49 protein-coding genes and 2 pseudogenes (1 of these 51 running past the window's edge) are annotated in these 57,671 nt (G+C 40.3%); 24 read left to right on the plus strand and 27 right to left on the minus strand.

Annotation, left to right across the window (positions count from 1 at the left end):
* Window positions 1-115: 115 nt before the first annotated feature.
* Both H6G74_RS20755 and H6G74_RS20760 read left to right on the plus strand, forming a co-directional pair.
* A pseudogene (locus tag H6G74_RS20755) lies at window positions 116-316 on the plus strand (pentapeptide repeat-containing protein); the annotation flags it as partial.
* A gap of 354 nt (window positions 317-670) precedes the next feature.
* The gene (locus H6G74_RS20760; RefSeq protein WP_190969472.1) at window positions 671-1,435 is read left to right on the plus strand and encodes an FHA domain-containing protein; all 765 of its coding nucleotides are present in this window, start codon (window positions 671-673) and stop codon (window positions 1,433-1,435) included.
* 195 nt (window positions 1,436-1,630) lie between these two features.
* Here H6G74_RS20760 and recA read toward each other — a convergent pair whose 3' ends face one another.
* Complete coding sequence (recA, locus tag H6G74_RS20765) at window positions 1,631-2,701, minus strand: recombinase RecA (RefSeq protein ID WP_190969473.1); 1,071 nt, start codon at window positions 2,699-2,701, stop codon at window positions 1,631-1,633.
* A 412-nt stretch (window positions 2,702-3,113) separates the two neighbouring features.
* Between recA and xseA the strand changes: the two genes are divergently transcribed.
* The 5 genes from xseA (at window position 3,114) to H6G74_RS20790 (ending at window position 9,847) form a co-directional block, all read left to right on the plus strand.
* A complete protein-coding gene (xseA, locus tag H6G74_RS20770) occupies window positions 3,114-4,361 on the plus strand; it encodes an exodeoxyribonuclease VII large subunit (RefSeq protein WP_190969474.1) in 1,248 nt (415 codons plus the stop codon).
* Window positions 4,361-4,594, plus strand: coding sequence for an exodeoxyribonuclease VII small subunit (gene xseB / locus H6G74_RS20775; protein ID WP_190969475.1), 234 nt, complete (start codon window positions 4,361-4,363; stop codon window positions 4,592-4,594). The genes xseA and xseB overlap by 1 nt, the downstream gene beginning before the upstream one ends.
* Before the next feature lie 750 nt (window positions 4,595-5,344).
* A complete protein-coding gene (locus H6G74_RS20780) occupies window positions 5,345-6,400 on the plus strand; it encodes a phytoene/squalene synthase family protein (protein WP_190969476.1) in 1,056 nt (351 codons plus the stop codon).
* 45 nt (window positions 6,401-6,445) lie between these two features.
* Entirely contained in the window at window positions 6,446-8,593 is a 2,148-nt protein-coding gene (locus tag H6G74_RS20785; protein WP_190969477.1) for an NAD(P)-binding protein, read from the plus strand.
* A gap of 9 nt (window positions 8,594-8,602) precedes the next feature.
* Complete coding sequence (locus tag H6G74_RS20790) at window positions 8,603-9,847, plus strand: hypothetical protein (protein WP_190969478.1); 1,245 nt, start codon at window positions 8,603-8,605, stop codon at window positions 9,845-9,847.
* A gap of 9 nt (window positions 9,848-9,856) precedes the next feature.
* Here the strand turns inward: H6G74_RS20790 and H6G74_RS20795 are convergent, their stop codons facing one another.
* Entirely contained in the window at window positions 9,857-10,270 is a 414-nt protein-coding gene (locus H6G74_RS20795) for a heavy metal-responsive transcriptional regulator (protein WP_190969479.1), read from the minus strand.
* 258 nt (window positions 10,271-10,528) lie between these two features.
* Here H6G74_RS20795 and H6G74_RS20800 point away from each other — a divergent pair, with 258 nt between their 5' ends.
* Window positions 10,529-13,069: a sensor histidine kinase gene (locus tag H6G74_RS20800; RefSeq protein WP_190969480.1), complete on the plus strand. Its 2,541-nt coding sequence runs from the start codon at window positions 10,529-10,531 to the stop codon at window positions 13,067-13,069.
* Window positions 13,070-13,162: 93 nt separating this feature from the next.
* Window positions 13,163-15,316: a sensor histidine kinase gene (locus tag H6G74_RS20805; RefSeq protein ID WP_242051296.1), complete on the plus strand. Its 2,154-nt coding sequence runs from the start codon at window positions 13,163-13,165 to the stop codon at window positions 15,314-15,316.
* Here the strand turns inward: H6G74_RS20805 and H6G74_RS31300 are convergent.
* The 7 genes from H6G74_RS31300 to H6G74_RS20835 form a co-directional block, all read right to left on the minus strand.
* A complete protein-coding gene (locus tag H6G74_RS31300) occupies window positions 15,299-15,484 on the minus strand; it encodes a hypothetical protein (protein WP_390849973.1) in 186 nt (61 codons plus the stop codon). The genes H6G74_RS20805 and H6G74_RS31300 overlap by 18 nt on opposite strands.
* A complete protein-coding gene (locus H6G74_RS20810; RefSeq protein ID WP_242051297.1) occupies window positions 15,403-15,609 on the minus strand; it encodes a hypothetical protein in 207 nt (68 codons plus the stop codon). The genes H6G74_RS31300 and H6G74_RS20810 overlap by 82 nt, the downstream gene beginning before the upstream one ends.
* A gap of 215 nt (window positions 15,610-15,824) precedes the next feature.
* Window positions 15,825-17,069: a bifunctional sterol desaturase/short chain dehydrogenase gene (locus H6G74_RS20815; RefSeq protein WP_190969482.1), complete on the minus strand. Its 1,245-nt coding sequence runs from the start codon at window positions 17,067-17,069 to the stop codon at window positions 15,825-15,827.
* 115 nt (window positions 17,070-17,184) lie between these two features.
* A complete protein-coding gene (locus H6G74_RS20820; RefSeq protein WP_190969483.1) occupies window positions 17,185-17,430 on the minus strand; it encodes an RRXRR domain-containing protein in 246 nt (81 codons plus the stop codon).
* A gap of 470 nt (window positions 17,431-17,900) precedes the next feature.
* Entirely contained in the window at window positions 17,901-18,686 is a 786-nt protein-coding gene (locus tag H6G74_RS20825; RefSeq protein WP_190969484.1) for a DUF5331 domain-containing protein, read from the minus strand.
* Window positions 18,687-18,740: 54 nt separating this feature from the next.
* Window positions 18,741-19,076: a (2Fe-2S) ferredoxin domain-containing protein gene (locus H6G74_RS20830; RefSeq protein ID WP_190969485.1), complete on the minus strand. Its 336-nt coding sequence runs from the start codon at window positions 19,074-19,076 to the stop codon at window positions 18,741-18,743.
* Between the two features lie 287 nt (window positions 19,077-19,363).
* Entirely contained in the window at window positions 19,364-20,341 is a 978-nt protein-coding gene (locus tag H6G74_RS20835; protein WP_190969486.1) for a cysteine synthase A, read from the minus strand.
* A gap of 104 nt (window positions 20,342-20,445) precedes the next feature.
* Here H6G74_RS20835 and H6G74_RS20840 point away from each other — a divergent pair, with 104 nt between their 5' ends.
* A complete protein-coding gene (locus H6G74_RS20840) occupies window positions 20,446-20,613 on the plus strand; it encodes a hypothetical protein (protein WP_190969487.1) in 168 nt (55 codons plus the stop codon).
* Between the two features lie 3 nt (window positions 20,614-20,616).
* Here the strand turns inward: H6G74_RS20840 and H6G74_RS20845 are convergent, their stop codons facing one another.
* From H6G74_RS20845 to H6G74_RS20865, 5 genes are all read right to left on the minus strand, one after another.
* Entirely contained in the window at window positions 20,617-23,703 is a 3,087-nt protein-coding gene (locus H6G74_RS20845; RefSeq protein WP_190969488.1) for a pentapeptide repeat-containing protein, read from the minus strand.
* 578 nt (window positions 23,704-24,281) lie between these two features.
* The gene (locus tag H6G74_RS20850; protein WP_190969489.1) at window positions 24,282-24,662 is read right to left on the minus strand and encodes a DUF423 domain-containing protein; all 381 of its coding nucleotides are present in this window, start codon (window positions 24,660-24,662) and stop codon (window positions 24,282-24,284) included.
* Window positions 24,663-24,683: 21 nt separating this feature from the next.
* Window positions 24,684-25,172, minus strand: a complete 489-nt coding sequence (locus H6G74_RS20855) for a hypothetical protein (RefSeq protein ID WP_190969490.1) — start codon at window positions 25,170-25,172, stop codon at window positions 24,684-24,686.
* A gap of 202 nt (window positions 25,173-25,374) precedes the next feature.
* Window positions 25,375-25,806: an EamA family transporter gene (locus H6G74_RS20860; RefSeq protein ID WP_190969491.1), complete on the minus strand. Its 432-nt coding sequence runs from the start codon at window positions 25,804-25,806 to the stop codon at window positions 25,375-25,377.
* 164 nt (window positions 25,807-25,970) lie between these two features.
* The gene (locus tag H6G74_RS20865; RefSeq protein WP_190969492.1) at window positions 25,971-26,909 is read right to left on the minus strand and encodes an alpha/beta fold hydrolase; all 939 of its coding nucleotides are present in this window, start codon (window positions 26,907-26,909) and stop codon (window positions 25,971-25,973) included.
* A gap of 145 nt (window positions 26,910-27,054) precedes the next feature.
* On the opposite strand from H6G74_RS20865, the gene H6G74_RS20870 reads away from it, so the two are divergent.
* Window positions 27,055-27,927 carry a shikimate dehydrogenase gene (locus H6G74_RS20870; RefSeq protein ID WP_190969493.1) on the plus strand — a complete coding sequence of 291 codons (873 nt, stop codon included), beginning with the start codon at window positions 27,055-27,057 and terminating at the stop codon, window positions 27,925-27,927.
* A 118-nt stretch (window positions 27,928-28,045) separates the two neighbouring features.
* On the opposite strand, the gene H6G74_RS20875 is transcribed toward H6G74_RS20870, so the two are convergent.
* From H6G74_RS20875 to thrC, 3 genes are all read right to left on the minus strand, one after another.
* Window positions 28,046-29,719, minus strand: a complete 1,674-nt coding sequence (locus tag H6G74_RS20875; protein WP_190969494.1) for a hybrid sensor histidine kinase/response regulator — start codon at window positions 29,717-29,719, stop codon at window positions 28,046-28,048.
* Window positions 29,720-29,721: 2 nt separating this feature from the next.
* Window positions 29,722-34,653, minus strand: a complete 4,932-nt coding sequence (locus H6G74_RS20880) for a PAS domain-containing protein (RefSeq protein ID WP_190969495.1) — start codon at window positions 34,651-34,653, stop codon at window positions 29,722-29,724.
* 206 nt (window positions 34,654-34,859) lie between these two features.
* Window positions 34,860-35,951: a threonine synthase gene (thrC, locus tag H6G74_RS20885; protein ID WP_190969496.1), complete on the minus strand. Its 1,092-nt coding sequence runs from the start codon at window positions 35,949-35,951 to the stop codon at window positions 34,860-34,862.
* Window positions 35,952-36,404: 453 nt separating this feature from the next.
* On the opposite strand from thrC, the gene H6G74_RS20890 reads away from it, so the two are divergent.
* Window positions 36,405-36,593 (plus strand): hypothetical protein, encoded by a 189-nt coding sequence (locus tag H6G74_RS20890; protein WP_190969497.1) that lies wholly within the window; start codon window positions 36,405-36,407, stop codon window positions 36,591-36,593.
* A 305-nt stretch (window positions 36,594-36,898) separates the two neighbouring features.
* Here the strand turns inward: H6G74_RS20890 and H6G74_RS20895 are convergent, their stop codons facing one another.
* Window positions 36,899-38,791: an iron uptake porin gene (locus tag H6G74_RS20895; RefSeq protein WP_190969498.1), complete on the minus strand. Its 1,893-nt coding sequence runs from the start codon at window positions 38,789-38,791 to the stop codon at window positions 36,899-36,901.
* Between the two features lie 405 nt (window positions 38,792-39,196).
* Between H6G74_RS20895 and H6G74_RS20900 the strand changes: the two genes are divergently transcribed.
* A complete protein-coding gene (locus H6G74_RS20900; protein ID WP_190969499.1) occupies window positions 39,197-39,406 on the plus strand; it encodes a TOBE domain-containing protein in 210 nt (69 codons plus the stop codon).
* Between the two features lie 166 nt (window positions 39,407-39,572).
* Here the strand turns inward: H6G74_RS20900 and H6G74_RS20905 are convergent, their stop codons facing one another.
* Both H6G74_RS20905 and H6G74_RS31600 read right to left on the minus strand, forming a co-directional pair.
* Entirely contained in the window at window positions 39,573-39,932 is a 360-nt protein-coding gene (locus tag H6G74_RS20905) for a hypothetical protein (protein ID WP_190969500.1), read from the minus strand.
* The gene (locus H6G74_RS31600) at window positions 39,929-40,060 is read right to left on the minus strand and encodes a hypothetical protein (protein WP_277927170.1); all 132 of its coding nucleotides are present in this window, start codon (window positions 40,058-40,060) and stop codon (window positions 39,929-39,931) included. The genes H6G74_RS20905 and H6G74_RS31600 overlap by 4 nt, the downstream gene beginning before the upstream one ends.
* A gap of 350 nt (window positions 40,061-40,410) precedes the next feature.
* Here H6G74_RS31600 and H6G74_RS20910 point away from each other — a divergent pair, with 350 nt between their 5' ends.
* From H6G74_RS20910 to H6G74_RS20925, 4 genes and pseudogenes are all read left to right on the plus strand, one after another.
* Window positions 40,411-41,646: a substrate-binding domain-containing protein gene (locus tag H6G74_RS20910; RefSeq protein WP_190969501.1), complete on the plus strand. Its 1,236-nt coding sequence runs from the start codon at window positions 40,411-40,413 to the stop codon at window positions 41,644-41,646.
* Window positions 41,647-41,878: 232 nt separating this feature from the next.
* A pseudogene (locus H6G74_RS20915) lies at window positions 41,879-41,953 on the plus strand (hypothetical protein); the annotation flags it as partial.
* 496 nt (window positions 41,954-42,449) lie between these two features.
* Window positions 42,450-43,367, plus strand: a complete 918-nt coding sequence (locus tag H6G74_RS20920) for a type I restriction endonuclease (protein ID WP_190969502.1) — start codon at window positions 42,450-42,452, stop codon at window positions 43,365-43,367.
* 275 nt (window positions 43,368-43,642) lie between these two features.
* Window positions 43,643-44,326, plus strand: coding sequence for a hypothetical protein (locus H6G74_RS20925; RefSeq protein ID WP_190969503.1), 684 nt, complete (start codon window positions 43,643-43,645; stop codon window positions 44,324-44,326).
* Window positions 44,327-44,469: 143 nt separating this feature from the next.
* On the opposite strand, the gene H6G74_RS20930 is transcribed toward H6G74_RS20925, so the two are convergent.
* The 3 genes from H6G74_RS20930 to H6G74_RS20940 all read right to left on the minus strand — a co-directional run bounded on the left by H6G74_RS20930 (window position 44,470) and on the right by H6G74_RS20940 (window position 46,573).
* Window positions 44,470-45,237, minus strand: a complete 768-nt coding sequence (locus H6G74_RS20930; RefSeq protein ID WP_190969504.1) for a ChaB family protein — start codon at window positions 45,235-45,237, stop codon at window positions 44,470-44,472.
* 91 nt (window positions 45,238-45,328) lie between these two features.
* Window positions 45,329-45,868, minus strand: coding sequence for a Dps family protein (locus H6G74_RS20935; RefSeq protein ID WP_190969505.1), 540 nt, complete (start codon window positions 45,866-45,868; stop codon window positions 45,329-45,331).
* Between the two features lie 345 nt (window positions 45,869-46,213).
* Window positions 46,214-46,573 carry a hypothetical protein gene (locus tag H6G74_RS20940; RefSeq protein WP_190969506.1) on the minus strand — a complete coding sequence of 120 codons (360 nt, stop codon included), beginning with the start codon at window positions 46,571-46,573 and terminating at the stop codon, window positions 46,214-46,216.
* A gap of 496 nt (window positions 46,574-47,069) precedes the next feature.
* Here H6G74_RS20940 and nfi point away from each other — a divergent pair, with 496 nt between their 5' ends.
* The 5 genes from nfi to H6G74_RS20965 all read left to right on the plus strand — a co-directional run bounded on the left by nfi (window position 47,070) and on the right by H6G74_RS20965 (window position 52,774).
* A complete protein-coding gene (gene nfi, locus H6G74_RS20945) occupies window positions 47,070-47,735 on the plus strand; it encodes a deoxyribonuclease V (RefSeq protein ID WP_190969507.1) in 666 nt (221 codons plus the stop codon).
* 115 nt (window positions 47,736-47,850) lie between these two features.
* Window positions 47,851-48,570, plus strand: a complete 720-nt coding sequence (locus tag H6G74_RS20950) for a GDSL-type esterase/lipase family protein (RefSeq protein WP_190969508.1) — start codon at window positions 47,851-47,853, stop codon at window positions 48,568-48,570.
* Window positions 48,571-49,079: 509 nt separating this feature from the next.
* Window positions 49,080-51,272, plus strand: coding sequence for a cation:proton antiporter (locus H6G74_RS20955; RefSeq protein ID WP_190969509.1), 2,193 nt, complete (start codon window positions 49,080-49,082; stop codon window positions 51,270-51,272).
* Window positions 51,273-51,298: 26 nt separating this feature from the next.
* Entirely contained in the window at window positions 51,299-51,805 is a 507-nt protein-coding gene (locus H6G74_RS20960; protein ID WP_190969510.1) for a hypothetical protein, read from the plus strand.
* Between the two features lie 135 nt (window positions 51,806-51,940).
* Window positions 51,941-52,774: an AMIN domain-containing protein gene (locus tag H6G74_RS20965; protein ID WP_190969511.1), complete on the plus strand. Its 834-nt coding sequence runs from the start codon at window positions 51,941-51,943 to the stop codon at window positions 52,772-52,774.
* A gap of 213 nt (window positions 52,775-52,987) precedes the next feature.
* Here the strand turns inward: H6G74_RS20965 and H6G74_RS20970 are convergent, their stop codons facing one another.
* Complete coding sequence (locus H6G74_RS20970; RefSeq protein ID WP_190969512.1) at window positions 52,988-53,527, minus strand: DUF3172 domain-containing protein; 540 nt, start codon at window positions 53,525-53,527, stop codon at window positions 52,988-52,990.
* A gap of 265 nt (window positions 53,528-53,792) precedes the next feature.
* Here H6G74_RS20970 and H6G74_RS20975 point away from each other — a divergent pair, with 265 nt between their 5' ends.
* Window positions 53,793-54,620, plus strand: a complete 828-nt coding sequence (locus H6G74_RS20975; RefSeq protein WP_190969513.1) for an ABC transporter permease — start codon at window positions 53,793-53,795, stop codon at window positions 54,618-54,620.
* 74 nt (window positions 54,621-54,694) lie between these two features.
* Here H6G74_RS20975 and H6G74_RS20980 read toward each other — a convergent pair whose 3' ends face one another.
* The 3 genes from H6G74_RS20980 to H6G74_RS20990 all read right to left on the minus strand — a co-directional run bounded on the left by H6G74_RS20980 (window position 54,695) and on the right by H6G74_RS20990 (window position 57,138).
* On the minus strand, window positions 54,695-55,045 hold the full coding sequence (locus H6G74_RS20980; RefSeq protein ID WP_015113818.1) for a DUF1257 domain-containing protein: 351 nt from the start codon (window positions 55,043-55,045) through the stop codon (window positions 54,695-54,697).
* A 138-nt stretch (window positions 55,046-55,183) separates the two neighbouring features.
* Window positions 55,184-56,698 (minus strand): stress-responsive protein Ycf46, encoded by a 1,515-nt coding sequence (gene ycf46, locus H6G74_RS20985; RefSeq protein WP_190969514.1) that lies wholly within the window; start codon window positions 56,696-56,698, stop codon window positions 55,184-55,186.
* A gap of 86 nt (window positions 56,699-56,784) precedes the next feature.
* Window positions 56,785-57,138 carry a hypothetical protein gene (locus H6G74_RS20990; protein WP_190969515.1) on the minus strand — a complete coding sequence of 118 codons (354 nt, stop codon included), beginning with the start codon at window positions 57,136-57,138 and terminating at the stop codon, window positions 56,785-56,787.
* A gap of 270 nt (window positions 57,139-57,408) precedes the next feature.
* On the opposite strand from H6G74_RS20990, the gene H6G74_RS20995 reads away from it, so the two are divergent.
* A protein-coding gene (locus H6G74_RS20995; protein ID WP_190969516.1) for a hypothetical protein crosses the window boundary here: on the plus strand, window positions 57,409-57,671 show its beginning. The gene runs 268 nt beyond the window's last position; 263 of the gene's 531 nt are visible here — the first part of the coding sequence; the start codon lies at window positions 57,409-57,411; its stop codon lies off the right edge, out of view.

A 57,671-nucleotide genomic window follows, 5' to 3' on the forward strand; every position in this document is an offset into this window, starting at 1 on the left:
GCAGAGAAAATCCCCTCTCTTGGTACTATTATTTCTGAGAAATCTTTTTTGAATCCTTTTGGCTGGTCGTGGCAACCATAATAATTCCTTACCCCGAAGTATTGAGGGGATACCTTATTTTAACCATGCTGATTTAGAAGGAGCAGATTTACGGGGTGCTGATCTCAGCTACGCCCATCTGAGCAATGCTAATCTTAGAGGCGCTAATTTATGTGGTGCTAATCTGACTGGTGCCAAAATTTTAGATGAGCAATTGGCTCTAGCCAAAACTAATTGGATGACAGTACGCCCGAATGGTAAACGTGGTTTATTGTAAGTCTTGATGAAAAGGAAATCGGGATATCTCCATAAATAAAGTTGAATAGATCAAATAAAAAATTAAGTATTGAGTATCAATACTTAATTTTTGCTTTTTTATTAATCTTGTAGATATTACTTAAGAAATACTTAAATTATTCTTAATAATTAGTATCTGTTAAAATAAGACTACAGTAATTTACAATATAGAACGAAATAAAACAATTTTTTTAAAAAACCTAAAGTTGTATGATACTTATACTAAGTGCCAAAATATAAGTAGGAATTCTTAGTCAAAATCATCCAACTCCATTGTCTGAAAGCAAAAACTCAAAAAGTCACTGTTCCTGATTTTAGGCTGAGAAAAAAGTCCATGACCGACATCAGCAAATCAAATCTATTCACACTAAAAGCTTCAGCTAAAATCGCTGACTTTCAAGGTAAAGAGATAGAAAGAAGACTAAGTTTATATCAAGTATTTGTCAAGTTGTACGAACACCATAGTGGACTTCTAGATGACATTATTCAGATGGAAGGCCAATCATTACCTGGTGTGACAGGGTTAAATACAAGTTATGTGCAGGGTGTAGTAGATGATGAAAAGGTTTACTTGGTAACTAATTTGGGTGAAAATCAAACCCAGACGTTACTACAACCGCAGCAAATTTGGACGATTGGACGCGATCGCCACTGTGGTATCTGTATTAATGATAAATACTTATCTCGTCGTCATGCGGCCATCCAATATGATGAAGACGGATTTTACCTAGTCGATTTTAAAAGTACGAATGGTTGCTTTGTAAATGGCGAACGTGTTTATGAAACAATGAAACTCAAAGAAGGCGATCGCATTCGTATCGGTAGTCTGAGTTTTGATTTTTTCTATAATCAGACTTCTCGCATTTTACCGACGGTAGCTGTTGAGTTACTGATGCAGCTTTCATCTCGCAAAAACTGCAACTTAGATGATACCTTAAGTCACGTTGCGCCAGGAAAATACTTACCTGAAATCACTGATAAAGCTATTCCATTTACCAAAAACTTTGGCTTAGACCATCAAAATAGCAATGATGGTTTTAGTACAGAACAGAAATCAGACATTTTAGATAGGTTTTTCAGCCGAGTTACACCTTCTTAGCTATGAAAGGAGTTTAAAATTTTCTAATTTGATTTTTGCAATAGCATTCCTAAATCATTCGTGAACCAAAAGATCCCCGACTTTTTGAAGAAGTCGGGGATCTGATCCTCTCGATTTTCACAACTCATTTAGGATTGCTAAATTAGTGGCGAAAAGACATACGCCACTAATTGATTCACTGTTCAATAGTAAATACTATTCTTCCTCTTCGTATTCTTCTTCCTCATCTTCATTGACTTTAGCTACAGAATTAGCAGAAACAACCGCCCCCATATCAAGTTTTTGGCGCACTTGTTGTTTAATTTGTTCAGCGAATTCTGGCTTTTCTTCTAAATATTTAATTGCGTTATCTCGACCTTGAGAAATGTTGTCGCCGTTGTAGCTATACCAAGCACCCTTGCGAGTTAAAACACCTGTTTCTTCAGCTATATCGACCAAACAACCTAAAATTGACACTCCCTTACCGAAAATAATGTCAAATTCTGCCACTCTAAAAGGTGGTGCGACTTTGTTTTTAGCAACTTTTACCTTAACGCGGTTCCCAAATTCATCAGTTCCTTTTTTCAAGGTTTGAATGCGACGAATATCTAAACGCACAGAAGCATAAAACTTCAACGCATTACCACCAGTTGTAGTTTCTGGACTACCGTAGGTGACACCAATTTTTTGCCGTAATTGGTTGATGAAAATTACTGTACAACCAGATTTACCAATATTACCCGTGATTTTACGGAGAGCTTGGCTCATCAAACGTGCTTGTAAACCGACGTGTGCATCCCCCATATCGCCTTCGATTTCAGCGCGGGGAACCAATGCTGCTACTGAGTCAATAATTACAATGTCAACAGCAGATGACCGCACCAATTGATCAACAATTTCTAACGCTGCTTCCCCAGTATCAGGTTGAGAAACCAGTAAATTTTCGATATCTACACCTAAAGCCGCCGCATAAGTAGGGTCTAGGGCGTGTTCCGCATCCACAAAGGCCGCAATTCCACCTTGTTTCTGCACTTCGGCGAGGGCGTGTAGGGCGACTGTGGTTTTACCAGAACTTTCTGGGCCATAAATCTCAATTACCCGCCCTTTGGGTAAACCACCACCCAGGGCTAAATCTAAGGTGAGTGCGCCTGTGGAAATTGTCTCCACCCGCATCCGGGTTGCATCGCCCAGGCGCATAATAGCACCTTTACCGAAGCTGCGCTCAATCTGGTTGAGTACCATATTCAGGGCTTTTTGCTTACCGGAATTGTCAGTGTTGATAGCCATTACTGCCTCTATCTATATATATGGATTTATGGAGTGTTAGGTTTGGAGTTGAAGTAGAACAGATATACTATTTTAGCCAGAAAATGCGGAAATCGGATTTCTCTAAGAAACAAACGTCACAACTTTGATCCTGGATTTCTCACAAGAGAGCAATCCAGGGGTGTGGGAAGGGTGGGAGGATGGTTCCCCCCACACTCCCCACACTCCCCACACCCGCTACCCATACGTGAGAAATTCGGGTGATGAATCTTTACCCCCCTCAACTATTATGGCTTTCGCCAGGTCTAGTGGTAAGTTATTCCCACCTCAGCAAAATTTTATCTGAGTGTTCAGGACTACCAATCTGAAAAATACACGGTTTTGTTAGGATTTGGATAGAAGTTTTGCTAGTTTATTCAGCCCCCCTTAATTGATGACTTCTGATTTTACTGACTCTGTAACTTTCAATACAGCACTTTCGGTAGCTGGGTTAACTGATTATATCCGGTTGCTGTTAGAGCAAGATGAGCAACTACGACAAGTTTGGGTCACAGGGGAAGTTTCCAGCGCCAATCACCATCGCAGTGGTTTATTTTTTACACTGCAAGACCCGGATGGGACAGCAGGGATTAAGTGTGTGGCGTGGAATAGTCAAGTAGCGAAACTTGTGCAGATTCCTGCGGTTGGTGAACAGATAATTATTTTGGGGAGTATACGCTTGTATCCCCAAAGAGGAGAGTATCAGTTAACGGTTTGGCAAGCTTTACCTGCGGGTGTGGGTTTACAAGCATTACGCTATCAACAATTACGTAATCGCTTGTTAGCGGAAGGGTTATTTGACGCAGAAAAAAAGCGGCCGCTACCGCCCCATCCCCAAACGATCGCAGTTGTAACTTCACCCACGGCTGCGGCTTGGGGTGATATTCAAAAAACTCTCAAACATCGATATCCTGGCTTACAAGTATTATTTTCGCCAGCCACAGTACAAGGTGAACAAGCACCAGAATCAATAGTGAAAGCGATCGCCAGAGTTGAAAAAGATGGTCGGGCTGAGGTGCTAATCTTATCACGGGGTGGTGGGGCAGTTGAGGAATTAGCTTGCTTTAATGATGAGCGAGTCGTCAGGGCTGTGGCAGAATGTTCTATCCCGGTAATTACGGGGATTGGTCATCAACGAGATGAATCTTTAGTCGATTTAGCGGCTGATGTCTGCGTACATACACCGACCGCTGCCGCCGAATTAGTTGTGCCGTCACTATCAGAATTGTCTGCTCAACATCAGCAGCGAATTGATGCTTTGTATGATGCAGTGTATGAAGTGAGGACATCGGCTGTCAATCAACTGCAACTCTTACGTAATCGCTTGCAACGTGTAGGGTTAGATAGACAAGTCAAACAAGAAATGCAAAAGTTAGGCTGGAAACGTCAGCAACTTTTACAAGTTACTAGCCAGCGATCGCAACAAGCCACACAGCATTTAGAATTGTTGCGCCAGAAGTTAGCTACCCTTGACCCGAAGGCGGTGTTACAGCGAGGTTATGCCGTGGTACGCCAAGAAAATGGGGCGATCGCGCGTCATGCAACTGAGTTAACTGTTGGTCAAGAATTGTTGATTCAGTTGGGACAGGGAGAAGTTAAAGTAAAAGTTACGGAAGTGAAGACTACAACCCTCAAAGATTAATGGTTAAACGTAAAAGTTCCTCGGATGCGGAAGCGATCGCAAATGTGAATTACGAGGCGAAGGTGTCAGAAATTGAAAAAATTATTGCCCGCATAGAAGCGGGTGAATTGGAATTGGAAGCAGTGTTTGAGCAGTTTGCTACTGCTGTTGAATATTTACGTCAGTGTGAAAGCTTTTTGCAACAAAGACAAAAGCAAGTAGATTTATTGATTGAAACTTTAAATGATGAATAAGATTAATTTGTAGTTTTAGAAGTTTGGTAAATTACAACAAAAACTCAGCTTTCAAGTATTAATTTGTGGCTCATAATGATGCCATTGCTCACTTGCATATTCACATATTTAAAAATTTTATTTTCCTAAGTTAATATTTTGAGCAAGTCTACTTCAGTAATTGTAACTTTAATTAAACTAATAATAACTAAAATATCTTAGATAACAAAAAGTAAATATAATATTTGAATTTTCAAGCCCCAGCAAGGATTTCTAAATATTCAGAAAAAAAAGAACTCACTCTACTTGACTGCCACCGTAAATTTAGTGATACTTGCTAATATGTCATTTGATTTTTATTCTGTAGTCTTGTAGCTCAACACAAATAAAATTCCTAAAACTCACAGCTATATACACTTGTATTACTTACAAGCTAAAAAAGCCAGTTTTATGATGTTTATTCTTTGTGTGATCTGAAAATTATTCAGCAACATTTCCATCAAGGTTATCTTAAAAATTCTCTAATTACATAGAGAATTAATTATGTATTGCAAATCTCTTTACAGGATGAATAATAGATAATTTATGGCGCGAATGTATTCATCAATTGATGCTTGACTATTGGAGATTTTACAGCATTTGCAAAAGGAGATATCCCACAAATTAAAACCACCTTTTGAGCAAATTTTCAGCATTGCCAACCTGACTGTAATGGCAATAGTGAAACGGTGTAGTTGCGTCAAGATGTAATTTACTTAATGGAAATGAGAAATGCTAAAGTTTTATATTTTACAAGAGCAGAAAAAATACGTAGAAGAATTCATGAATAAAGTTTCTCGCTCTTTTGCTGTCGTCACTCCTTACCTAGAAGAACCATTAGATGCGTTCATGTCCACGGCTTATCTAATTTTTCGTGTTGCTGATAATATTGAAGATTGTCTCCAAGAATTTGAATGGCAGAAAGCTCGGTTCAGTGAATTTAAGCAACTATTAAAAGAACCAACTTTAGCTGCAAATATTTTGTCAAGCTGGTCGTTAGCCAATTGGTCAGGACTCAATAGCGACGAACAGCAATTAATGACTGTAGAAAATGGACTAATGTTATGGCAGATTTATGCACTTATCCCAGATGAGATTAGGGAAATCATAGCTCGTTGGGCTACTGCGATGGTTGATGGTATTGAACAACTATTTGATGACCAACAAAAACCTGTGATGGTCAAGCGCAATGGAGTGCGGATATTAGCTGAAGAAAATGATTACAGTTGTTACTGTTACTTTGTTGCTGGGACTGTTGGTCTGATGGGTACAGAACTAGCCATAGACCATTACCAATTTAATGTAGATACTGCTAAACGTTTGTTAGCCCATAGTCAAACTTGCGGTCAAGCCTTGCAAAAAACCAACATTGTGAAAGATTTTCCGCAAGATTTAGCAAATGGTATCTGCTATTTACCAGATGTATGGATGCAAGAAGTAGATGGTTTGCCATTATTACTAGAAGGCGCACCAAAAAAATGGACGCAAAAAGTTTTAGATAATGTCATGACTGAAATCAATAATTCTGTTTCTTATGTAATGGATATACCCTATGAAGCTGTTGGTTATCGTTTAGCTAGTTTGATGTGCTTGCTTCCTGCTTATCAAACATTACTATCAGCCGCACAACAGTATGAACAATTATTTACCCGAAATCATCAGGTCAAAATTTCTCGTAGTTGTTTCTCAAAGTGTATGGAAGATGCCAAATTTATGGTCAGCGATAACAATGCACTACTAGAATACAGCCAAAAATTACAAACTTCTGTATCAATAGCTTTTGCCTAATTAATAGAGTCTGATTATTTTCTGGAGTAATTTTGGGTGCAATCAATGGCATTAGAAATCCCGTGTCAACAAAAAATCGCTATCTTGGGAGGTGGTATGGCTTCCCTCACTACAGCATTTGAGCTAACCAACCAACCAGACTGGCAGCAAAAATATGATATTACCCTCTATCAAATGGGATGGCGTTTGGGCGGTAAAGGTGCAAGTGGAAGAAATCGCAATGCCCAAGACCGAATAGAGGAACATGGCTTACATATCTTCATGGGATCTTACGAAAATACTTTTAAAGTGATGCGTCAGTGTTATGAAGAATTAGGGCGAGATACTACAGTATCACTTGCAACTTGGCAAGAAGCCTTTAAGCCACAGAACTTCATAGTTTTGCCTGAATATATTAATCAAAAATGGATTCCTTGGCCATTTGATTTTCCCGCTAATGATTCATTGCCAGGAGAAGGAGAGGAATTACTTTCTCTTTGGGGGCATCTTTGCCTGCTAATAGAATTTATGGTCAAACAATTTGAGAGTTCATCTTCATCACTGAATAATTGGGTGAATGATGAAGATACGACGCATCCAAGAAATGAGCTTCCTGGTTGGCTAACCTCTTTATTGCAAGAGATGGAAATTGAGTGGCAAGTAGATATTTTTCCTGTGGAGATTTCCTTACTGCACCTAACTCAAAAATTAGTCCAAAAAATTCCACAAAACCCTAGACAACACCAAGCATTACAACATCAGGCACTACTTTGGTTATTAGCCAAGTTTAAAAATTGGCTATTTGATAATGTTGAGAACATTATAGAAACACATCATAAGTTTCGGCGGCTGGCGATAGTTGTAGACTTAGTTAGTACCATAGTCAGGGGTGTAATTTTTGATGGTTTGATGTTTCAGGGCTTGGATGTCATTGATGACTATGACGTTCAAGAGTGGCTCACTAAACATGGTGCTACTAAATATAGTGTGAATTCGCCATTAGTACGGGGTCTTTATGATCTAGTCTTTAGCTATGAAAATGGTAATGTAGAACGTCCTAACTTAGCCGCAGGAATAGGATTACGCTTTTTTCTGCGGATGCTGCTTGCTTACAAGGGTGCATTTTTTTGGAAAATGCAAGCAGGAATGGGGGATACAATTTTTGCTCCACTTTACGAAGTTTTGCGAAAACGTGGTGTGAAATTCAAATTTTTCCATTGTGTAAAAAACTTAGTCTTGTCAGATGATCAGCAAGCGATCACTCAAATTCAAATCACTCGTCAAGTAACATTAAAAAATGAAATTTATGAGCCACTAGTTAACATTAAAGATTTACCTTGCTGGCCTAGCACTCCCCTTTATGAGCAGCTCGTAGAAGGTGAAGCAATCAAAAATGAAAATATTAATCTCGAATCTGCTTGGACACAATGGCAAGGAGTTGAAGAAATTACACTCCATCTCGGCCAAGACTTTGATTTAGTAGTCTTAGGTATTTCTTTAGGAGCATTGCAATATATCTGTCCAAAACTAATTCAAGCTCGTCAAGAATGGCAAGATATGATTGCAAACGTGAAGACTGTACAAACTCAGGCACTACAAACATGGTTAAAACCAAATTTAAAAGAATTAGGTTGGGTTATGCCTAGTCCTGTAGTTGATGCTTATGCACATAATTTGAATACCTGGGCAGATATGAGTCACCTCAACATTCGAGAGAGTTGGGATGCGGAGAATTTTCCTGGTAGTATTGCTTATTTTTGTGGGCCATTGGCAGATATTGATGAAATTCCTTCTTTTACAGAGAATGAGTTTCCTGAACAACAAATGCAGCAAGTTAAACAAGCAGCAATTCATTGGTTTAAAGAAAATACACCAACTTTGTGGCCAAAAATTACCATATCACCAAATTCTACTGATATTGACTGGAACTTACTTGTAGACCCCAATCATGGCAAGGACTTAAACAGATTTGATGCTCAATTTTGGCGGGCAAATATTGAGCCATCAGAACGTTATGTCTTGGCTTTAAAAGGAACTACTAAATATCGCCTAAAATGCGATCAATCTGGATTTGATAATCTGTATTTAACTGGTGATTGGACAAATAACGGGATTAATATTGGCAGTATTGAAGCAACGGTTACTTCGGGAATGCAAGCCTCTAGGGCAATTTCTGGATATCCACAAAAAATATTAGGCGAATCAGATATTTAGGAGCTTTTTATGAACATCAATAACTATGAACAACTACTCAAGACTGGCTTGCATATCGCTATGGGAGCAGCAAATTCTGCATTTGAAGTATTGAGTAATCCCCAAAAATGGCCAGAAAATATCAGTAAACCTCCACAATCTATCGAACAGATACTGCAAGAATTAGCAATTAAAGGTGAAAAAACTGAGCAGGAAATTAACAACTTCGTTCAACAGATTTCTCCAAACACTAATAAATCCAAAACCTATCCTAAATATATTCCTCACCCTAATGAGCAATGTTTTACTCAACCTTACAACCTAAAGAATACGAGTATTTATGGTTTTTTATTGGAAGGTTCTTTAGAAAAATTACAAAAGCTGTGTGATAAATATTTTAATGAACCTGCTGAGGGGAAAGTTCAATACCGTCCCGCTACGAATTATGTTTTGTTGACACTTGCTACTATAGATTCACTGGGTTCTAGAGAATTACCAGATAGTGAAAAAGGTGGCTGTTTTGAAGAAGAAGCCATATTTTGGGTGATTGCAGTTGCTGGACAACAATTAGGGTCAACATTTCTCGGAGAGCGCCTAGTTTGTTATATGCCCTATATCTTGGTCAATGATTCACCGATTCTAGTGGCAGGAAGAGAGGTTTATGGCATTTGTAAAGAGATTGGCTATTTTCAAATTCCTCAGCCTGAACAAGAACCAGAATTTTTTGCTGTAGATACTTTAGTCTGGAAAGAATTTAACCCACAGACAAGGGCGCAAAAAAGACGACTACTAGAAGTATTAAGAGTAGGGGAAGGACAAGAAAATCAAGCAAGTTATACACTCAATAATTTAGATGAGTTAATGACAGAACTCAGAAAATTAGTTTTTCAACATGGAGGAAAACTGGAAATACCTGGTTGGAGTTGGTCTTTACCTCTAAATATTATTGAGTCGCTAACTTATCAATCAGCTACGGGTTTGTGTTTAAAGCAGTTTCGTGATGCGGAAGACGGTAGTCTTGCTTGTTATCAAGCCATCGTAGAGGTTTTAATGAAAATGTCTCAATATCATGGCGGAAAAATTCTCAGCTCAGGTGATGTGGGGGGCAAGTATGAAGTGAAATTTTACAATGCTGCAAGCCATCCCATAGTTGAAGAACTAGGATTACAAGGATTTCCCTCTCAAGCAGACTCTGTGACTGTACCTGTCAAGCTGGCTTATTGGCTAAATTTTGATTTCACGGTTGAGAATGGGACTGTGATTTGGCAAGCTTAACCGGGAGAATTATTCATTTTCAATGATGGGGCAAATAGTAGAATGAGAATGATCAGGTTTGATTTCCCAACCAGAAAGTAAGCCTGATAATTCTTGTCGCAAAATCATTAATTGTTGAATTTGTTCATCAATAGCTTTTACCTTGTCTTCTAATTTTGCTTTGATATGTTCACAAGGTAATTTACCACTATCATGAACATTTAAAAATTCTTTAATTTCTGACAAACTTAAGCCTAAACTTTGAGCGCGTTTGATAAAGTGCAGTCGCGCTAAAACATCAGAGTTAAATAATCTAAATCCGCCTTCGGTTCTAGCTGATGATTGAAGTAGACCGAGTTCTTCGTAGTAGCGAATAGTTTTAATTGGTACACCGCTTTCTTTGGCAACTACACCAATTTGTTTTGCTGCTGTTGGGGTGAACATAATTCGTAAACTTTTAGTCAGACATGATTACTGATTTTATTTTAAAATCTCCATTCAACTGGAGAGTCAAAAGGAAATATTTTCCGGGCATTAACTAAATTTACAATCCAAAGTGGTGTAAGCCAATGGTTCACCCGATTGGGTGAATGCGATCGCCCCATCAAGAATTAACCTGAAATAAGGCTATGTTTTGCTGCTGTTAGCACTGATGTTCACAACAGCGAAATTGTCGCCATAGTTACCATCTCTTGACAAATCATGTCAGTTGCTTGGGTATCAAAGGGTGAAATAGTGGATGAAGCCTTAAAATTACTACGTAAACTTGAATTTCCGCCAGAGAATATCACTTTGTTGGACAAAATTGCTGCTATTTTACCAGGGATGATTTTTCAATTCCGGCAACAGGCGGATGGTTCCCAGGTGGTTTTATACGTAAGTTCTGGTTGTCGAGACTTGTCAGAATTAGAACCAGAACTAATTCAAGCAGACTGGCAAATCGTATACCAGCTAATTCACCCCGAAGATAGAACCAAATTTAAGAAATCTCTGGCTGTAGCTTTTGCCACACTTAAGCCTTGGCATTGGGAAGGCAGGATTATGACTCCCAGTGGTAAACTCAAGTATCTTCAAGGAGCTTGCCAACTAGAACCAGAAGCCAACGGCGATATTCTCTGTAATGGCTTAGTGATAGATGTTACATCTAGAAAACAAACCGAAGAAGAGTTACGCACCAGTGAGGCGAGGTACCAAGCAATTTTGGCAGCAATTCCAGACTTGATGTTTCGCTTGAGTCGTGATGGTGAATATCTTGATTTGAAAGGTGATGGTATCAGTCTCACTTTAACTAAAGAAGAGATAGTTGGTAAAAATATGCGAGATTTATTACCAAATGATCTAGCCTTAATTGGACAAGAAACCATTGCAAAAACTTTGGATGCTGGCAGTTTGCAAACTTGCGAATATCAATTGCCAACACCTCAAGGTATTCGTGATTTTGAAGCGCGGTTAGTAGTTAGTGGCGCTGATGAAGTGTTAGCGATTGTTCGAGATATTACCGAGCGTAAACAAGCAGAAACTTCACTACGAAATTTAGCACAAAAATTTTCTAAAGCTTTTAATTGCAGTCCAGATCCAATTAGTATTAGTACCCTGAAAGAAGGGCGCTTCATTGAAGTTAATGATAGTTTTATCCAGCTATCAGGTTATGAGCAGAATGAAGTAATTGGTCATACAGCTTTTGATTTAAAAATCTGGGTAAATGAAAGCGATCGCACTCAATTAGTAGCAGATTTACAAACCAAGGGAGCCATCAGTAACTTAGAGTTTACCTTTCGGCGCAAGTCCGGGGAGATTCGCACAACCTTACTGTCTGCCGATGTGATTGATTTAGATGGCGTACCGTGTATTTTAGCGATTAATCATGATATTACCGCCCGTAAGCAAGCAGAAGCCCAAATGCGGTTGACAGCACAACGCGATCGCTTGTTGACGGAAACGCTGGTTAGGATTCGGTCTTCCCTGAATTTAGAGCAAATTCTCCAAACTACTGTGTCAGAGGTGAGGCAATTTTTACAAGCTGATCGAGTTTTTATTGGGTTGAATGATTATGAAGTAAAAGTCAAAACAATTGCGGAATCAGTAGACCCCAAATATCCCTCTGTATTGGGTTGGACACCAGAAGATAAAAGTTATTTACAAGAATTGAAAACTATTTTTGCAACTCATCGCGTGCGTGTAGTTGAAGATGTCAGCAAAATCATAGTATCGCCAAAATTGCAAGCCAATTATCAACAATTTCAGACAAGGGCAAGTTTAGCTGTACCAATTATGTTAGGGGAAAAATTAATTGGTGCTTTAGTTGCTAACCAATGTTCTGCCCCCCGTCAATGGCAACCGATAGAAATCGACTTACTCCAACAATTATCAGAACAATTAGCGATCGCCATTCAGCAAGCGCAACTTTACCAAGAACTCGCAGAACTCAACACCAACCTAGAACGCCAAGTAGAAGAACGCACTGCCCAACTGCAACAAAAAATGCAGGAATTAGAAAAACTGCAACAAGTCAAAGATGTGGTGCTGCATACAGTTGCCCATGATTTACGCACTACAGTTATGGGGAATTTGATGGTACTGAAGAATTTACAGGAGAATGGGGTTGGGGAACAATCATCGCCTCTTCTCTTCTGTTCCTCTACACTGCCATCAGAAAGTTCTTCCCAGTCAATTCCTGTACCTAGTTCAATAATTGAACGGATGATTCAAGGGAACGATCGCCAACTCACAATGATTAACTCTTTATTAGAAATTCATTGCTGTATGGAGCAAGGTGTTATTATAAATCTCCAGCAGGTAAATTTAAACACACTCCTCGAAAAAATTATTCCCGACTTACAACCACTGTTGTGGCAAAATCAGGCAACGCTGGAAAATTTAATTAGCGAAGATTTGCCATTAATCAAGACAGATACCACACAGTTACAAACAGTGTTGCTGACCTTGTTAATTTATAGTTTGCAACAAAATCCCCCAGGGTTGAAATTGGCGCTAACAGCCACCGTTGTGGAAAGTATGGTCAAAATTCAAATTGAACATAACGGTGTCACCATGAGTAAAACAGAAGGCGATCGCCTGTTTGATTTATATGTGCGAGAACCCCAAGCACCTTGTTCCACAATTCTAGGGTTGAAAATGTATTTATGTCGCCAAATTATTCAAGCACATGGCGGCGAAATTGGTGTAATTAGTAACCGCAAACGAGGATTAACATTTTGGTTCACATTGTCTGTAGCCGATTAGTCGTCAAAATGTAGCCATAACTGATCATAATAAATACGAGGAGCAAAATAGAACAACGCCTGCGATGGTATGGTCAAAGTAGGTAAGACACTAATGGCTAAATTATTGCAAAAATTTGGAACTTGGTGGAAACAAGTTTTTTCGGCACCAAAAATAGATGTAATTACTGGTGAATATCAATCTTGGCGTAATCATTTTCTGTGGCAGAGATTACGCCTGTGGTTATGGCTGGCATTTATTTGTTTATTGACTTTTACCGTCCGAGATATTTATGATTTATTCTTTTCTCTACAAGAATTGGTACAGATCCCAAGAATAGTCAGAATTCAAGGACTGGCGATTAACGTTTCCATGTTACTGAGTTTATTGATTTGTTTTAGTTTACATAAAACTCGCTTCGGTCATCGTCACCCAGGTAGATTATTTTTAGGTACATCTTGGTCAGTTGGTTTTGCGTCGCAATTGTTCGCCACAATTAAAGGTTTTGCTTTACCAGATATTGTTGGTTGGTCGTTGTTATTTCTTAGTCAAGCTATATTTATGCCAGTGCGCTGGCCGCTCCATTTAATATCGCAGGTAAGTATTTTAGGTTATTATTTTATTGTGAATACTGCCTTGGGGTTAAAAACACTTAAACCAGAACATCCAGAAATATATAATGTGACATTTGTTTTGTATATATTCTGGTTTTGTGTTATCTGTGATTTGGGAGTTTATTTATACGATCGCCTACAAAGGTCTGAATTTTACGCCCGCAAAGAATTAGAATCAGCTAATCGCAAATTAGTCGTCGCCGAAGCCAAATATCGCAGTATTTTTGAAAACGCCATTGAAGGAATTTTCCAAAGTAGTCCTGATGGTCGATATATTACAGCTAATCCGGCATTAGCTAAAATTTATGGATATTCTTCATCAGAAGAAGTTACAGCCAATTTTACAGATATTGAAAATCAATTATATGTTGATCCCAAGCGTCGGGCTGATTTTGTGCGGTTAATTGAAAAGTATGGCATTATCTCCGAATTTGAATCACAAATTTATCGCCAAGATGGTAGTATAGTTTGGATTTCGGAAAAAGCTTATGCTGTGCGTGACTCAGAAGGAAAACTACTTTATTATGAAGGGCTAATTGAGGATATTACCCAACGCAAACAAGCCGAAGAAGCCTTACAAGAACAAATCGATTTTTTACAAGTTTTAATCGATACAATTCCCACTCCCGTTTTTTATAAAAATACTCAAGGTTTATATCTTGGATGCAACACAGCTTTTGAAGCAGTTCTGGGTTTGCGAAAAGAACAAATTCTTGGTAAATCTGATTATGACCTTGCACCCAAAGAACTAGCTGACCAGTACTATCACGCTGATATGACCTTGTTTGAACAGCAACAAGTCCAAACTTACGAAAGTTTTTTGGTATTTGCTGATCAAACCAAACATGATGTCATATTTTATAAAGCCACCTTTTCTAAAGTCGATGGTTCCTTGGGCGGCTTAGTCGGGATAATTTTAGATATTAGCGAACTTCAGACTGCATTGCGCGATCGCCAGCGTACCGAAGAAGCACTGCGAGTCTTTTTCCATGCAGTATCTCACGACTTACGTAACCCGGTTTTGGGTAGTTTGATGGTGCTGAGGAATTTGCTAGAGAATGCGGGAGAAGAGAGTAATGTGATTTCTCTACCCCGTACCACTTTAGAACGGATGGTGCAGAGTAGCGATCGCCAATTAAACTTAATTAATTCCTTGATGGAAGCCCATGTCAACGATATGCAAGGGTTAGTTTTACAGCGTCAACCAGTGCAGTTAGATACGATTATCGCCGATGCGATCGCAGATTTAGAACCAATGCTGCGAAAAAATCAAACTCATCTCATCAATCTTGTTACCGCAGATTTACCCTCAATCAACGCTGATTCAACGCAACTATGGCGGGTATTTTCTAACTTAATTGGCAACGCTATCAAACATAATTTGCCTGGATTGCAAATTACAATTAACGCCATAGTTGAAGGTGAAAACATTTATTGTACCGTCAGTGATAACGGTGTAGGTATTAGCCCAGAGCAAAGCCAAAGATTGTTTGATTTATATTTCCGTGGCAAGAATAATCCTTATTCTTTAGGTTTAGGTTTAGGCTTATATTTGTGTAAACAAATTGTTCAAGCTCATGGTGGCGAAATTGGTGTACAAAGTGGATTAGAGACAGGCGTAACATTTTGGTTTACCCTACCAATTAGCTGTTAAATGTCCTGCTTCATCTTCAATTTGGGCTAATCTTTCTCGGCTAACCCAAACTACATCAGGTATAACGCTATCTGCTTCCGAAAAAATCAACTCTGGAGATATAATTGACACACCCAAACCACTAGACTCTGACCAAATATCAAGCTGACGAGAAGTTTTACCACATATTTGTTGATGACGATAGTGAGGCGTGCGAGTTCTCCATTAATAATTTCGTAGCGTGTCCACTCATTTTCAGGTAGAACCTCTATATCGTGGATTGTCCAGCGTACTCCTTCAATAGCTTGACTCATGATAGTTTCCGTTTAGCTGGTTGCCTTTCTTTGTTTCATTTTATCGGCTAGAACCGAGTCAGAATTATATATAGCAATCCTAAATCATTTGTGAAATTCTCTTTCTTCTCCTTCTTTGTGTCCTTTGCGTCCTTTGCGGTTCGTTAAAAAGAATATTTTTTCACAACTCAGACAGGATTGCTATATGCGCTTACTGATGAGCGATCGCATTAATTCTAGTTCTTGGCTTGACTAAACACGCGATAATACAGCCATGTACTAGTCTCCTTGAAGGGAAATAGCAAATAAGTCAAAGGGTTAATTGTCACAACAATATTGCGAAAGTCTCGGACTGCTAAAAATACAATGAATTTTGCCACTTGGGTAGCTGACATCACACCATAAGGATTTAATTGACTTTTAAACGGGCCGAGAATTAATTTGCGAATGATGCAATTACCTTCTAAACGTTTGAGGGTAATAATATTTCCCAAGGTGCGTTTACTCAATTCATAAAGTGGACTCAAGGCTGGTGATACCTCCGCTTCTGAAGTATTCACCCAAATTTCTTTAGTGGCTTTGTCTTGTGGCCCCGTCACCGTTGTCATGAAGATATCCATCAACCGCAATGCGGAAAAAGTATTCACCTCATAAGATGAATTGATCGCTTGGGGTGTGCGATCGCCATAAACATTCACACCATGATTGATAATCAAAATATCGACTTTTTCTAACTTATCTCGCAGTTGAGCCTCATTCCCCAACTCCCAAGGCAGCACCATTACCCCTGGTTGGGTGTTTAACTTCTCTGGATTTGTCGTAATAGCCACAACCTTAGCATTGTGTTGAATCAATTCTGCTGTTAACGCTTGTCCCAAAGTTCCCGATGCACCAGTTATGGCGATAGTTTTACCTTTAAGAGAAAGTGCTGTACCTAAAATTTTATCCACCAACGGAAACACACCACTGTAATAAGCATTCACATCATCAAAATGGTGTCGCCAATGGTAAGCACGATTTACCCACAAACTCGAAGGAATAATTTCTAAAGGGCCTGGTAAGTGATTATAGTCAGTATCAATTTTGCCTTGAAAATATCGCACCGATGCCCCATACAAAAAGGTGCAAGCATATAGTACCCCGAACCACAACCCCCATTGGTTCACCAACAAAGCGACTATTATCAAAACAAAGACTAAAAGCACCGACTCTACAATGTCGTGGTAAAGCTGAGACTCTTGATACATTTTCAGAGAAACTACCGATAAGTCCCGGCGGTAGGCTGCATGATGTTTGTTATGCCATTTAGCTAACCAACTTACTTTGTGACATAAAGCATGGTAAGTATCCCTGAATACCTCCGCCAACAACAGCGAAAAAACTCCCCAAGCCGCAAACTGCAAACAGTTATTTACCAACAGCCAGTTAATCTGTAAATTTGCTTCAATCACAGTCCAGTTTTCAGCTAACATCTTAATCATGTTTTTTAGTACGCCATTATCTTAATCAATCTTTATATTTACTCTAGACAGGGTTGGCGCATTTTAAAACCCCTACATTAAAGTAGGGGTTCAGGATGATGATTTGGCGATCGCTTCATCTTGTGCCAAATGAACTTATATCCATCCCCGCTTTTTTGTGTTTGGTAACAACAGTACTGAGTTGGAGTTTAAAACCAAGTTGCTCTAGCTGGATTTGCGAAAAAGACTCTTTCAAAATAATTGTGAAGGGATATCTTTGAAATACAGTCGCTCTTCCTTGAGACAATAATGCTCTAGCATGACTGATGCGTACTGGAGATAGAGGTTGTTGATTGGCATCAAGAATTAAAACTTTAGTCATAAATCAAAAAATATTGTTCGTTCAAGTTACCAAGCGATCGCACTTGCTGATTTCACTGCTGACGAAATAGCGATCGCCACCTTTGCTGTTCATAAGAAAGATGAGAGCCTAGAGGTGAACTCCAGCACTCTCCTACAATTACCGCCCATTTAGCTGTGATATCGTGTCCTTAAACATCGGTTTGTCGAGCGATTTACCGTTGTTTAGAGTACAAACAAAACCTAACACAGACAAATTAAAAAAGCAAGCTGATTGCTAGAGCCTTTTATAAAGAATGGGTGTAGGGGTGTTAGAGACATATAGCCCTACACCCTGGTTACTGAGCGCAGCGCCGCCCTGAGCCTGTCAAAGGGTTGAACCTTGCCCAAATTTTTGATTTTCCGGTTTAAAACCCTTAATTTTCTGTTAGTCCGCGCAGGCGGACTTTGTTTTTATAGCCGCGAATTCCATTCGTCGGGGCTAGATGCTTTTCACCCTCTACCTTGACAAAATTCATCTACCCAAGAAGCTAGACTACGGGCATTAGTATGAGTCAAAGGCTGAGTTTTTAAATTTTGTGGTGATTTGCCATTAGTAGACACTTCAGTAGTCTCAGTCAAAGATGGTGCAGTTTTCGTCTGACTTTTTACTACTGTCTGGCGAGAAACTACAATGCTTTTGGGCATTAGTTTGCCATGATTGGGAAGCTCCACTGCTAAAGCGACAGTTTTACCATGATTGGGAACTGTTGTAGCTAGGGCTAAAGATGAGATGGGTTTATTTTGGCGTGAATTATTAGAAGATTTGATAGTCACTTTAGTAGCAACTGCAAAGGCTGGTAAAGGTTGGTGCGCCTGTGGTAAATCGGAAGTGATGTTTTCGGGATGTTGGAATGTAGCTGGAGATTGAGGAATGATATCGTTAGCTGTAGCGAGCGATCGCACCGGTTGTTCCTCAAGCGATTTATTTTCAGGAATCTCCCTTATCAGCGCCGCTTCATCTAAGTTTGTTAAACGCAACTCATCATCAGGATTAAAATTCAGCCCCAAAGCTGTCACTATGGCATCGGGATTATTATTCAGATCCATCATAAAACTCAACATCTGCTCAAACTCCGGTTCTAGAACAGATAAAGTCGCCAAAATAAAGCCAGATGATGGTCTTCGCAGGCCATTATAATTTCCCCAAACTCGCATTTTTACCAGCCAGGGACGATTTTGTTTATAGTAACCCAGCCACTTCATTTTTAATGATTGACGTAGCTGCTGAATATTCATCGGATGCCTCACTTGAGTCAACAATAGAGCAGACCTGGTTATTTGTAATTAGATTTATCCTTGAGGATGAAACCGATAATAAAGCATCTGCTTGACTCTTTCACCACAGCGTAGATGTTGTTCTACCAATAGAGGTACTTCATCGGCTTGCACACCGCTATACCAAACCATATCCGGTAGAACCAGCACCATCGGCCCGTTACCGCATTGTCCCAAACAACTACTAGCTGTTACAGTCACATCTGCGGGGACTGGTAAATTTGCCAAAGCCTGTAAAATCTTAGCCGCGCCTTGCTTTTTACAGGTGCGATTTTGGCACACCCGCACACACCTGTGAGTAGATGCTTGACTACTAGCCCCTGAATTTGATGGTTGAGTGATGTTTGTCATTTGTCAATAGTTATTTGTCAATAGTCAATAGTCATCAGTCAACTAGAAATGTCCATTGACTATTGACCAGTCCGCCTACGCGGACTTTGTTTTTATAGCCCCGATTTCCAGTCGCCGGAGCTAGGTACAAAATATAGAACCTGTTCCTGGATTTCTCACAAGAGAGAAATCCAGGGGTGTGGGAGGATGGTGAAGAAATCTTTCCTCCCACACTTCCCACACTCCCCACACTCCCCACGCCCCCTACCCATACATGAGAAATTCAGGTTCCCGTTACCTGTTCCCTATTAATAATTTACCGATAACCCTTTAGCAGCCAGCCAATCATGGTTAAATATGCGTGACTGATAGCGGGAACCACTATCACAAAGAATAGTGACAATGGTATGTCCAGGGCCTAATTGTTTTGCCAAAGCAACAGCCGCCGCCACATTAATACCTGTCGAGCCACCCATAAACAAGCCATCTTTCCGTAGTAATTGGTAAACGACGCGCAAAGCTTCTGTGTCATCGATTTGAATGGCATCATCAGCAGGTGCGCCTTCCATATTGGCTGTGATTCGACTGTTACCAATGCCTTCAGTAATAGAATTACCTTCTAAATGGATTTCGCCAGTTTTGATATAGCTATAAAGTCCACTACCTAGAGGATCGGCAACAACACATTTAATCGCCGGATTTTGTTCTTTCAGGTACAATGCCACACCAGCAAAGGTTCCACCTGTACCAGTTGCAGCCACCCATCCGTCTATTTTACCATCTGTCTGTGTCCAAATTTCTGGGCCTGTGGTTTCGTAGTGGGCGCGGCGATTAGCTAAATTATCAAACTGATTTGCCCAAATGGCGTTATCTAACTCTGCGGCAACTCTACCAGATAGCTTGACGTAGTTATTTGGGTCTTTATAGGGAACGGCGGGGACTGGTCGAACTTCCGCACCTAACGCTGTGAGTGCATCGATTTTTTCTTGGGACTGAGTATTAGGAATAATGATCAGGCATTTGTAGCCTTTAGCGTTGCAAATATGCGCCAGTCCAATACCAGTGTTACCTGCGGTTCCTTCCACCACAGTACCACCGGGTTTGAGTAAACCTTTTTCTTCTGCATCTTGAATAATATACAGTGCGGCTCGGTCTTTGACTGAACCACCAGGGTTGAGAAACTCCGCTTTAGCCAGAATTTCGCATCCTGTTTCTTCACTAAAACTGTTTAACCGAATTAAGGGTGTATTACCTACAGCGCCAATAAAGCCGTTTTTGATGTCCATGTTCAATCTTCTCGAATTCTCGCCTATAAGAATTTTGGCTTATTGCGGCTGTAGAATTTACGGCTGCTATATGGATTTTCTACTGCAACAATAGGAAACACAAAGTGTTTGAGATTCGTGAACGAGTGTTTGAGACTGGTGCGAGAGTGTTTGATACTCGTCCACGAGTGTTTGGGACTGGGGTGAGAGTTTTTGATACTCATTCACGAGTATTTAAGACAGTCGCTACGCCTTTTGTAATTGCGAATTGCGAACTGCGAATTGCAAATTGATTCTCAACTCATCCCCAACTGTTGCTTTAAGGCTTCTGGAACATTAACTGCTGTATCCAATCCTTGTACATTTTCCCAGTTTGTATAGTTGTCCCATGAGATGTTTTCAAAGTTAGCACCAACAGTTTCAGAGTAAAAGTCTACGCCTTTTAGTTTTGCTCCTTTGAGGTCGGCACTAGTTAAGTTTGCCGCATCTAAAAACGAGTCTCCAAAATCTGTAGAACCAAGGTATGCTCCAGTAAGACTGGCATTAGTTAGCTTGGCATCAGTCAGGTCTACGCCACTCAGTCTTGCATCGTCAAGCTTGGCATTAGTCAGGTCTACGCCACATAAGTTAGCTCCATCTAAATCTGTAGCTCTAAGGTCTGCAAGGCTGAGGTTTGCACCGCTCAGGTTTGCGCCACTCAGGTCGGCATTTTTGAGATTTGCACAGCTGAGGTCTGCACCCCTCAGATCAGCATTTTTGAGGTTGGTATAACAAAGATATGCACCGTCGAGAGATGCACCACTGAGGTCAGCAAAACTAAGGTTTGCCTCACTGAAGTTTACACCGCTAAGTTCTGCAAGGCTGAGGTTTGCATTACTAAGGAGAGTACCACTCATAACAGTACCGCTAAGATATGTGCTATTGAGGTTTGCATAGCAAAGGAATTGACCAACTATATTTATAAAGTTCCCAAACTTAACACAATCACAGTAGTTGATAATATGAAGTAGTTTTCCTGTCCAAAGATTGTTTGCTTCGGGTTGACCAGATGGATAAAAAACGATCTCCTCTTTCAACTCATCCCGCCCTTGAGCATAGCGGTGTAACTCCAAAAGCAAAATCATCACATTCAACCCAGCATAAATATCAACCTGACGCTGACCTTGCTTAATTCCTTGCTCTTGCAGTAACCGCATCTTTTTCTGGGGAAAGTTTTCTGGCGGTGCGTCAATCAATTCCCCTTTGCACCAACGCACATAAAAATTTTCCAACCGCTTAAATAACTCCACTGGGTGAAATTCATCACTAGTAATCAATAAACCCATGAGATATTCGACAATTTCTGGTGTGAGTCCGCCATAACCAAATAAATCATAAATTTCCCAGTCCATCGTCTGCTCATCAACATTAAAAGTTCTGCCGCGTCTACCGGGTTCTGTCCATTCTTCCAAACTTTGTTTGATGCGTTCCGCACAAAGAAATTCCCGAATACTTTTATGAAAAAACTCCACACCACCATGATCATTAGACTTGAGATAAAAAGCACCCAACGCAGTTTTTAAGGCTTCTTCTCCTAGTTCTTTCTCGGCTTTAGCAATGAGTTCTTTGGCTTCATCATCTTGCTGCAAACGCGCTTTTACCATCTGCATCGAAGCACTTTCTCCCCCTGACTGCACTACACACACTGCGGCTTCAGCTAAAATACGGCGTAATGCTTCTGGGTGTTGTCGAGTCAGTTCATAATTTAAATCAGGGTGACGAGTATCAGCACGCTGTTTAGTTAGTACCCAATTTAATGCTTGTTCGTAAACTAATATTTTTGCTTCTGTCTCTGTGGCTTGCTCAAATTTCTTAATATCTAAAATGTGATCTCGGTGCATTGCTGTCAGCATATACAGCAATAGTGGTTCTTTAGCTAACTCCTTAATTTGCTGAGGACAGGATTTTTTATTCTCTGGTTTCACCAGAAAATCCATAAATTCTAATGTTTTATTGATAGGAAATCTTCTGTACCATTTCTCAAACCATTGTTGTTGTAATTCCACATCCATTTCGGCAATTTCCACCCGTTCCAAGTTAGGTGGTAGGCGGTCAATACCATGTAAAGCCATCTGTCTACCTGTAATAATGACTCGATGACCTGATTTATTATCTTGATAGTCATTTTGAAATGTCCCGACTTGCCGCAGAAATCTTTCTACACTTTGGTTATTGCCGCGCTCAATTCGCAATTCATCAAAGCCATCTAAAATAAATAAAAATCTAGTGTTTCTATCTGTTAGCCATCCATCATCACTTTGCGCGAAATCTGCTTTAATTCTAGAGCGTAGAGTTTCTTCTAAACTTGGTTGAAAATCATCAATATCACGCAGCCGAATTAAAATTGGTGTCCATACAGGATGTAAATTCTGCCGCACCCAATCAGCAAACATCCGACAAAAAACACTTTTACCTCTCCCCGGCCCACCTTGAATAAACATCACTTGGCGTTGCGTATTCGAGCTGGTAGCAAAAAGAAGCGTTTTAGCCCAGTTTTCTAAATCAAAAGGTCTTGTATTAGTATCTAACTTGCCATTTTTATCTACATTTCTGGCTTTGAGCGATACATAAATATCTTTAAAAATAAAGTCTTCATTAAAAACTTGTTCTTCTGGTTTAGTGGCAATCTGACTCTTTAAATATTCATCAATACTTTGAAATTTCTGCTGTGTTTTTTGCCATTCACCCAAAGAAATTTGCATCACATTTTTGGTAACATCACCTGATTCTATCCAGGCTTTGACTAAATAGCGGTGAGTATTCCAAGCGACTCGTTCTGTTAAAAGTTTTATATTGGATATATTTGCAGATGCTAACCTTGCCAATAATACTTGATTAAATACTTGTGCTAACTGTGATTGATGAAAACAGTTGATTGTTTTACTGGCAGCATCATAATCTAATTCAATATCGTTGAGTTTTTCTAGTTGTTTGCGGACTGCTGCATCGCTCTGAAGATGAGCATCCCAATTTACATTGATATCGGAAGATAAAATTTCTTTAACGCTTTCTAAATAAGCAATTTGACTAACTATAAATACACAATCTTCTAGCGTTGGTTGTTCCTGGCTGTTTTGGCGACACAATTTCAGCAAAGCAATGCCCATCGGTACAAACGGTAAACCCGCGCCTATCACCTGCGCCAACGGTGAACACAACACATCTAATAAAGAAGATGAATTTTGCAGTAGAGGTTTTAAAACTTCTAAATTTGCACCATTTTCTTGAAGAGTTTTTGCCGCATCTAAAAATGTTTTGCTAGTGTCAATTGTGGTATTAAGACTTTCCTCAACAGAGAAAGATTGTCGTAACTGTTTCCAGATTTGTGACCAGCGTCTTGTCATTGGCAGAGACCCGCAAAATTACCGATATTTTAGAGGGTAGCTTAAAATTTCGGAGAAATATTAGACTAGGCGACTAGAAGTCGCGGCTACACAGACAAAACCCGCCTACGCGGGTTATCTTGATTTTCTATTAGTCCGCGTTCATCTGTGCTGTTCGCAGGCTAGGTGAACTTGGTTTGTATAGCCGCGATTTCTATAGCGGTTCTTACTTGCTTGTAATACAGTCGGAACCCCACCCCGCATTTGCTGACGCAAACGCTCCCCTCCCCGCAAGCGGGTTTGGGGGCTGACAGGTGTAGGTTTTTGATGTGGGTATGAGTGGACACTCTCAGACAGAGTTCTAAACGTGGTTCAGATAACGAAATTTCGTTCTTAGGTAAAAAATCAAAGACTAAAATTTGAGTTTTCAACTAACGGAAAAACCCCATTTCAGCCACGTTTGTAAAATACCTACACCTGTCAGGGGTTGGGGGTGGGGTTGAAATGTACCTCATCCAACCGAGAACCGCTATAATCGCTAGGGCTAGGTGTAAGATATGTGAATCACAAAACTCTGTGTCTCTTGGTGTTGAGAAACTTCAGAATTTCAAATTCCAAGCAGCAATAGCCAAAGTAGCCCAGCCAGCGATAAAGGCGACACCGCCAAATGGTGTCATTGCGCCTAAATATTTCACACCAGTTACGCTCAAAGCGTATAAACTGCCAGAGAAAATCGCAATGCCGATAATAAATAGCCATCCACTAGCAATTAAAGTAGTCGGAGGTGATTCGAGGCGACTAATGAGGAGAGCGACTACTAAAAGTGCTAGGGCATGGTACATTTGGTAGCGAGCGCCAGTTTCAAAAATAGACAGCGATCGCTCACTAATATGATCTCGCAAAGCATGGGAAGCAAAAGCCCCAGCCGCAACGGATAAACCACCTAAAACGGCAGCTATACTCAAAAAAATCTGCGTCATCAGACTTACTTGGCAACAGATTTAAACATCAAAATGATATGATACTCCGCCTTCTTCATTGACTTTAAAATTTGCATTGAATTCTTTAGCTTTTTCGTCTAAAAATTCCCGCGCTACAGATGCAGGTAACTGCGACTGCATTGCAAAACCCAAAACAGTAACTCTGCCATGATTTTGCTGTAACATTTGATAGAAAATTGATTGTAGGCGATCGCTCGCTTGTTGTTGAATTGCTTTTTGTTCTGTCTTACTCCGGCGGTATAAAGATAAACTTAACCAACCACCCAACACCATTGTCGGCACACCAAATATCAAACCTTGTCTTGCTGTTGTATCCAGCATAAAAAGAGCTTCTTTATTCACAAAATCCTGCCCTGAATCTGCATCATTCCCAGACGGCAAAGGTTTTAGCATCGTATTTTTCTCCATTACCGCAGAGACTGAGAGTGTCAAAAACATGAATCCGAGTGTCAGTAACCAACCCGCCGCCAATTTTTCAGCAGTTTTCATAACTCGATTTTAAATTTAGGCTTTGCTTGTGATTTTAACTTCACTTTCCTCAACGTTCCAGTCTATAAGTCTGATTTTGATGACGACTGTGTGTGGACTGCAAACTGACTCCACAGAATCAAATCAAACAAGACTTACTTACGCACCAAAATTGTTTGTGGAGATTGGGTGTGGGGGTGAAAGGGTACTTTAATAGCGTATTTTAACGAATCAAAACCAGTGTACCAGCTAAAATCAAGCCAGTTCCTAATATCACTGGCGGCGTTAATTGTTCTTTGAGAAAGAGTGCTGAAAAAACTAGTACCAAAAGTAAACTCGATTTATCTAAAGGCGCGACTAAAGAAGCTTTCCCGATTTGTAAAGCTCGAAAGTAAAATAACCAAGATAAACCCGTTGATACACCAGAAAAGACAAGAAATAACAGGGTTTTAGGTGTAATTGTCAGCAGTGTATCTAGTTGTCCTTTGGCAAAAACCCAACCCCAAACCATGACTAAAATGACTACGGTGCGGATTGCGGTTGCTAAATTGGGGTTAATCGTCTCGACTCCTATCTTGGCAAAGATAGTCGTTAAGGCTGCAAAAAACGCTGATAGTAGGGCAAACAATATTGCAGTCGTTTCATTACTGAGCATTCAATCTCTCGAATAATCTGAGCATTATTGAGAAATAATATCATTATTTTTTCAGGGAAAACGGTGCATATACTCTGAAGCAACACTTTTTATAAGCTGATATCCCTATTTTTTCTTGAAAGTATATGCCACTCGTTTTCACCTAGAATTATAACTTTACATTTCTACTCAGAAATAGATATCACCCAATCTCGTAAAAGTTGATTGACCTGATCGGGAATTTCATCATGGGGACAATGACCAGCCCTGAGAAAATATTCAGTCAGTTGGGGGTAATATTGGCGGAATTTTTGTGAACGTTCTCGCGCTTTCATCCAAGGATCAGCCTCGCCCCACAGTAATAATAAAGGACAAGTTAATCTTTGCAATAGCACATCAACTTTTTCCCCTTGAGGACTGCTAAACACAGAAACAAACACATCAAAAGCCCCAGTATCATAAGCAGGGCGAGAAATTTCTTCTACTAATTGGTCTGTAATTGCGGTTTTATCTAAATAAACTTTTTCTAAAGTGCGGCGAATTACCCAACGTTGTCGCACATATTGAAATATCAAAAATCGGGAAAAAGATTGTTGAAAAATCCACTTGACACTACTACCTAAGATTTTCTGTAGGGGTGATGGTTGTTTAGGTGGCTGGATTTGTGATTGTAAAGCTTCTGGTTCTTCTGTAGGTTTGGCTTCGCTAAAAGGGCCAGCACTATTGAGTAATACTACCCCAGCAACACTATCAGGATATTGGGCAGCAACAGACAAACTTGCATAGCCACCAAGAGAGTTACCTGCAACGATCGCTCGGCGACCAATTACTTCACTGATAAAATCATGAAGTTGGTCACGCCATAAGTCACCACTATACTGTAGTTTAGGTTTAGCCGATCGCCCGAATCCCAATAAGTCGATCGCAAACACTTCAAAATCTTGATACAATCCACTAATATTCTTTCGCCAGTGGTCTGTGGAAGCACCAAACCCATGCACCAACAGCAACGGCGGACGTTGCGATTGTGAACTCCCTGCATGTACATAGTAAATTTTCTGCCCTCGCCACTGCCAATATTGCCCAGGAACAGGATTTGTCAAAGGGGCTGTACTAACTTGCATAATTTTAAGTAATGTTAAGTAGTTGTTAATAATTGTAGAGCAGGAGAGGGAAATCCAGGGGGGTGGGAGGTGTGGGAAGGGTGGGAGGTGTGGGAAGGGTGGGAGGTGTGGGGGAGAAGAACAAATGACAAATGACAAATGACAAATGACTAAAATTACAGGCACTACCAAATTATTAGGGGTAATTGGACATCCGGTGGAACATTCGCTGTCGCCGTTGATGCACAATGCTGCGATATCAGAATTAGGGTTAGATTACGTTTATTTACCTTTGCCGATCGCACCTGATAACTTAGAAATAGCGATCGCAGGTTTTGCGGCAATTGGGGTAACAGGTTTTAGTGTGACAATTCCCCATAAACAGGCAATTATGCCGTTATTATCAGAAATTACACCCGTAGCCCAGGCGATAGGTGCAGTCAATACTGTGACTCGCCAAAATCAGCGATGGATCGGGACAAACACAGATATAGAAGGATTTATCGCCCCCTTACAAACAACATACCAACAAGATTGGAGTCAGAAAGTAGCCGTCATTTTAGGTAATGGTGGTGCAGCGAGGGCGGTGGTTGCAGGCTGTTATCAACTGGGTTTTGCGGAAATTTATGTTGTGGGACGCAATGAACAAAGATTAATCGAGTTTCGTGATAGTTGGGGAAGTTCACCCATAGCCGAAAAGTTGCAGGTTTATACCTGGGCTAGTCTTGCCAAACTAATTCCCCAAGCCCATTTATTAGTGAATACAACGCCCATTGGGATGTATCCGCAAGTAGAAAACTCGCCTTTAAGTGTCGCAGAAATGGCTGATTTACCCCAAGGTGCGATCGCTTATGATTTAATTTATATCCCCCAACCGACAAAATTTCTCCAACAAGCTCAAAATCAAGGGGCTATAGCCATTGATGGGTTAGAAATGCTAGTTCAACAAGGTGCAGCCGCTTTAAAAATTTGGTTACAAACAGAAACTGTCCCAGTTGAGATTATGCGCCAAGCACTGCGCCAACATTTAGGCTTATGAAAAAGTGCTGAGTGCTGAGTGGGATTAGGCAAGGGAGAGGGGGTAGACAAGGTAGAAAAATTGCTCCCTTGTCCCCCTGTCCCCCTTGTCCCCTGCGGCCTTCATGAGCAATTTCTCACTAAACACGCTCTGACAAGGTTAATGGTAGCTGAACTATGAACCTTGTCCAACCTTGGGAACTAGTAACTGTGATATTTCCTTGCAGATATTCCACAAGTTTTTTGACCAAAGTTAAACCTAAACCTGTACCACTGTTAAATGTAGATTCGTCTTGCAGAACTTGGTAAGTATAATCAAAAATTGATAATTTATCTTGGTTTTGATTTTGGGATATGCGATAAAAAGGTTCAAAGATTTGAGATTGTTCTGTAGACGGAATTTCTATACCAGAATTGCTCACAATAATTTCTACCGCAGAAATTGGAACATCAGGTAATTTCTCTGGAGAATTTGGCTGATTAGAGATTGTTGTTAGTTGAACGCCAACTGTGATACTTTCACCCAAAGGTGTATGTTTACAAGCATTTATGAATAACTCTGAGAAAATCCTGGTCAAAATAGCTAAATCAGTCGTAATATTGGGCAAATCTGGAGGAACTTCTACTTTTAAAATTTGCTGTTGAGTTTGAGCAAGATCCTGATAGCTTTCAGTAATATGGGGTAGCCAATCTTGTAGACGAATAGAAGTTAATTCTAGAGGATACATATCTGCGTCTACAAAACGCATATTTAATAAATCATCTACTAAATTTAGTTCGCGTTCGCATTCGTGACGTAAGATATTTATATAGTGAGCTACAGCATTTATTTCTGGAGGTTTACCAGACTGAATCATCCGTCGGCGATCGAGAATACTTTCCAGCATTGTAATTGCCATTTTAATGTTTGATAATGGCGTACGCATTTCATGAGAAGTAGCTGCGAGAAAATCTTCTTTTAACTGGTTTAGCCGTTGCAGTTCTGCCATTTGAATTTCTAACTGACGGGCGCGTTCATTGGCTAGGTTGCGTTCTTGGCTTAATCTGCGTTGGGTATCATCTCGAAATACTAAGACTGCGCCTGTAATTTTACCTTGATTGTCGCGTAGGGGAGCCGCACTATCAGCAATGGGAATAGTTTTTTTATCTTTGGTAATTAATAAAGTGCGATCGCCTAAATATACAGTAGTTTCTTGTTGTAAAGCTGCATGAATGGGGTTTAATACAGGTACTTTAGTTTGTTCGTCAATTAGGGAAAAAATTTTTTCTAATAATTGATTTTTCCCTTCTTGTAATTGCCAGCCTGTAAGTGTTTCTGCCACTTGATTCATGTACTTAATCTGTAACTGGGGATCAACTACAATCACCCCATCACCCATACCCCGCAACACAGTACTTAAAAACTGTTCTCGTTCATAGCGATTCAGTGCCGTTTGAATGGCTACATAGAGTTCTTGATCCCTAATGGGTTTAAGAATGTAACCAAAAGGAACAGTTAGTGTTGTTCTTTCTACAGTACTTTGGTCAGAGTGTCCTGTAACATAGATAATCGGGATTTGTAAATTATTCCAAATTGCTTCTGCGGCTTGGATACCATCACTTTCACCCCGTAATCTAATATCCATCAAAATCAAGTTTGGGCGCAGTGCAGTTGCTTTTTCTATAGCGTCTTCTGCGGTATCTGCAATATCAACAACGGTGTAACCCAAAGATTCTAAACTTTCTTGCAAATTAATGGCAAGAATATACTCATCTTCCACCACCAAGACTTTCACTGTCTTGGTTTTGTTTGTATCGGAGGAGATATCTATCATCTTCATGCCCTACTTTTTGTAAAAGTAATTTTAAATTCTGTACCTTGTTGAGAATTAAATTCCATCGTTCCTCTTAACTGTTTCACTAAACCTTGGACAAGAATAATACCCAATGTTTTTGTGTGTTGAGGATTAAAGTCTTGAGGCAGTCCAACGCCATTGTCTTGAATGATTAATATCAAGTTTGAATTATCTTGTTGCTCTAAGCTAACGATAATTTCTCCTGTGCTTTGATGAGGAAAAGCGTATTTTAAAGCATTAGAAACTAATTCATTGATAATCAAACCACAAGGTATGGCCGTTTCAATGTCTAAGCTGGCATTATTAACTTGGATTTTAAGTTTAATACAGTTAGGCGTGACATTGTAAGAATCAAATAAATGAGTGGTTAAATCGGGGATGTATTGAGCAAAATCTATATTTGCTAAATCGGCGGAACGATAGAGTTTTTCATGAACTAAGGCAATAGAAGCAATACGATTTTGACTATCGCGTAAAATAGCTGTGGCTTCGGTGTCTTGTGTCCGTCGGCATTGCATTTGTAACAAACTACTAACAATGCCTAAATTGTTTTTGACACGATGATGAATTTCTTTGAGTAAAACCTCTTTTTCTTTCAGTGACGCTTTGAGTTGCTCTTGGACTTGCTTTTGTTCGGTAATGTCTTGGTGAACTGCAACGAAAACTTGTCCATACTCAGGATGCTCAAACATAGAAGTTGTCGCACTACACCAGAAAGGTGTGCCATCTTTTTTCACATTGTGGACTTCATAGCTGGCTTCACCATGTTGTAAAACAGTTGTACTGATGGCTTGATTCACTGCTTCAGCTTCCGCTTGATCCTTGGCATAATTGATAATTGAGATATGTAGGCCAGTTAATTCATCAGTATCATAACCAAACATTTTCTCAAACTTAGGATTGGCATAAACGATAATTCCATCACTGGCGCGAACCAAGCAGATTCCTTCGGCCATGTTGCGTGTAATGACTGCTTGTAGTTCTAGCATTTGTTGGGCGCGTTTCTGCTCTGTGATATTAATGCAACTCCCGACAATGCGGTAAACACGGTGATTATTGTCTCTTAAGGGAGTCAGGCTGGTGAACCACCAAGTTTCTTGGCCTTTAAATGGTAAACATTCTTCATAAGTAATAGTTGTACCTGCATTGAGACAATTTTGATAATGTTGTCTTACCTTCATCGCCGCAGTGGGAGGAAGCAACTGTTCTGGGGTTTTGCCTTGCACATCATCGGAAATTAGGCCTGTGAGTTCTTCGTGAGCATTATTCAAACCGACATAACGAAAATCATTATCGACAACATCGACCACAAAAATTGCCTGTGCGACACCATCGTAAATACTGCGTAAAAAATTTTCTTTTTCTTGCAGTGCTTGTTCTGCTTGTTTGCGATCGCTAATATTAAATGCCACTCCCTGTAAAATTGGAGTTTTGCCATCGGGTGCTAACACTAAACGCGCCTGATCCTGTACCCAAATGACTTTGTTATCTTGAGTCATCATCCGATATTCAATGTTGAGAGGCTCTCCTGTAGCCAGCGTAGTTTGGACTGCTTGTAAGACAAATGGGTGATCTTGGGGATTGACAAAGTTTACCCAACTGTTGCAGAGGCCTGCTTCCCATTCTTGTGCTGGGACATTGAGTAATGTTTGAATTTGGGGGCTGATGTAGGCAAATTCCGAACTACCTGCGATTGGTGATGTGTAAACTACGCCGGGAATTTGCTCAACTAAAGTGCGATATTGCAATTCGGCTTGCTTGAGTTTTTCTTCTGCTAGTTTGCGATCGCTAATATCAATAATTACACCCAACATCCGAATTGGCTGACCCTCTGTGTTGTAAATTCCGTGTCCTTTTCCTGTTAGCCAACGAATTTCGCCATTAGGAAAAATTACCCGATATTCTGCCTCAAAATTAGTATGATCTGCCAAAGCCTGGGAGATACTCAATTCAACTTTCTCTATATCCTCTGGATGAACAGCATCACGCCATAATTGATATTGGGCTGTTGATGTTTCTGGATCTAAGCCTAGCAAGCGACAGTGGTTGTCGTTCCAGATCACTTCATTTGTTTGCAGATTCCAATCCCAGGTACCAATTCGGGTATATTCTAATGTGAGTCGCTGTTGTTCTTCACTTATAGTTAATGCTGCTTCTGCTAATTTGCGATCGCTAATATCAGTCACTCGTACCAAATTCATCACCTGCTCGGCAACTCGAATTTGTTTAACTGCAATATTTCCCCAAAAACAATTGCCCTGCTTTGTAACGTACTCAATTTCCTGGCTCCAACATCCTTGCTGATTTATTTTTACCAGAATCTCAGCTACCTCCTGAGAACTCAACGGTCGTTTGTGCAGGGTTTGTCCTTTGATTCCAATCAGGTCAGCTTTACATCGCGCCGCAAATAATTCTACGGCTCGATGGTTGCAGTCAATAGTTAATAGTGTTTCAGGATCAACCAAAAACAGAGCATCAGCCGATTCGTTATAAATGGCTTCGAGCAAATCACGGCTCTTGATAATTTCTAACTCAGCTTGTTTCCGCTCCGTAATATCGAGAATGGCTCCAAATAACTTCACTTGTTGATGTTTTGTATCATAAGCTACCTCTGCTTTTGATTCTAAGTAGCGCATTGAGCCATCAGGTCGAATAATGCGGTATTCCACGTTAATTGGGGCTGAATCAACAATTGCCGCTAAAAAATGGGCTTGTAAAACTGGCCGATCATCTGGGTGAACCATTTGCAGAAATTCTGCTTGAGTTGGTGCTGGTTGAATTGGGTAAAGACCAAAAATCAGAAAGGTTTCCGTTGACCAAATTTGCTGTTCATCACCCAAGTTCCATTCCCAACTGCCAACATGGGCGATATGCTGGGCAGCATTTAGCTGTAATTCACTGCGACGTAATTTTTCCTCTGCTTGAATGCGATCGCGTAATGCCGCTTGTCGTTCAGTAATATCTCGGCCTTCAGGAATTAACAAAATAACTTCGCCAGTTTCATCCTGGAGTGGACGCAAGGAGAAATCAATTGTTGCTACTTGGTTATTTGCTCCCAAAACATCCACTTCATAGCGGACAAAGTTTCCTTGAGCTGCTGAAGCAATTGCCTGTTTAAGTTGCTCTTGAGTTTCTGGTGAAATTGTCCACCAGTGTGTGTCCCAAAATGGTCGATTAATTACATCTTCCGGCTTGATTCCTGCAAAATCAAGCGCAGTTTGATTTGCCTCTAGCAAAGTTCCATCAACACTCAGCAGCCCAATAAACTGAAATGAATTGTTGAAAATGCCACGAAATCTACGTTCGCTGGCTTGTAAAGCGGCTTCTGCTTGCTTGCGTTCTGTAATATCTTGAGCAGTACCGTAAAGGCGGACTACTTCTCCATAATTATTAAACTCGGCATAGCCAATCCCCTCCACATAAATTTCAACATTGTCAGTTCTAGTAGCACGCATCACTAGTTTGTAAGATTCACCAGTGGAGATAGCACGCACTACCGCTTGGTCTAATTTTTCTCGATCTTCGGGGTGATATAGTTGTAAATTTTCTTCATAGCTGGGGGGTGAGAGTTTACTGTCTCGTCGAAAAAGTTCAAACAGTCCTTTTGACCAGCTAATTTTACCTGTGGCAAGGTCATAATCCCAGTTACCCAAACGAGCAACGCGCTGCGCTTCTTCTAACAAAGCTTCATTTTTGCGGAGTATTTCTTCAGTGCGTTTAAATTCTGTAATATCAACTACCATGCCATCCCAAGCTATGCGACCATCTTCCAATCGACGTGGCGAGGAACGAAAATGACACCACTTCAATTTGCCACTGGGTGTGCAGATTCGCAGTTGAATATCAAAAATACTGAGATGCTGTTTTGACTCATTCTCAGCGTTATAAAGTCGGGGGATGTCTTCTGGGATAAATTGACGATAGAGTAGGCTGGCATCTTTCAGTGCATCTGCGGCGCTCACTTCCATGATGTTTTCAATTCCCGCACTTAAATAATAAAAGCGATCGCTACCATCTAATTCTCGAATGACTTTGTAAATTGCCCCATTCGGTAAGTTATCTCCAATTCGCCGCAACATCGCTTCCCGTTCTTGCAAAACCAATTCTACTTGTTTGCGGTCTGTAATCTCTCCCAATGAACCAACCAACCGCACAGGATTTCCTTGCTCATCCCAAACGGCTTTGGCGCGTGATCTAAACCATCCGTAACTACCATCTTTACGACGTAACCGATATTCAACGTTATACTCTGGGGCTTGTTGTAATAAATAAGCTGTTTGAGCGGCTATGACTTGTTCATAATCATTAGGATGTATGCGTTTACTCCATTCATCATCTTCATTGCTCAGTTCATGATGCTGATATCCCAACATCTCATACCAACGTTCTGAGCGATAAGTTTGATTAGTTGGTATGTCCCAATCCCAAATCGCCTCACTCGTACCAGCCACAGCCAAGTGCCAACGTTCTTCACTGCACCGTAATGCTGCTTCTATTTTTTGGCGTTCGCTAATTTCTCGCGCTAGTTCTTTGTTTGTGGCTTCTAGTTGTGCAGGACTGGGAAAGGTTAGGGCTTGTGGCATTAAACGTATCAGTTCTAATGCGGTGTATAGTGAGACTAAAGCTGCGATCGCTTTCATCCCGCCACTCAGCCAATATATAGGATGCCAAAGCGTCCAAATTTCTATCCAGTGACTTGTGCCACAACTCAGCATTAATAAAGCAAACAGCAAAAAAATCCAGTTAAATGGTAAATCTGGGCGTTTGCGAACAAAATATAGTAGGGTGCAGGGAATAGAATAGTAAGCGATCGCAATCAAACTATCAGATACAATATGCAGCCATAACAACATTGATTGCCCAGCATCGCTATGATTACAAGGAATCAACGGTATTTGTATAAAAATATTCATAAAGTTTTCTAAAACACAATTTGCCGCAAGAGTATATCTATCCTAAAGAATAGGTTTGATTTTTCACCTACATAATTTTGAATCGATCACCATTGTGGAAAGTGTCATGCTGCGATACCTCAACAAATAACTAGAACCCCAGCTTTGTAAAAAAGTTGGGGTTCTAGTTGATTAGAAAGCGATCGCATATCGCAGAAAACAAACTTTTAAAATCCCATTGCGGTAGCTACATCTTTGAGTTCTGCGGGAATACCTTGCTTAAATTGGCTATTACTGTGCTTAATTGCTGTATCAGGGTCTTTCAAACCATTACCAGTCAGCACACAAACCACTGTTGCACCTGTGGGTACTTGGTCTTTAACTTTTAATAATCCCGCCACAGAAGCGGCGCTGGCTGGTTCGCAGAAAATACCTTCGGATGCAGCTAACAATCGATAAGCATCGAGAATTTCTGCATCGGTGACAGCCGCAAAACTTCCTTGACTCGCAGTTTGCGCGGCGATCGCTTTATCCCAACTGGCTGGATTCCCAATCCGAATGGCTGTGGCGATGGTGTCGGGATGGGCGACTGGTTGACCGTTGACTAAGGGTGCTGCACCTGCGGCTTGGAATCCCATCATTTTGGGCAGGCGATCGCATTTCCCTGCTTGGTGGTATTGACAAAAACCCATCCAGTATGCTGATATATTTCCCGCATTGCCCACGGGGATACATAGCCAATCGGGAGCGTTACCCAAAGCATCAACTACTTCAAAGGCTCCAGTTTTTTGTCCTTCTAAACGGTAAGGGTTAACGGAATTTACCAAGGTTATTGGGTAACTCTCAGCCATATCCCGGACAATTTCTAAGGCGCGGTCAAAGTTACCTTTAATTGCTAAAACTTCTGCGCCATACAATAAAGCTTGTGCTAGTTTGCCCAAAGCAACGTAACCATCAGGAATCAAGACAAAGGCTTTCATCCCGCCACGTTTAGCATAAGCGGCGGCGGCGGCGGAAGTGTTACCAGTACTGGCACAAATTACGGCTTCTGCACCTGCTTCCTTGGCTTTGGAAATGGCCATTGTCATTCCCCGGTCTTTGAAACTGCCGGTGGGGTTGAGGCCATCGTACTTGACAAATACACTCACTTGTCTGCCAATGCGTTCTGCGATCGCCGGCACCGGAATTAAGGGAGTATTACCCTCTAACAAGGTAACAACAGGCGTTTTGTCACTGACAGGTAAGTACTCACGATAGGCTTCTATCAGTCCGGGCCAAGGTTGGCGATGAGATTTAGCAACAGACAAGCTCACAGTCACAGGTTTTAACAGTTTTTCGCTAAAGATTGATCAATTTATGGATACAAAAGCCACGTTTGAGCTTTCTTTCTCCATGTATTCCAGAAAAATATTATCTTTGTTTGGTGTAGTTTTTGAGATTTTTTTATTTCGTGCAGATAGTTAGTTTACCATAAAGCCTTTGTATGACTTAAGAGTGAGAGGAAAAATCAAGGGTTTCGGGGAGGCTGAAAGGGTGTAGGTATTCAAAAATCTTACCCTCCTTACTCAACAGACAACCTTTGTGCCTAAATCCTGTCAAAGTGAGTGCAACTTTGGAACACTCCTGTACTCATCGCTGTCACTTATCACAAAACTCACAATCCATTAAATGATGTGATTAAAACTATACAATCATTTAACAAACCTTAAACCGACATTACTATAATATTTAATATTGGTGTGAGTTGAGTTGTGTATCTATTTAATATAACGATGTCTACATCTAGTGTTTCAGAACGGAAATCCCAAGCTGCTTTAGTTAACGAACTAAACAAGTCCTATTATCAAGCAGATCAGCAAGCCAAGTTTAAGAACCTGCAAGCCGAGGTAGATTCTCTGTTACAGCAGTTGCAAAACTTGAAAGAACAACGGTTAGCGGCGACTAATTCTGACGAAGAATAAGTTCTCTTAACCAAAGCGATCGCCTACATAACATCAACCTGAACCTTTAATAAACGCTTAAAACCTTAGTTGAGACAATTTTCTAAGCAGAGAACCTAACTTTGGCGATCGCTATTAAAACTCAACAAGTTTTGATATTGAGAATCTGTTGTACAGATTACTCTACCACTATCCTAATTATTAGGAGATGTGTACACTACTGATCTTCTGTACATGGTTAGAGATTTTATTGTGAATAGAATGAAAAAGCTGTTTGAGCAGTTGAGTACTCAAACAACTTAACTAAAAATATTTAGCAAGGATATCTAGAATCGGAAAGTTGTCCGAATTGTGCCGACATAGATAGTGTCGTTATTGCTGTTGTGTTCGGGGTTGAACAGAATAATAAACCCTGGGGTAATTGAGATATTGCTGTTAACTTGATAACGATACAAAGCTTCTAAATGGTAGGAAGTATCGCTATCTTCTCGACGCGCACTTGTCGCAGTCAGAGTGCGTGGCCCGTAATCATTGCTTGTCACCTTTGGCGGTTGACCAAAAATAATCCCACCGACATTACCTTTTTTACCCAAATCGGGAAATCCTAGAGTCACAGCCCAGTTCCAAATATCGGCTTTATCGCCTCTATTGACTGTATTGGTAACAGAGTTTCTTCCAGAACTAGCTTCGGCGATCGCCTGTGTGTAACCCACCCAACCAGATATGATGAATTTATCACTCAACTTGTAACTACTTTGAATGCCGTAGTGATTAGCTGATGTCGCAATGGGAATTGCAGTTGTTCCAAATGGATTATTCGCAAATGTACTTCCTTCCGAACCAGAGACATTCACATCACCAGTTGCAACGCCATTACCATCAACCGCACTAAAGTAAGAATGGGCGTAAGTAAAAGCCAAAGTCAAATCTTTATTTGGTTGCAACGCCACTTGTCCTAATGCACCATAACTCCCATCAAACAAACCTCTACCGTCCAGAGGATTTTCGGCATTTCTCGCTATATAACCGCCTGACAAGGTGATAGCATCACTCAGCTTGAAAACAGCACTGACACCAGAACCTCTACCAACCGCTAGACCAGAGTTACTCGCACGATAAATTGGCGCAAAACGACCAAACCGCGATATAGCGCCTGTAGTTGCAGCTGAAAATAGGGGGTTAACGGTGTTGAAATTATCAAAGAACGAACCGCCAACAGCATCAACCGTTACATTTAACTTATCCCCAATCGGGAAGTTATAAAATAACTTAGCCAAGCCAAAACTATTATCTGGCTCAAGAGTTGTATCCCAAGCCAAACGAGTCATATTTGTTCCAGAGACTTGATTTGTGGCGTTGAAAGCCAGAGTATTATTTGCTCTCAAAATCACGCGCAAGCGGTCTTGACCGTAAAAGCTGGAATCAAAGATGATTCGCACCCGGTCAGCAAAAATTGTGTTATCTTCCAAATCCCGTCCGCCAGCACTGTTATATGCTGCGGCTTCTCTAGCGGCTCTACTTCCACCAGGAGTATTATTGATAGTTCGCCACGCATCAGAAGTTAAAGCTTTTTCATCACCATACACACCACCAAAGGTCAAGATTACATCCCCAGATAATTTGGTTGTGGTGGAAAATTGATTGGCTTCTAGTTCGGCGGTGCGTGCTTCCAATGGGTCAATTCTGCCACGCAACTCAACTAAACCATCAGCAAATTCTTGTTGCAGCTTTTGTAAGGTTTCTAAGTCTTCCTTTCTCACAGCGTCGGCGCTACTTGTGGCAATTAATTCATTAATTTTTTCCAAACAAGCATTTAACCCAGCCGCAAATTCATAGCGCGTCATCGCCCGATTACCCCGATAGGTACTGTTGGGATAACCTGCAATACACCCATATCGTTCAACTAAAGATTGTAGTGCTTGAAATGCCCAGTCTGTTGGTTGGACATCTGATAGTTGCGATACGGATGTTACTTGATTCATGGTATCGGAATTATCAGCTTCTTGGGTTAATTCTGATACAGAGATTTGATTAACTTCAGTTGCCGTTTGAGCAACAAGAGTATCTTGTAATTGTGGTGAAACTAACTTGATACTTTCTGCCTGTAATTCTTCTGGAGACTGAATTACAGAATTTGCTAATGCTTTTTGATTCGTAACGACACTAGCAAGTAGCAGTATTGGACTGATCCATACTGCGCTGCGGAAAACACTATTCATGAGCCTCACACCTAAACTTAACTACACCAGTAGGTTGGTAAAAGTATATACTAGACCAATAAAGTTGGTAAAGCTAGTTTATCATGGGTTAAGGATAGTTTAAAAGTTTACCCAGCAAAGTTGTGTGGGAATGTTAACATCCCCAGAAAATATTCACTTTGCTGGGAAGAAGAGTGTAGGGATACAGGTGAGGAAAAACTTTACACCTAGTCTTCACAGATAATCTTACAGCTAAAATACCAACTTTATTTAAATATTTCCAACTTTATTGGTATAAATTGCAGAGAGAGGATAAATATAAAAATATAGTTAAAAAAGAGTGAGAATCCTAATATTATTCAATTTTGAAGATAGTAAATGCTATATTGAATCTGTCAATAATACCGAACCAGGGAGCAATTTAAAATGCAAGTTAGCGCACGTAATGCTTTAAAAGGAACAGTTAAAAAGGTTGAAGTTGGCAGTGTCAATACAGAAGTTACCGTAGAAATTGCCAATGGCGTAGAAGTAACAGCAATTATTACAAAATCATCGGCGGAAAATCTGAAACTCGCTGAAGGTAAAGAGGTCTATGCAATTGTTAAAGCTACTGATGTGATGATTGCTATTGATTAATTAATTTATTTTGTTATCAATACAGCAAATAAAGGGCAGGTTAACTGCCCTTTATGATGGGTAATTCTCAACTAAATCAAGTCATATATGAAAGCAGGCGATCGCATCTGAAACAACATCCATCTCTAGAATGAATTGAGAAGTTTTTCAGATGAAATTATGAGAATTAATTGTCATGTTTAGTTGATAAAATCCATAACAAATCTAGCCATAATTGTGGATGAGTGTGTTTAAGTTGAGACATAGGGTCTCGTACTAAGTTGGTAGCATTCAAGCACACAACTTCCATCAGTCCTAAATACTGTGCGACTTCTCGCAGTAGGTTTTTTTGCGTGAGAACAGCACTCATTAGCTTGTCTGGACAATAAATAGTCACATATCGTTTGTGAAAATAACTCGGATGCAGATATCGGAATTGGGGGTTATTGACTTTCACATAACAGTGGCGAATTACTTCCCATGCACTAGGATGAGTATGTTCGACAATAGTTGTAAATTGCTGTGCCAAATCTTCTTCGGTAATCATACTTGCTTGCCTCTAAAATCTTGGAGGAAGGGATATTGAATAGTTAACGGTGCGATCGCTTGATCCCTGTCACAATATCGGTTGGTATATACTTCACTAGCGAGATTACCTGCCTGCCTAAAAAGCATCAAAACCCAAACTCAACTCAAAAACTGTATCAAATACAGCTATTTACCAACTTAAATGGTATAAACAAAAAAGACGAAAGCAAAATTTCCGAAAAATTTTATCTCAGCTGCAAAACCTGAAAAGCGGATTTTATCAGCATTCTGGCTTTCCAATTTCTTAACATTAAGCAGGGAAAATCAACTTGGCGCAAAAATTTTTGATTTTTTAGCAAGAAAACTAGCAAGATGTATGTTATTCTTTCTGTAGAGGGAATCGAAAGCGCAAAACAAAAAACAAAGTAAATCTTTTGCAAGCACCGATACAGGTAAATCCGCTCCGGCTTAGTTACAGTTGAGAAAAAAGGCAGCCAATGAAGCAGGATAGCGACCTCCGCAATAACTTGAAGTCAATTAGAACCCGCTTAGGGATGAGCCAGCAAGATTTAGCAAACATCGCTGGGGTAACTCGTCAAACTATTAGTGGTGTAGAGTCAGGACAATATGCTCCTTCTGTAGCCATCACCCTAAAACTAGCGAAAGCACTTGGCTGTCAAGTAGAGGATCTATTCTGGTTAGAGCAAGATTTACCGGAAATTGAAGCAACTCTCGCCAAACCTGTCACAATTAATCAACCTCTGCGCGTTAGCCTAGCGAGAGTCGGCGGACAGTGGATAGCTTACCCTTTAGTGGGAAAAGACGCATTCCGTCAAGATATGACACCTGCTGACGGTGAGACAGTTGCGGTGGTGAGGCAGTCCGATCTTGGGGGTTTCCCCCAGAAGGAACTGCCGAAAGGGTTCCCCGGCATAAGCAAACTGTCGAACCCGAAGGGGGAAGCGGCAAAGCAAGTCGGTGCAGATAAAGTCAAAGTCAGGCTTTTGGATGACAACCTCGAAGCACTGCACAATACAGTAGTAATTGCTGGTTGTTCGCCTGTAATTTCACTCTGGGCAAGGGCTACCGAACGCTGGCATCCGCAGTTGCGAGTCCATTTTACCTTTGCCAACAGCATGGCTGCATTGCACAGTTTATGCAGAGGTGAAGCCCACATTGCGGGGATGCACCTGTATGATCCCAAAACAGGCGAACATAATGTTCCGTTTGTGCGAGAAGTTTTAGCCGACAAGTCAGCAGTTATCATCACCCTTGGTTTATGGGAAGAAGGATTATTAGTACAATCTGGTAATCCCAAAGGCTGGGAAACATTATCTGATTTAGTCAAAGCCAAAGCAACCATTATTAATCGAGAACCTGGTGCTGGTAGCCGGATGCTGTTAGAACGCAAACTGCAAGAAGCGCAGATATCATTTGATGCTGTCAAAGGATTTGACCAAATCGTTACCAGCCATCAAGATGTTGCCCAAACTGTGGCGTTAGGTTTAGCCGACGCAGGTATTAGCACCGCATCCATCGCTGCAACCTTCGGGTTAGGATTTATCCCATTACATCAATCACGCTACGACTTAGTAATTCTCAAAGAATATCTAGAAGAAGCACCCATACAACAATTGCTGAGTACCTTGGGACATCGTGTGGTTCACTCACAGTTAGAAGTTCTCGGTGGCTACGACATTAGCAGAATTGGGGAAGTAGTAGCGACTGTTTAGGATAGGGAATAGGGAGTGGGGAGTAGGGAAGGATAACACTTTTTAGACTTCATACTATCCCACACAAACGCCAAAGGCGAAAACACTTCAGATTTTTCACTTCATTCAATATGTATTTGATTTTAAAGGTTGTGGGCTTAGAGCGATCGCCTCCAACGACGTTCTACATCGTCCGAACTCTTCACATCGCAGACCCACACAAATTCACACACTACTAGGAGACTAAATCATCATGTCTGACGAAAAAATTAGACAGATAGCTTTTTACGGTAAAGGCGGTATTGGTAAATCTACCACCTCTCAAAGCTGATTTATTGTTTTGGATGTTTTCGCTTTACCGCTTTTAACCGCAAATTTTTCAGTTTTTTAATGCGGAATTAGTATTTTTTGAGATTTTTCTCCTTCTCTACTATTTGGTTGGTTGTTTATTTTCCGAGGGGATGGGAATGTCTTGTTTCCCATCCTTTTTCCTTAAAATGCCAAGTTTGGTCATACTGAACAGATATCAAAATCTCACGCAGAGGAGCCAGTGCGTTGGGCGGCTCTGCCGACTTGAAGCAACTGGCGTAGCGCAGAGTCGCGGAGAAAAAGAGTTTCAGAGATTTATTTTTTATTTCTAGCCTCAATAAAACTCATCTTATCTTTGCGCCTCTGCGTGAGGCAAAAATCACACTCATCTGTTGTCAACTACCAAAATATTACCAACCTAATTGGTAAAAAGATGCAATTGATACAAACTTGATCGCCGATTTCCGCTTTGATGCTGATTAGGGAAACTATACCAACCAAGATTAGTAAGCAAGGTGAAAACATGGCATAGACTCAAAATCAAGTCTTTGAGTCACAATCATCCCATCAAGTTAAGTAGAACAATAGCCAAAGCGACTAGCTTGGCTAAAAAACTTCGTCCTGACTCATCAGTTGCGATGGAGTCGTTACTGACATGGTTTGAAGTTATCGGCTACACAGTAGAACTAGAAGCCGATATCGCTGCGGGGAGACACCCGCAAGAACGCAATAATCTGACTGAAGTTATTTTAAGCGATCGCCTGCGTTATGCGTTGCAACGAATCAACCCGCAAATTTCATCAGCAGCAATTCAAGCAACTATCCGACAATTGACTGTTTTGCCTAGTAGTAACCTAATTGAAAATAACCTACACTTCCATAAATTATTAACCCAAGGCGTTAACATTACCTATACCATTAATAATCAAATAATTAATGATAAAATTCGCCTAATAGATGACTCTAATCTGCTTAATAATGATTGGCTAGTAATTCATCCATTCACAATTATTGCAAATAATCAAACCCACCATTTAGATGCAGTTGTTTTTATTAATGGCTTACCGTTAGCCGTCTTATATAATCAGCCTCAACACAAAACAAACACTTTTAAAAAAGCACAAGATAACTTGCGGAGACATATTCAAAATTTACCAAAATTATTTGTCTACAATGCCTTTCTATTAATTACAGATAGTCACCGAGCCAGTATTGGGACATTAACTTGTAGTTCCAGAGAGTTTTTACCTTGGCATACTATAGATGGTGAATATTTTTTCCATCCCCAAGCAACAGAAATAGATGTACTAATTCAAGGTATATTTGACAAACGACGCTTTTTAGAGCTAATCAAACATTCGATAGTTTTTGAAAAAATAGGCATTAGTTATAGTAAAAAGTTACTCCGTCATCATTTCTGTACTGTGCTGTAGGATTTGTAGCTACCAACAAATTTATATTATTAACCCACTACTTGCTGTATATATTTACAATATTTGCCGCTAATTTTTTTATAATTACCAACTATATTGATTAAATCCAATAAAGTTGGTATTATTACCCCATCAGAATATTTACTTAGTTTTTCCAGGAATGTGAGACAGAAAAACATTTTCTGCTCACAAAATTGATAGAAACCTAAGTTAATTTGGTACGCGCAACCATAGTTTTCTGAATAGAAATACAAACTGTAATTCGGGAATATTGTATGTATTTTACACGCCGTATAGCCAGCGTTTCTTTAATGCTGTCCATACTCGGATTTTGGCAACCAACTTTAGCTGATCCTGGTAATTTTTCACCTTGGCGAAGACAGGATACACCAGCACCTTGGGCAAAAAATAGATGTCTGGGAGGATTTGTAGATAAGTTTCGCCTAAGTGGAGAAGTTAATCAAACCAGCAATTTTACTCTACAGAAACTCACAGAATTACGAGATACTATCAAAACTCAAAATCCATCAGCAGTTACAGAACTCACAGTGAGTTTTCAAACAGGTTCAGGCCCCAGAACCGAAACATATTACGGAGTTACGCTGTGGGATTTAATTAACAATACAAAAGCTGGTGGCGGACTAAAACCTGGTAATTCTGGGCAAAATACTAAAAATGCCTTTTTGCGACAGTATATTTTAGTTGAAGCGACAGATTGTTATGGTGCAGTTGTAGCTGTGGGTGAAATTCATCCGAATTTTGAAAATAAATCTGTATTAGTTGCATTTGCGAAAAAAGCCAGCGACGGTACAGTTCAACTACTAACAGATGAAGGTTTTGCTCGTTTAGTAGTTCCTGGTGATAGGGCAGGTGGACGTTATATTAGTAATGTGAGAAATATTGTCGTGCTTTCTGCGCCACCTTCTCCTTTAGAATTGAAAGATTTTCGTTATCCTTAATTTTCTCTAAACACAGAGATATAGCACTTTTAACGTGGATGGACACAAATTCATCTGTGTCCATCCACGTTTATCTGTTGAAAAACAGTGGAAGAAGCCAGTGCGTTGCGACAATCTTGGTGCTTAAGTCCTGACTATATTGCTTAAACACCGACTTTTTGTTTTGACCAAACACCGTTTTCATCTTCATCAAAACGCTGGTGTACGGCTTCCCAAGCAGCTTGTTCGGCATTAAACTCATCACTGGTTTCATTCAACACCGCATTGTAACGCTCGATGAATACTCGTTGAGCTTCTTGTGACAGATGAGCGCGGACTTCAGGAGATAAATCCTCTGGGCTATTACATGGCCCAGGACAAGGATGAGCTAACGTTTTGTCCATTGTACTCAGTTCTTCAGCACCAGCACTTTCTAAAAGTAGTTGAAATTCCCCGGCGCGATTAGCTGGTACTTCTGTCATTAATAAAAATTCGCCAGCTTGTAAGCGAGTTTGGTAAACTGCGGCTTTATCTTCAGGCATTCCCCAAGCGGTGAACACCGAAACTAAACCAGCACCAGCACTACCTGCGATCGCACCACTAGCAGCCCCTAATAATAATGCACTGATTGGCCCAGCAGCCACAATCGGCCCAACAAAGGGAATGAACAGTACACCTACACCTGTGAGCAAACTTAGGAAAGAGCCAAACAGTGAACCAAAAATTGCTCCTGTTCGCAACCCACCTAAAATTACATCTTTTTTAGTAATAAAGCCTGCAATTCTCGTTTCTGACTGAAAATTCCGCCCCATCACCGAAATATGATCTCTGGGTACGCCTCGGTCAAGTAAACGTCGAATTACATCATCAACTTGCTTTTGTTCTTTAAATACAGCCGAGATAGTACGCTCTGCTTGATAGACTTCTGGCACCTGAATACTCCTTAAAATTTGCTTTTGTATAGTTCAGGACTTACGCACAAAGATAAGTCCCATCTAGGTTTAGAGATAAATCTGCGTTTAGCTATACACCCACAGGAGTTTTTGTGCCTGTTTCTGGCCTGCTACCATCTGGATGTAATTCTTGCCCTTCAATAAATGAGCGCAGCATCCAAGCCATTTCTTCATGCTCTTCCATCAGTCCAGTTAAAAAGTCCGCAGTTCCTTCATCATGGAACTCATCGCTGGACTGATCAACATGGTCTCGGAGATTGCGAATAATCTGCTCATGATCTTCTACAAGGTTCGTAACCATTCCTGTGGCTGTGGGAACATCACCTGAATGTTCTTTGAGGGTAGCAATGTCCAAAAAGGCCTGCATTGTGCCAACTGGGTAACAACCCAAAGCACGAACTCGTTCGGCTAAAGCATCAATATTTACCGTTAGTTTTTCGTAATGTTCTTCCCAAAGCTCATGCAAGCTACGAAACTGAGGGCCGACGACATCCCAATGATACTTTTTAGTTTTTACTAACAGTAAATAGGCATCTGCTAAATCTTGATTTAACAGATTCGCTACACCTTGACGCTGTTCTTCTGTCAAACCAATGTTGATTGCACGCATTGATTCTAATTCCTAAATAGACTTATTTATAAGTTCACAAAAATCAAATATTATTTACATCAACCATAAGAAAGATTACTAGAGAAGAATTATTTACAACTTAGGGTGAGCTTCATTTATGACTTAGAATAGAAAAAATCTCAATCAATTATGAACAGTAAGATACCCGAATTTTTTAAGAATTCGGGTATCTAAACATTTCAAATTTTCCGAATTAAAGATGAAGAGTGTTAATACTAATCAGCAGTCAAAGTCTTTACTTGGTACATAATTATCATTCAAAGATTATGCAGTATTACCCAATATCACTAGTTAGATTACCTTTGTAACTGCTAATTAGTATTTTTACTTTTTACCTGTGACTTTTTCCAACAGGTTTTCTACTTCATCTCTCACTGAAGTTGCATCTTGGGAATTTTCAGGACGCTTCATTTTATCAATATCAGCATCACCTTGAACTTCGTTGAGTCCTTTGTTAGACTCTTCTTGCACTTTATTCAATCCTGGAGGTGCGGATCTACCAACTTCATCAGTTTTCTTTTGAGTTTCTAGCAGTTGTGTGGTAGCTTCTGTAGGGTCACTTTTATAGCTTTCAATTGCAAAGGCGGGAAAAGCATTAGAAAATAAAACTAATGCACAGGTAAAAGCTACAATTAAGAAACGTACTGGACGTAATAGAGATAGAACAGAAGTAATATTCTTCATGTGAATTCCTCAAAAACAACGTTAACAACACATAAGTTATAATTTTCCAGCACAGCAAATTTTAGCCATCATCAGAATAAATGTTGGCGTAATGTTATTAAGATATGCTGGGCTGAAAAGTGATGTTTAGGTAGATATTTGCAAAATAATTTAATTGTGAATTACTTGCACTGTTGGCTGAACTAAAGCTCTTATAACCATTCAGTTTTTAGCTGTTTCACAATCATTTCTCTAGCGAATTTCACCTAACTTATATTTACGTCGAATCATCCTACTTTGGGATCGACCTGGAGAGTGAAGTTAATCGCTTCTGAGTTAAAGAGAATATCAACCTGTAGGTAGAGTGGCAAAATATCACTAAATTTGACGGTTTCTTGGGTTTATTTGGCGGTGATGTGGCGTAGTTGCTAGATTAGCTGGTGGTATTTATCAAGGATTGGTCTTTGATTACGATGTCGAGGGAAAATAGAGAATTAGCCGAAAATCTCTCAATATTATGAAGATTTATCAACTTCATGCTTGGCCTCAAACCCCAGAGGAAGCTATTACCATTCAAGAAAGTTTACGCGAACAAGTAATTACAGAAGATCAACTCCCAGAAACTATTAGTTATGTTGCTGGTGTCGATATGGGTTTTGCAGAGGAGGGTAAAGTTAGCCGTGCTGCTGTAGCTGTGCTGAGTTTTCCTGATTTAAAAGTTGTAGAAACAGCCTTGGCGCATCGTCCGACTTCATTTCCCTACATTCCTGGGTTCCTTTCTTTTCGAGAAATTCCAGCTGTACTGGATGCTTTAGCAAAAATTCAAACAGTACCGGATATTATTCTCTGTGATGGACAAGGTATTGCCCATCCCCGTAGATTTGGTATAGCCAGCCATCTAGGAGTAATTTTAGATATGCCGACAATTGGTGTGGCTAAATCACTGTTCATTGGCAAGCATCAAGAATTGCCAGAAGCTAGAGGTAGTTGGCAACCACTCATACATAAAGGTGAAACTATTGGTGCAGTGTTACGGACGCGCGTTGGCGTTAAACCTTTGTATATTTCTAGTGGTCACAAAATTAGCTTAACCACAGCAATTGATTATGTATTACGCTGTACACCAAAATACAGATTACCAGAAACGACCCGTGTCGCTGATAAGTTAGCGTCTAACAGATAGTCGGTAAAACATTCAGAAAAGTCAAAATTGCAGCACGCATGACAAAAAATATACGCTGGAATAGTGTAGAAATGTATAGAATCTTGTAAAGATATAAAATATAGTCTTTTTTAAGATGCAAACATTACAAGCTCTTTCTTCAATGCAACTGTCTTTAGCCCCTAATCAATGTCAGTCTTTGAAGATTGTCGCTCTTGGAGACAGCATAGTTTACGGTTTTGGTGATCCCGAACGTGGTGGTTGGGTAGAACAACTGCGGCGATGGTGGATGTTGCCTGGTGGTGCTGGTCATGTTTTATATAATTTAGGTGTCAGAGGCGATCGCACACAACAAGTAGCCCAAAGACTAGAAGTAGAATTTCGCCATCGTGGCGAACTCCGTAATCGTGTTCCTGATTTAATTATTCTTTCAGTTGGGGTGAATGATTCAGCGCGGTTAGGTCGTCCCAATGGCAAAAACTACACAGATTTTGCCAGTTTTGAAGCAGATATCGCCCATTTACTAGACTTGGCGCAGCAACTTTGTCCAGTTTTATTTGTGGGTATGACACCCGTAGATGAAGCTAAAATGCCTTTTCTGGATTGTTTTTATTTCAATCATACTGACCAACATCGTTATAAAGAAGCCACGCGCCTAGCTTGTCAACAACGTCAAATTCCTTACTTGGATATTTTCGACCAATGGATGGGACGTGGTGAAACTTGGTTACGCCAAAGAATGAATGCTGATGGTTTACATCCCAATACATTAGGCTACCAAGCTTTGTTAGATGATGTGTTGAAATGGGATGCTTTAGCACCCTATCATGCTCAACCAGAATACCAATTGAGATAAATGTATCGGCGGAGTCAATTTAAAAGCCAAAATTGTTTGGCTCACACCAATTTTTATCAATGAATTCGTCAAAAACAACCAGAACTCCGACTTTTTGAAGAAGTCGGGGTTCTGAAATTTTCTATGTTTAAAAAACAAATAGTAATGTTCTAAATCGCTAATTGCCAGTAATTTACACTATCCAAAACACATTGATATTAAGTAATTCTCCAGAGAAAATTTAATTTAAAATGTGTTAACTGCGTTTATCAACGCTTAGACGTTAACACAAAAGATATAACTGGTAATTGTTAATTATTCATTAATATTTATCCTGCATTTTTGCTAATTATTCTCTGAATATCTCTTAAATTTAACCAATTCGCTCTTGATTTGTACGACTGTAATGTAACAACAATTAACATCAAAATAGGGCATAAAGTTATATGCAATATGATGAATTAGGTTGACAATTTCCCATTGTTTCAAGAATCATCTTAGGGAAACCAGATAGTTATTCAGAGGAAACCATGCACACAGTTATTCTCGTTCTCATCGAGGTGCTGATTGTTATTGGACTGTCCCGGCTCATAGGTCTGGCATTCAAATCAATTAAGCAACCTTTGGTCATTGGTGAGATTGTTGCCGGGATTATGCTTGGCCCATCTTTATTTGGATTGGTTGCCCCCCATATAGCAGCTAGTTTATTTCCACCAGAAACAATTCCGTTTCTTAATGTTTTATCTCAGGTGGGATTAATATTTTTCATGTTTTTGATTGGCTTAGAACTTAATCCCAAATATCTGAGTGGTCAGTTAGAAGTAGCAGTTCTAACCTCCCATGTCAGCATTTTAGTACCTTTTTCTTTGGGAACTTTGCTGGCAGTACTGTTATATCCTTTAGTTTCTAATGCTAGTGTTTCGTTTACTGCCTTTGCCTTATTTTTAGGTGCAGCAATGTCAATTACAGCTTTTCCTGTATTGGCGCGAATTATTACAGAGAATAACTTACAGGGAACACGTTTAGGAACCCTAGCATTAACTTGTGCAGCCGTAGATGATGTCACAGCGTGGTGTGTTTTAGCAGTAGCGATCGCAGTCGCACGTACTGGTAACTTTTTTGGTGCTATACCCACCATTATTGAAAGCATAGTCTACATTGGCTTTATGCTGACAGTTGGACGCTGGTTTCTTGAAAGGTTAGCAACTTACTACCGCCGAACTGGACGCTTAAGCCAGTTACTTTTAGCTGTCATTTATATGGCGGTAGTTGGTTCTGCACTCATTACTGAACTAATTGGAATTCATTTGATTTTTGGGGCATTTTTATTGGGAGCCGCAATGCCCAAGAATGCAGATTTAGTGCGAGAATTAGCCGTCAAAACTGAAGATTTTGTTTTGATATTTCTGCTACCAATATTTTTTGCCTACAGTGGTTTGCGGACACAGATTGGTTTATTAAACCGTCCTGATTTGTGGTTATTGTGTGGCTTGGTGTTGCTAGTAGCGATCGCAGGCAAGTATATTGGCACTTATGTCGCCGCTCGTGTGAGTGGAATTAATAAACGCGAAGCTTCAGCCCTTGGTTGGTTGATGAATACTCGCGGTTTAACAGAACTCATTGTTCTCAATATTGGTTTGGAGTTAGGAGTAATTTCGCCTCTAGTCTTTACCATGCTAGTGATTATGGCATTGGTAACAACATTTATGACCTCTCCGCTACTAGAATGGACATATCCAAAACGCCTCATTAAGTTAGATGTCGTTGAACCAGACTTAGAAATAGAAACAACTACTGAAACCGCTACCATTATTGAACCTGCTCCTAGTTACCGAATTTTAGTCCCGGTGGCAAATCCCAGCACCCAAAAAGGTTTGGTACAGTTAGCAGTAGCACTGGCGCTGAATTACAAACAACCTGCTGTCGTCAATCCGCTCAGTTTAATTGAATTGCAAGAAGATTATGCTTTTGAGAGTACCCCAGTAGAAGCAGAACGATTAATTCTTCAGCGTCGCCTGGAACTAGAAGAATTGATTAATACCTTAGAACCACCAATAGCTCGTTCTCATATACATCCTATCATTCGCATATCGAGCAATGTAGCGCGGGAAACTGCCCAAATAGCCAGAATTGAGCAACCTGATTTAATTCTGGTGGGATGGCACCGTCCAGCTTTTAGTAATAATCGCTTAGGTGGTCGAGTCGGTCAAATTCTCAGTACTGCACCAGTGGATGTTGCTGTGTTTGTAGACCGTGGTGCAGAGCGGTTAGAAAGTTTATTAGTGCCTTACTCAGCCAATATCCATGATGATTTAGCCTTGATTTTAGCTTTGAGATTCTTGCTGAACCGTGACACTTGTATGTTGCGAATTTTACAAGTACTAAGAGATAACCATCACCAAGATGAGTTGAGCTATGAACTGCACAAAATGATAGAGCAATTACCAGCTAGTGTACGCGATCGCATCGAAATTAAAACCGTCGAATCTCCAGAGCCAATTCAAGCTGTAGTAGAAGCTTCTGAAGCAGTTGACCTGACAATTGCTGGTACTAGCCGCGTTTGGGGAATTGAACGTCAAACCCTAGGCAGATATACAGATGCTTTGGCGATTCAATGTCGTTCTTCACTACTCATTACCCGCCGTTACAGCCAAGTTACATCTCATTTGGCTTCTGTACTCCCAGAAATTAGCAACCAAGAATCAACAGTCACACAATTTTAGATTTTGGATTGTCACAAGTTAAACAGATGAATCATTTGAATGTTAAATCTTTAACCTTCTACGGAGTAGCCATAGGTTCAGTGTTACTGTTGTTTAAAACTGTCACCGCCTATGGAGAAAACAATCTCAAAGCCCCTCCTGTAGTTGAGGGACGCTACCTTCTGACTCTAGCGACGAAATTACCCAGTTGTGAAGCAGCCAATTCTTTGGTATTAAATATGCAACAATCAGGTATTTACTTGAATGCCTCTTTAGTACCAGTTAATCCTAATGCAGAGACTGAACAACCTTCTCTGACAGGTATCTTGAAAAATCAACAGATCAGTTTTTCTGGCAAAGTTGATCCAAAAATTCTGTGTCTTAATTCCAAATCTCAGACTAACTCAAATCAATCAGTTGCTATGCAAATACAGTTGATAGATCAAGATAAAATCACAGGTCAAATCACAGTCAATAGCATTCCTCAAACCCTAAGATTCACTGCTGCTAAACAATCAACACCAGAAAAATCACAAAAAGTAAATCCACATTGAAATATGGGTAAATTATGGAAGTGAAGTTAGGCACAGAAATTAAAAATTAAGGGTTGCATTGGTGAAAGGGTAGATATTTTCCTAACCCTGACACCCTCCCAAAATCAATATCCTGGTTGCAAAGGAATCACATTAATGTATACAAACCAAAAACCTCAATGGTTTTTATTATGGAGTCAGGGTGTTAGCATCAGTTTGCTGGGATTTTACACAGCAATTTCTTTAGAAACTCCTAGTACTTATGCGGCACAAATCACTAAATTGAATGATTGGCGATTTTATCCAGAAGCAGCACAACTGGAATTTACACTATCAGCTGCTACAAAGCCTCAATACTTCTATCTTGCTCAACCTCCACGTCTGGTTATTGACTTGCCAGATACTAAATTGGGTTATGTTGCAACCAAGCAAAGTTATTCTGGTGCAATTCAACGAGTCCGAGTTTCCCAATTGAACGCCAACATGACTCGGATTGTACTAGATTTAGCAGATGGAATTTATATAGATATCAATCAGGTAAAACTACAACCTGTATCTAGAGACAACCCCACACACTGGGTATTACGTCCTTTTACTTCTAGTACAAATCTCTCAATTCAACCGACTAACAGACAGCCCAGCATTAATAGCCTACCGCCAGCTTCCCATAACTACTATCCGCCAACACCTACTAATTTAAATTCCAACTCTAATTATCTACAGTTACCTAGTACATTACCGCCCATTTCTAATAACCAACAGCAACCTTATATCACCGTACCTCCCCTCACACCCAGTAACCCCTATCAAATCCAAGGCTCGGTTCTACCTCCAGCTAACTTTCCCAATCAACCTAGTAATGCGAATAATATTCCGCCCCTAGCCAACCCCAATTTTCCCATCCCTACAACACCAAGCACACCCAACTATCAATCAAATGAAGTCCAAATCCCAGTGATTGAGTTTGGACAACCTCTTCCCAAGCCATAAGTTAAAAGTACTGAGTACTGTACACTGAGCGCAGTCGAAGTGTGAGTGCTGAGTAAAAATACTAGCCCATAGTCCCTAATCCCTAGCCCTTAGTACAGGTCGGCGTAAATAAACAGACCATAAGAAATTGCTAAAAGGCTTGTGGTACAGTTATTATTTCTTTTTACTTTTGCCTTTTTACTTTTGCCTTATTGTACTAACCCCTAGCCTCTCTTAAAATCTATCTGTTTCTTGAGGCACTGCAACTGCACCTGGTTGAGATGTGAAGAAGTTTTGTGCTGCTTCGTTTTGATAAATACATCTAATATCGGGTTTTTCGCTATCTAAACTACCTGTAAAACCAAAGGTATTCAGACGATTTTTACATTCTCTGACTTGATCAGAAGTGACAAGTTTGCGTTGTTCTAAAATTGCCCAGTTATTTTGCCGTAACACACATCCAGGACGCATACTTGGTTGAGCAACATAAACGTTAAATGGGTTGAGTGTGACAAATAATCTGGCATCCATCACCATTGCACTAGCGCCGTATTGTACGCAAATCTCTGGGTTGGGGGCTTTTGTATCAATAAACTCCCGCGAAGCTACGTTGGAGGGCGTTAATGTAGTTGTGGAGCTAAAAGCAATGCCAATCCCAATACCTAAAACTAGCACACCTCCCAAAACCGCGATCGTCGTGAGGTTGAACAGAGAAGGCTGAAAAGCCGGCGGTTTAGATGTTGTAGCTGATCTACCAGTAGATTTACGTCTCATTTTTACTTTACACCTTCACATTTTGGAAAGCAGGGAGCTGTTTGCACTGCTCTTCTTATTTCAGTATGCCGATTTTGGGCGATGATTGTCTGCAAAATTTTAGTAGCACCATAACTTTTTAGAGTTTAAATAAAATTGCCTCACTATATCTAGTGATTCATAATACATAAATTGTCAAATAAGCATTTTTGATGGTAAGTATTAATTGCATCACTGAAGAGTGTAAAGTATTATTACAAAAACTTTGATTAGTGACTGCAAGCAAGTGACAACTCAAAAAGTATTCCTCTGGGGAAAACAAGTTAAAACTACACAATTTCAACTTTTAGTAGCGGATAGTCTGACAATTTTTTGGGGAGAGTGGTTAAAATTGCGAGCCAGAATCACTCAAGTTGCCGCCACTGGGTTAATCTCACCGCTAATATATATTTTGGCGTTTGGCTTGGGATTGGGTAGCTCAATTAGTCCAGGCTCAAGTGTGACAGGGAATTATGATAATTATTTAGAATTTATTCTGCCGGGGATGGTAGCTTTATCATCGATGACGATTAGTTTCGGCGGTACGACATTTTCCATTTGCGGTGAGAGGCTTTTTAGCAAAACCTTTGAAGAGATGTTACTGGTTCCCATAAATCCTTTAGCTTTGCATATTGGTAAAATGCTGGCGGGAATTGTGCGGGGTTTGATGACATCTGGTTCGGTAATTTTGGTAGCACTACTGTTTACCGGAAACTGGAATTTTTTAAATCCGTTATTTTTGTTGTTGTTGGTATTGAATTGTGCTGTATTTGCAGGGTTGGGGGTAATTGTTGGGTTAAGTGTGCGATCGCTCGAATCTGTGGGACTATATAACAACTTCGTAATTGTGCCGATGTCTTTCCTCGGTGCAACCTTTTTTGACCCCAGCACCTTACCAGTCGCATTGAAATGTGTAGTTTACTTATTACCTTTAACTTACGCCAGCACTGGTTTACGGGCTGCCGTTTACTCACCTTTATCAGAATTTCCTTGGTACAGTATACCGATTTTATTAGTAGTGGCGATCGCTTTATCCTTGTGGGGTAGTTACAAATTTTCTCAGCAAAAAGATTAAAACATAAACATAAAAAAGCGGGCTAACCGCTATATGGTTAACCCGTGCAGCTTTGGGAACGCGCAGAGAAATTACTATTGCAATACCAACTTAACGTTAGCGTTTTGCAAACCGCGCTGTTTTACTTCAGCCAAAGTTTTGTTGACTGCATATTTTTGATTAATAGAGTTGATTAACTCGGTTTGGTTATGCTTTTTAGCAACGCCCCACAGGTCAGCGATGAGGTCGAAGGAACCATCGCTATTGCGAGACCAGCCGAGATCATATTCGCCTTCCAAAACAGCAACGATGTCGGAACGTACACGCTGACCGTTATAACCGCGTACATCAGCTTCTGTCTTTACGGTAATACCCAAGTCGCGTAAAGAAGCTTTGAGGATTTCTGCATCGGTGATTTTGGTGCGAAGAGTGCTAAAGTGAGACATTTGGGTTTCCTCCAATGAGAAGATTGAGAAAAGAACAACGGTTTATCATCGGCAAGCCGCACTGAACAAGACGCGGCTTTTTCTCTCAACTGCTAGTTTATTCAACTAGCCTTTCCCCTGGGTTAGCAGGGAAAGCTTTTAGAACTCCATTCGCTGATATTCAGCAACGGAGGATGCGGCTGGTCTTGCTCGCTGTCTAGCCCAGTCTCTGAGGGCTGTTACCTGTTCTTGCATCGTGCGAGACAGTGGCAAGGTTGCTTTCAGTGCCGCAATAATATCTAGTTGGGTGAACTCACGGTCTTGGGCAAACGCTTCATACATTGCCGCAATAATCGCTTGTTCAATTTCTGCCCCAGAAAAGCCATCCGACATCTTGGCTAGCTGCTCTAAATCAAAGCGGGAGATGTCTTCACGACGGCGCTTGCTTAGGTGAATATTGAAGATATCACGCCGTTCTTCTGGTGTAGGCAGATCCACAAAGAAAATCTCATCAAATCGACCTTTCCTCAAGAATTCTCCAGGTAAGCGTTCGACTCGGTTGGCTGTAGCCATGACAAACACTGGAGATTTTTTCTCTTGCATCCATGTGAGGAAAGACCCAAATATTCTGCTTGATGTGCCACCATCAGAGTCACCAGAACCAGCACTACCAGCAAAGGATTTGTCTAACTCGTCAATAAACAGAATCGCTGGAGAGATAGATTCTGCTGTTTTGAGGGCGTTACGCAGATTTGCCTCACTTCGTCCCACCATTGAGCCGTCGTATACACGTCCCATATCCAGGCGCAACAACGGTAAACCCCAAAGCCGGGATGTTGTCTTGGCTATCAATGATTTACCACAACCAGGTACTCCTAAAATTAGCATCCCTTTGGGTTGGGGCAAACCATACTCTCTTGCTCTTTCGGTAAAAGCATTCGAGCGTTGCTTCAGCCATTTCTTTAATTCTTCTAAGCCACCTACAGCATCAATGGTTTCATCTTCTTCGATATATTCTAAGATGCCATTGCGCCGAATTAGTTGCTTTTTCTCTGATAAAACTATATCAACTTCGTCTTCAGTTAGTCGTCCGGTGGTGACTTGGGCTTTGCGATATACTTTTTCAGATTCATCTTTGGTTAAACCTAAAGCGGCTCTGAGGAGTTTTTCGCGTGCTTCTGTTGTCAACCGTCGCCCACGATGGTGATCTAAATGGGAAGTTAAAACTTTATTCAACTCCGCCATATCTGGAAGTTGGAAGTCTAATACTACTACTTCCTTCTCCAATTCTATGGGGACTTGGTGCATCGGCGACATTAAAATAATATTTTTTTGTTGCCCTTTAAAACTTGCGATCGCATCTCGTAACGATCTTGTTGTTGCAGGTGCATCAATAAATGGGTGTAAATCTTTAAGAATAAATATACCAGGCTCTTTCTGCCGAATTATCCAATCAATTGCCGCCTCTGGGGAAACTGTGTTGTGTTGGCTTACATTCCGGGGTTGACCATATTCCACGATGCCATGAGTTACTGTCCATACATAAACTCGGCGTTGGGGCTTTAACACTTGAGCGATTGTGGAAATTGATTGCTCTGCTCGCTCTTCCTCGGAGGTCACAAGGTAGATTAGAGGGTATTGAGCTTGAATTAAGATGTTGAGCTCTTCTTTCATACAATCGACCTACTTGAGACCTAATACTGTAAAGAACAGAATTGTAACGATGACTGAATTATGAATCAATTACTCATAATTCTTATCTAGCAAGGGACTAACTCTTCTTCACTCTTGGGATGGGTTTGCACTTCTTCGATTTCATCAATGGAAATAGGCTCTTGACCAATCAATCCAGGCTGATGACCTAAAGCAACTAATTCCCCATCACGTAACGCAAGTGAACTTTCGCAAGTCGGGCAGGAATAAACTCTGTGAGTCCTCCCATAAGCAGAAGCTTCTAATTCTTCTACCAATTCTGAATTCGCCAAGTAAAAGTAGAGGGCGCGTTCGGCAAGCTCTGACATTGGCTCAGAATCAATTGCTGAACGGATCTTTAACCTTTTGTGCAGTTCTGGCGATATATAAAAAGTAACCTTTTGCTTAGTTTGCGTTTGCATATAACTCTTTGGCGGTCTTACCCGGGTATGTATAACACGTTATCGGCTCCTTGATTGCTTGTCAAGCTGGTAAAACGTTTTGACGGCAATTTCGTTACATTTATTTACATTGTTTTATGCCTGTTAAGGGAAGCTAAGTTATATTTAGAACAAAGCTAAAATTAGCTTAAATAGCAGTCAAATATTAGATAAAAGCTGGAATATTCTCGATAAAACTAAATAATTGCAAGACTTGTATAAACTCAGTGATATGGAAGAAAATAGATTCTCATGTTTATTTTTTCAGTAAAAACTGGTAGTAAATATAAAAATTTTTATACAAAATGGCAAGCTGTGGCGAGTGCGATCGCTTTATCGTTGCTGTTATCAGGATGCAGCCAACCTTTTAGGGTTTCTGAAACGCAATGGCAGACTTATCAAAATTCCCGTTATGACTTTGAATTTCCATATCCCAGCAATTGGACTGTTTTAGCAACTCCCGACAACGATGATGGTGTTGTCTTAGTTTCACCACGCAGTCAAAATGTGGAAAT

Source organism: Nostoc spongiaeforme FACHB-130, from assembly GCF_014698475.1.
GTDB lineage: Bacteria > Cyanobacteriota > Cyanobacteriia > Cyanobacteriales > Nostocaceae > Nostoc_B > Nostoc_B spongiaeforme.

Excerpts from the sequence above, each read along its gene's own strand:
- H6G74_RS20760 (WP_190969472.1), top strand. The coding sequence starts at position 671 with ATGACCGACATCAGCAAATCAAATCTATTCACACTAAAAGCTTCAGCT.
- recA (WP_190969473.1), bottom strand. The coding sequence starts at position 2,701 with ATGGCTATCAACACTGACAATTCCGGTAAGCAAAAAGCCCTGAATATG.
- xseA (WP_190969474.1), top strand. The coding sequence starts at position 3,114 with ATGACTTCTGATTTTACTGACTCTGTAACTTTCAATACAGCACTTTCG.
- xseB (WP_190969475.1), top strand. The coding sequence starts at position 4,361 with ATGGTTAAACGTAAAAGTTCCTCGGATGCGGAAGCGATCGCAAATGTG.
- H6G74_RS20780 (WP_190969476.1), top strand. The coding sequence starts at position 5,345 with ATGCTAAAGTTTTATATTTTACAAGAGCAGAAAAAATACGTAGAAGAA.
- H6G74_RS20785 (WP_190969477.1), top strand. The coding sequence starts at position 6,446 with ATGGCATTAGAAATCCCGTGTCAACAAAAAATCGCTATCTTGGGAGGT.
- H6G74_RS20790 (WP_190969478.1), top strand. The coding sequence starts at position 8,603 with ATGAACATCAATAACTATGAACAACTACTCAAGACTGGCTTGCATATC.
- H6G74_RS20795 (WP_190969479.1), bottom strand. The coding sequence starts at position 10,270 with ATGTTCACCCCAACAGCAGCAAAACAAATTGGTGTAGTTGCCAAAGAA.
- H6G74_RS20800 (WP_190969480.1), top strand. The coding sequence starts at position 10,529 with ATGTCAGTTGCTTGGGTATCAAAGGGTGAAATAGTGGATGAAGCCTTA.
- H6G74_RS20805 (WP_242051296.1), top strand. The coding sequence starts at position 13,163 with ATGGCTAAATTATTGCAAAAATTTGGAACTTGGTGGAAACAAGTTTTT.
- H6G74_RS20810 (WP_242051297.1), bottom strand. The coding sequence starts at position 15,609 with ATGAGTCAAGCTATTGAAGGAGTACGCTGGACAATCCACGATATAGAG.
- H6G74_RS20815 (WP_190969482.1), bottom strand. The coding sequence starts at position 17,069 with ATGATTAAGATGTTAGCTGAAAACTGGACTGTGATTGAAGCAAATTTA.
- H6G74_RS20820 (WP_190969483.1), bottom strand. The coding sequence starts at position 17,430 with ATGACTAAAGTTTTAATTCTTGATGCCAATCAACAACCTCTATCTCCA.
- H6G74_RS20825 (WP_190969484.1), bottom strand. The coding sequence starts at position 18,686 with ATGAATATTCAGCAGCTACGTCAATCATTAAAAATGAAGTGGCTGGGT.
- H6G74_RS20830 (WP_190969485.1), bottom strand. The coding sequence starts at position 19,076 with ATGACAAACATCACTCAACCATCAAATTCAGGGGCTAGTAGTCAAGCA.
- H6G74_RS20835 (WP_190969486.1), bottom strand. The coding sequence starts at position 20,341 with ATGGACATCAAAAACGGCTTTATTGGCGCTGTAGGTAATACACCCTTA.
- H6G74_RS20845 (WP_190969488.1), bottom strand. The coding sequence starts at position 23,703 with ATGACAAGACGCTGGTCACAAATCTGGAAACAGTTACGACAATCTTTC.
- H6G74_RS20850 (WP_190969489.1), bottom strand. The coding sequence starts at position 24,662 with ATGACGCAGATTTTTTTGAGTATAGCTGCCGTTTTAGGTGGTTTATCC.
- H6G74_RS20855 (WP_190969490.1), bottom strand. The coding sequence starts at position 25,172 with ATGAAAACTGCTGAAAAATTGGCGGCGGGTTGGTTACTGACACTCGGA.
- H6G74_RS20860 (WP_190969491.1), bottom strand. The coding sequence starts at position 25,806 with ATGCTCAGTAATGAAACGACTGCAATATTGTTTGCCCTACTATCAGCG.
- H6G74_RS20865 (WP_190969492.1), bottom strand. The coding sequence starts at position 26,909 with ATGCAAGTTAGTACAGCCCCTTTGACAAATCCTGTTCCTGGGCAATAT.
- H6G74_RS20870 (WP_190969493.1), top strand. The coding sequence starts at position 27,055 with ATGACTAAAATTACAGGCACTACCAAATTATTAGGGGTAATTGGACAT.
- H6G74_RS20875 (WP_190969494.1), bottom strand. The coding sequence starts at position 29,719 with ATGATAGATATCTCCTCCGATACAAACAAAACCAAGACAGTGAAAGTC.
- H6G74_RS20880 (WP_190969495.1), bottom strand. The coding sequence starts at position 34,653 with ATGAATATTTTTATACAAATACCGTTGATTCCTTGTAATCATAGCGAT.
- H6G74_RS20890 (WP_190969497.1), top strand. The coding sequence starts at position 36,405 with ATGTCTACATCTAGTGTTTCAGAACGGAAATCCCAAGCTGCTTTAGTT.
- H6G74_RS20895 (WP_190969498.1), bottom strand. The coding sequence starts at position 38,791 with ATGAATAGTGTTTTCCGCAGCGCAGTATGGATCAGTCCAATACTGCTA.
- H6G74_RS20900 (WP_190969499.1), top strand. The coding sequence starts at position 39,197 with ATGCAAGTTAGCGCACGTAATGCTTTAAAAGGAACAGTTAAAAAGGTT.
- H6G74_RS20905 (WP_190969500.1), bottom strand. The coding sequence starts at position 39,932 with ATGATTACCGAAGAAGATTTGGCACAGCAATTTACAACTATTGTCGAA.
- H6G74_RS31600 (WP_277927170.1), bottom strand. The coding sequence starts at position 40,060 with ATGCTTTTTAGGCAGGCAGGTAATCTCGCTAGTGAAGTATATACCAAC.
- H6G74_RS20910 (WP_190969501.1), top strand. The coding sequence starts at position 40,411 with ATGAAGCAGGATAGCGACCTCCGCAATAACTTGAAGTCAATTAGAACC.
- H6G74_RS20925 (WP_190969503.1), top strand. The coding sequence starts at position 43,643 with ATGTATTTTACACGCCGTATAGCCAGCGTTTCTTTAATGCTGTCCATA.
- H6G74_RS20935 (WP_190969505.1), bottom strand. The coding sequence starts at position 45,868 with ATGCGTGCAATCAACATTGGTTTGACAGAAGAACAGCGTCAAGGTGTA.
- H6G74_RS20940 (WP_190969506.1), bottom strand. The coding sequence starts at position 46,573 with ATGAAGAATATTACTTCTGTTCTATCTCTATTACGTCCAGTACGTTTC.
- nfi (WP_190969507.1), top strand. The coding sequence starts at position 47,070 with ATGAAGATTTATCAACTTCATGCTTGGCCTCAAACCCCAGAGGAAGCT.
- H6G74_RS20950 (WP_190969508.1), top strand. The coding sequence starts at position 47,851 with ATGCAAACATTACAAGCTCTTTCTTCAATGCAACTGTCTTTAGCCCCT.
- H6G74_RS20955 (WP_190969509.1), top strand. The coding sequence starts at position 49,080 with ATGCACACAGTTATTCTCGTTCTCATCGAGGTGCTGATTGTTATTGGA.
- H6G74_RS20960 (WP_190969510.1), top strand. The coding sequence starts at position 51,299 with ATGAATCATTTGAATGTTAAATCTTTAACCTTCTACGGAGTAGCCATA.
- H6G74_RS20965 (WP_190969511.1), top strand. The coding sequence starts at position 51,941 with ATGTATACAAACCAAAAACCTCAATGGTTTTTATTATGGAGTCAGGGT.
- H6G74_RS20970 (WP_190969512.1), bottom strand. The coding sequence starts at position 53,527 with ATGAGACGTAAATCTACTGGTAGATCAGCTACAACATCTAAACCGCCG.
- H6G74_RS20980 (WP_015113818.1), bottom strand. The coding sequence starts at position 55,045 with ATGTCTCACTTTAGCACTCTTCGCACCAAAATCACCGATGCAGAAATC.
- ycf46 (WP_190969514.1), bottom strand. The coding sequence starts at position 56,698 with ATGAAAGAAGAGCTCAACATCTTAATTCAAGCTCAATACCCTCTAATC.
- H6G74_RS20990 (WP_190969515.1), bottom strand. The coding sequence starts at position 57,138 with ATGCAAACGCAAACTAAGCAAAAGGTTACTTTTTATATATCGCCAGAA.